The sequence below is a fragment of the Dawidia cretensis genome, assembly GCF_018598175.1.
In the GTDB taxonomy this organism is placed as follows: Bacteria; Bacteroidota; Bacteroidia; order Cytophagales; family Cyclobacteriaceae; genus Ohtaekwangia; species Ohtaekwangia cretensis.
On sequence record NZ_JAHESE010000002.1, the window covers coordinates 1 to 57,671 of the forward strand.

43 protein-coding genes and 2 pseudogenes (1 of these 45 running past the window's edge) are annotated in these 57,671 nt (G+C 52.4%); 38 read left to right on the top strand and 7 right to left on the bottom strand.

Annotated features, from left to right (window positions below; translation table 11 throughout):
- Positions 1–1,327: sensor histidine kinase (locus KK062_RS03660; RefSeq protein WP_254082893.1), on the top strand; the 1,327-nt coding region annotated here is incomplete at its 5' end.
- Here KK062_RS03660 and KK062_RS03665 read toward each other — a convergent pair.
- Positions 1,317–1,925 carry a TetR/AcrR family transcriptional regulator gene (locus KK062_RS03665; RefSeq protein WP_254082894.1) on the bottom strand — a complete coding sequence of 203 codons (609 nt, stop codon included), beginning with the start codon at positions 1,923–1,925 and terminating at the stop codon, positions 1,317–1,319. The genes KK062_RS03660 and KK062_RS03665 overlap by 11 nt on opposite strands.
- A 166-nt stretch (positions 1,926–2,091) precedes the next feature.
- Here KK062_RS03665 and KK062_RS03670 point away from each other — a divergent pair, with 166 nt between their 5' ends.
- The 11 genes from KK062_RS03670 (at position 2,092) to KK062_RS03720 (ending at position 13,731) form a co-directional block, all read left to right on the top strand.
- A complete protein-coding gene (locus tag KK062_RS03670; protein ID WP_254082895.1) occupies positions 2,092–2,739 on the top strand; it encodes a DUF2306 domain-containing protein in 648 nt (215 codons plus the stop codon).
- Positions 2,740–2,804: 65 nt separating this feature from the next.
- A complete protein-coding gene (locus tag KK062_RS03675; protein WP_254082896.1) occupies positions 2,805–3,377 on the top strand; it encodes a Crp/Fnr family transcriptional regulator in 573 nt (190 codons plus the stop codon).
- A gap of 120 nt (positions 3,378–3,497) precedes the next feature.
- The gene (locus tag KK062_RS03680) at positions 3,498–4,232 is read left to right on the top strand and encodes an SDR family NAD(P)-dependent oxidoreductase (protein ID WP_254082897.1); all 735 of its coding nucleotides are present in this window, start codon (positions 3,498–3,500) and stop codon (positions 4,230–4,232) included.
- Positions 4,233–4,253: 21 nt separating this feature from the next.
- Complete coding sequence (locus tag KK062_RS03685) at positions 4,254–5,330, top strand: NAD(P)H-dependent flavin oxidoreductase (RefSeq protein WP_254082898.1); 1,077 nt, start codon at positions 4,254–4,256, stop codon at positions 5,328–5,330.
- A gap of 74 nt (positions 5,331–5,404) precedes the next feature.
- Entirely contained in the window at positions 5,405–5,977 is a 573-nt protein-coding gene (locus tag KK062_RS03690; protein ID WP_254082899.1) for a Crp/Fnr family transcriptional regulator, read from the top strand.
- 147 nt (positions 5,978–6,124) lie between these two features.
- The gene (locus tag KK062_RS03695) at positions 6,125–6,862 is read left to right on the top strand and encodes an SDR family NAD(P)-dependent oxidoreductase (RefSeq protein WP_254082900.1); all 738 of its coding nucleotides are present in this window, start codon (positions 6,125–6,127) and stop codon (positions 6,860–6,862) included.
- 16 nt (positions 6,863–6,878) lie between these two features.
- Entirely contained in the window at positions 6,879–7,253 is a 375-nt protein-coding gene (locus tag KK062_RS03700) for a hypothetical protein (protein ID WP_254082901.1), read from the top strand.
- A gap of 175 nt (positions 7,254–7,428) precedes the next feature.
- Complete coding sequence (locus KK062_RS03705; RefSeq protein ID WP_254082902.1) at positions 7,429–8,448, top strand: SDR family NAD(P)-dependent oxidoreductase; 1,020 nt, start codon at positions 7,429–7,431, stop codon at positions 8,446–8,448.
- Positions 8,449–8,537: 89 nt separating this feature from the next.
- On the top strand, positions 8,538–9,359 hold the full coding sequence (locus KK062_RS03710) for an AraC family transcriptional regulator (protein ID WP_254082903.1): 822 nt from the start codon (positions 8,538–8,540) through the stop codon (positions 9,357–9,359).
- A gap of 288 nt (positions 9,360–9,647) precedes the next feature.
- Entirely contained in the window at positions 9,648–11,180 is a 1,533-nt protein-coding gene (locus KK062_RS03715) for an alpha/beta hydrolase-fold protein (RefSeq protein WP_254082904.1), read from the top strand.
- A 109-nt stretch (positions 11,181–11,289) separates the two neighbouring features.
- A complete protein-coding gene (locus tag KK062_RS03720; protein WP_254082905.1) occupies positions 11,290–13,731 on the top strand; it encodes an ABC transporter permease in 2,442 nt (813 codons plus the stop codon).
- A gap of 19 nt (positions 13,732–13,750) precedes the next feature.
- Here KK062_RS03720 and KK062_RS03725 read toward each other — a convergent pair whose 3' ends face one another.
- Positions 13,751–14,782: an LLM class flavin-dependent oxidoreductase gene (locus KK062_RS03725; protein WP_254082906.1), complete on the bottom strand. Its 1,032-nt coding sequence runs from the start codon at positions 14,780–14,782 to the stop codon at positions 13,751–13,753.
- Positions 14,783–14,999: 217 nt separating this feature from the next.
- On the opposite strand from KK062_RS03725, the gene KK062_RS03730 reads away from it, so the two are divergent.
- On the top strand, positions 15,000–17,156 hold the full coding sequence (locus tag KK062_RS03730) for a hypothetical protein (protein WP_254082907.1): 2,157 nt from the start codon (positions 15,000–15,002) through the stop codon (positions 17,154–17,156).
- A gap of 4 nt (positions 17,157–17,160) precedes the next feature.
- Positions 17,161–17,658 carry a hypothetical protein gene (locus KK062_RS03735; RefSeq protein WP_254082908.1) on the top strand — a complete coding sequence of 166 codons (498 nt, stop codon included), beginning with the start codon at positions 17,161–17,163 and terminating at the stop codon, positions 17,656–17,658.
- 119 nt (positions 17,659–17,777) lie between these two features.
- On the opposite strand, the gene KK062_RS03740 is transcribed toward KK062_RS03735, so the two are convergent.
- Positions 17,778–18,590, bottom strand: a complete 813-nt coding sequence (locus KK062_RS03740; RefSeq protein ID WP_254082909.1) for a class I SAM-dependent methyltransferase — start codon at positions 18,588–18,590, stop codon at positions 17,778–17,780.
- 568 nt (positions 18,591–19,158) lie between these two features.
- Between KK062_RS03740 and KK062_RS03745 the strand changes: the two genes are divergently transcribed.
- The 15 genes from KK062_RS03745 to KK062_RS03815 all read left to right on the top strand — a co-directional run bounded on the left by KK062_RS03745 (position 19,159) and on the right by KK062_RS03815 (position 35,777).
- Positions 19,159–20,295: a hypothetical protein gene (locus KK062_RS03745; protein ID WP_254082910.1), complete on the top strand. Its 1,137-nt coding sequence runs from the start codon at positions 19,159–19,161 to the stop codon at positions 20,293–20,295.
- Positions 20,296–20,507: 212 nt separating this feature from the next.
- On the top strand, positions 20,508–20,951 hold the full coding sequence (locus KK062_RS03750; RefSeq protein WP_254082911.1) for a CBS domain-containing protein: 444 nt from the start codon (positions 20,508–20,510) through the stop codon (positions 20,949–20,951).
- Between the two features lie 148 nt (positions 20,952–21,099).
- On the top strand, positions 21,100–21,525 hold the full coding sequence (locus tag KK062_RS03755) for an NADH-quinone oxidoreductase subunit A (protein WP_254082912.1): 426 nt from the start codon (positions 21,100–21,102) through the stop codon (positions 21,523–21,525).
- Complete coding sequence (locus KK062_RS03760; RefSeq protein ID WP_254082913.1) at positions 21,522–22,160, top strand: NADH-quinone oxidoreductase subunit B; 639 nt, start codon at positions 21,522–21,524, stop codon at positions 22,158–22,160. Before KK062_RS03755 ends, KK062_RS03760 begins: the two co-directional genes overlap by 4 nt.
- A gap of 144 nt (positions 22,161–22,304) precedes the next feature.
- On the top strand, positions 22,305–24,062 hold the full coding sequence (nuoC, locus tag KK062_RS03765; RefSeq protein ID WP_254082914.1) for an NADH-quinone oxidoreductase subunit C/D: 1,758 nt from the start codon (positions 22,305–22,307) through the stop codon (positions 24,060–24,062).
- Positions 24,063–24,093: 31 nt separating this feature from the next.
- The gene (gene nuoE / locus KK062_RS03770) at positions 24,094–24,558 is read left to right on the top strand and encodes an NADH-quinone oxidoreductase subunit NuoE (RefSeq protein WP_254082915.1); all 465 of its coding nucleotides are present in this window, start codon (positions 24,094–24,096) and stop codon (positions 24,556–24,558) included.
- Entirely contained in the window at positions 24,551–25,831 is a 1,281-nt protein-coding gene (nuoF, locus tag KK062_RS03775; protein ID WP_254082916.1) for an NADH-quinone oxidoreductase subunit NuoF, read from the top strand. The genes nuoE and nuoF overlap by 8 nt, the downstream gene beginning before the upstream one ends.
- Positions 25,832–25,856: 25 nt before the next feature.
- Entirely contained in the window at positions 25,857–28,595 is a 2,739-nt protein-coding gene (nuoG, locus tag KK062_RS03780; protein WP_254082917.1) for an NADH-quinone oxidoreductase subunit NuoG, read from the top strand.
- Positions 28,576–29,553: an NADH-quinone oxidoreductase subunit NuoH gene (gene nuoH, locus KK062_RS03785; protein ID WP_254082918.1), complete on the top strand. Its 978-nt coding sequence runs from the start codon at positions 28,576–28,578 to the stop codon at positions 29,551–29,553. The genes nuoG and nuoH overlap by 20 nt, the downstream gene beginning before the upstream one ends.
- 12 nt (positions 29,554–29,565) lie before the next feature.
- Entirely contained in the window at positions 29,566–30,081 is a 516-nt protein-coding gene (gene nuoI / locus KK062_RS03790) for an NADH-quinone oxidoreductase subunit NuoI (RefSeq protein ID WP_254082919.1), read from the top strand.
- 10 nt (positions 30,082–30,091) lie between these two features.
- Complete coding sequence (gene nuoJ, locus KK062_RS03795; protein WP_254082920.1) at positions 30,092–30,628, top strand: NADH-quinone oxidoreductase subunit J; 537 nt, start codon at positions 30,092–30,094, stop codon at positions 30,626–30,628.
- Positions 30,616–30,924, top strand: a complete 309-nt coding sequence (nuoK, locus tag KK062_RS03800; protein ID WP_254082921.1) for an NADH-quinone oxidoreductase subunit NuoK — start codon at positions 30,616–30,618, stop codon at positions 30,922–30,924. The genes nuoJ and nuoK overlap by 13 nt, the downstream gene beginning before the upstream one ends.
- Positions 30,925–30,936: 12 nt before the next feature.
- Positions 30,937–32,823 carry an NADH-quinone oxidoreductase subunit L gene (gene nuoL, locus KK062_RS03805; protein ID WP_254082922.1) on the top strand — a complete coding sequence of 629 codons (1,887 nt, stop codon included), beginning with the start codon at positions 30,937–30,939 and terminating at the stop codon, positions 32,821–32,823.
- Between the two features lie 4 nt (positions 32,824–32,827).
- On the top strand, positions 32,828–34,354 hold the full coding sequence (gene nuoM, locus KK062_RS03810) for an NADH-quinone oxidoreductase subunit M (protein ID WP_254082923.1): 1,527 nt from the start codon (positions 32,828–32,830) through the stop codon (positions 34,352–34,354).
- A complete protein-coding gene (locus KK062_RS03815; protein WP_254082924.1) occupies positions 34,347–35,777 on the top strand; it encodes an NADH-quinone oxidoreductase subunit N in 1,431 nt (476 codons plus the stop codon). Before nuoM ends, KK062_RS03815 begins: the two co-directional genes overlap by 8 nt.
- Before the next feature lie 85 nt (positions 35,778–35,862).
- On the opposite strand, the gene KK062_RS03820 is transcribed toward KK062_RS03815, so the two are convergent.
- Positions 35,863–36,693: an alpha/beta hydrolase gene (locus tag KK062_RS03820; RefSeq protein ID WP_254082925.1), complete on the bottom strand. Its 831-nt coding sequence runs from the start codon at positions 36,691–36,693 to the stop codon at positions 35,863–35,865.
- A gap of 122 nt (positions 36,694–36,815) precedes the next feature.
- Here KK062_RS03820 and KK062_RS03825 point away from each other — a divergent pair, with 122 nt between their 5' ends.
- The gene (locus tag KK062_RS03825; RefSeq protein WP_254082926.1) at positions 36,816–37,412 is read left to right on the top strand and encodes a Crp/Fnr family transcriptional regulator; all 597 of its coding nucleotides are present in this window, start codon (positions 36,816–36,818) and stop codon (positions 37,410–37,412) included.
- Between the two features lie 16 nt (positions 37,413–37,428).
- Here KK062_RS03825 and KK062_RS03830 read toward each other — a convergent pair whose 3' ends face one another.
- A complete protein-coding gene (locus tag KK062_RS03830; RefSeq protein ID WP_254082927.1) occupies positions 37,429–38,055 on the bottom strand; it encodes a hypothetical protein in 627 nt (208 codons plus the stop codon).
- Positions 38,056–38,159: 104 nt separating this feature from the next.
- On the opposite strand from KK062_RS03830, the gene pdxR reads away from it, so the two are divergent.
- Positions 38,160–39,554, top strand: coding sequence for a MocR-like pyridoxine biosynthesis transcription factor PdxR (gene pdxR, locus KK062_RS03835; protein ID WP_254082928.1), 1,395 nt, complete (start codon positions 38,160–38,162; stop codon positions 39,552–39,554).
- Here the strand turns inward: pdxR and KK062_RS03840 are convergent.
- A complete protein-coding gene (locus KK062_RS03840) occupies positions 39,523–40,422 on the bottom strand; it encodes a DMT family transporter (RefSeq protein ID WP_254082929.1) in 900 nt (299 codons plus the stop codon). The genes pdxR and KK062_RS03840 overlap by 32 nt on opposite strands.
- A 101-nt stretch (positions 40,423–40,523) precedes the next feature.
- Between KK062_RS03840 and KK062_RS03845 the strand changes: the two genes are divergently transcribed.
- The 4 genes from KK062_RS03845 to KK062_RS03860 all read left to right on the top strand — a co-directional run bounded on the left by KK062_RS03845 (position 40,524) and on the right by KK062_RS03860 (position 44,912).
- Positions 40,524–41,546 (top strand): zinc-binding dehydrogenase, encoded by a 1,023-nt coding sequence (locus tag KK062_RS03845; RefSeq protein ID WP_254082930.1) that lies wholly within the window; start codon positions 40,524–40,526, stop codon positions 41,544–41,546.
- A 32-nt stretch (positions 41,547–41,578) separates the two neighbouring features.
- Positions 41,579–42,709: a hypothetical protein gene (locus KK062_RS03850; RefSeq protein ID WP_254082931.1), complete on the top strand. Its 1,131-nt coding sequence runs from the start codon at positions 41,579–41,581 to the stop codon at positions 42,707–42,709.
- A 29-nt stretch (positions 42,710–42,738) separates the two neighbouring features.
- Positions 42,739–43,305 (top strand): DUF8692 domain-containing protein, encoded by a 567-nt coding sequence (locus KK062_RS03855; RefSeq protein WP_254082932.1) that lies wholly within the window; start codon positions 42,739–42,741, stop codon positions 43,303–43,305.
- A gap of 182 nt (positions 43,306–43,487) precedes the next feature.
- Positions 43,488–44,912: a PKD-like domain-containing protein gene (locus KK062_RS03860; RefSeq protein WP_254082933.1), complete on the top strand. Its 1,425-nt coding sequence runs from the start codon at positions 43,488–43,490 to the stop codon at positions 44,910–44,912.
- 5 nt (positions 44,913–44,917) lie between these two features.
- On the opposite strand, the gene KK062_RS03865 is transcribed toward KK062_RS03860, so the two are convergent.
- Positions 44,918–49,333 (bottom strand): PDC sensor domain-containing protein, encoded by a 4,416-nt coding sequence (locus tag KK062_RS03865; RefSeq protein ID WP_254082934.1) that lies wholly within the window; start codon positions 49,331–49,333, stop codon positions 44,918–44,920.
- Between the two features lie 2,001 nt (positions 49,334–51,334).
- Here KK062_RS03865 and KK062_RS31220 point away from each other — a divergent pair.
- The 3 genes and pseudogenes from KK062_RS31220 to KK062_RS03875 form a co-directional block, all read left to right on the top strand.
- Positions 51,335–54,238, top strand: a pseudogene (locus KK062_RS31220) (MG2 domain-containing protein); the annotation flags it as partial.
- A gap of 1,668 nt (positions 54,239–55,906) precedes the next feature.
- Positions 55,907–56,284: pseudogene (locus KK062_RS31225) on the top strand (alpha-2-macroglobulin family protein); the annotation flags it as partial.
- A 93-nt stretch (positions 56,285–56,377) separates the two neighbouring features.
- Positions 56,378–57,671 carry the 5' portion of a DUF4139 domain-containing protein gene (locus KK062_RS03875; protein WP_254082936.1) on the top strand. Its footprint extends 296 nt past the window's final position, so only the first 1,294 of its 1,590 coding nucleotides appear in the window; its start codon is at positions 56,378–56,380; its stop codon lies off the right edge, out of view.

The window sequence follows — 57,671 nt, forward strand, 5'->3', positions numbered from 1 at the left end:
GTTCAAGAATATATCCATGAGCAACTTCAGCCCGGAAGCGCGGGCACGTATCGACGCCAAGTTCCGCGAGCTGGTAGGCCGCATGCAGGATTCCGTCTCCCGGCGGTCGGACTTCATGGCCAGTATTTCAGACTCGTCCTTTGTAGCAGAAGATATCCACAACCTCTTGAGCCATGCGGATCGCGAAAGCGACGCCCTGGACGCAAATCGAACGGCATTTGAAGAAAAGATCGAGATGATCACCAACAAGCTGAAGAAGGGTGTCTCCAACCTGAACGATGACACACGCAAAAACCTGCTGGCCGACCTCGACCGGTTGGAGATCATGCTGATTGAGAACGAAAGCAAGTTTTACAAGAATCAGAACGACTACCGCGAGATCATCAGTACGTTGAAAGACACTTACTTCGATGTGCAAAACCTCGAAGAGCGACTTTCCATCACGCAACAAAAGCGGGCCGAAGAGCAACAGCTCTTTCAGCAACGACTCCTGACGACCATCGGCATCCTGATTGTATTTGGTGTATTGATCGTGTTGCTCATATCGTTCAGTGGCAGGTTGCGCCGACAACGGGAAGCACTGCGTGTAGCCAACGAAGAGGTTACGACCATCAACGAAAACCTGGAAGCCATCGTCGTGAAGCGGACGCTGTCGCTGGAGCAATCGAACCGCGAGCTCGATACATTCTTATACCGCGCCTCGCACGACCTGCGCTCGCCCATCAGCTCGATCCTGGGGCTATGTCACCTCGGCGAAAAAATGGCCACAGCCGAACTTGTCGGAAGAGTCAAAGGTGTCGTACTGAAAATGGACCGCATGCTGAAGAAACTTATTGAGACCAGCGAGATCAGCCAGGAGGCCCAGAAGGTTACCAGGTTTTGTGTTCGCGGCGTGATCGGAGAGGTGCAGACCCGGTTAGCAACCGAGATCGCCGCGAGCGGGGTAGAGTTTCACGTCGATTGCCACGACGGCATACACCTTCACTCCAGCGCGACGCTGGTAAAGACCATCCTGGCAAACCTCGTCGAAAACGCTCTGTATTTCAGCCGCCTGCGTAGCACCGAGCATGCACGCGTAGAAGTAAAAGTAGCGGCAGAAGGAAACACCCTCCAACTCACGGTATACGACAACGGCGTAGGCATCGATGACGGCATCCGCACCGACGTATTCAACATGTTCTTCATCGGTCACGAGTCATCAAAGGGAAGCGGCCTGGGACTCTATGTGGCCCGAAAAGCCGCCCAGGCATTGGATGGCAAAATCGATGTCACATCAGAATCCGGCCGGTATACAAAATTTACCGTCATACTACCCGTCAGCGTTTAACACCAACACGCGCGCCGGCTTTACCACTACGCGGTGAAGCCGGCCATTCTGTAATAAGCTTTACGAGCATCGCCACCTGCTTCTCGCGATTCAACGGCAACGTATTCCCTACCAACGCATACCCCTCCGCATAGGGAATCAACAAACTAACAATCTCATTCGCCTGCGGAAAAATCTCTTCCATCAACCCGATCATCCACTGCGCATAGTTCCTATAATACTCTTCCAATGTAGCCTTCAGCGCCGCATCCCGGCTCGACAGCGCCCAGATCTCCCGGAAGATCACATTGAACTCCTGGTTGTCACACACCACCAACACCTCGATCACCCGTTTCAGAAAAGCCCGGGACGACTCCGGATCCTTCGGCAACACCAGCGCCCTGTCCGCCTGGATGAGCTCCTGGCACGTAGTAAAAAATTGCGCGACGGTAGCCTGTATCAGCTCGGCCTTGCCCGGAAAATAATATTGCAGGTTGCTGAGCGTAATGCCACACGCCGCAGCGACCTTCCGCAGGGTCAGGCCTTCACTGCCCTCGTCCCGCAAGAGCTGGATAGTCTGGTCGATAATCAACCGGGTACGCTCGTCTCGCTTGGTCATCAGAAATTTTTTAAAGCACTTGTATAAATAGGTCACTTGACCTACATTTGTTTGGTCACTTGACCTAAACAAAGGTACTGTACCGGATCGTCACATCCAACCTTGACGCGTGGGAAGGGTGTGCCTGGCGGTAAAAATTCGTGTAACAACTAACTTCAGAGAAATCATGCAAATCGTAAATAAACTTTACGGCTACGGCCGCCCTGTGGGCAAAACCATTATCGTTTTATTGTCCGCGTTCTTCATTGTACACTCGGCGCGTTTCTTCAGCCTGTCGCCCGACGTGCTGGGCAAATACTTACCGTATACCTGGGCCATTCTGGGCCACATCGCCGGTGGCGCCGTGGCGCTGGTGGCCGGTCCATTTCTATTCTGGAAATCCCTCCGCCAAAAATACCGGCGTACACACCGTATCATTGGCCAGGCCTATACCATCGGTGTTTTGTTCGCGGCTTTTGGCGCCTTGATATTAGTCAGCACCACCGCGCTGTCGTTAGGCCTCTCTTATATCGTGTCGCTGCACGCCCTGGGCGCCACCTGGACCATAACAACCGTGTTAGCCTGGCGCATGGCCGTCACCAAACAATTTAAGCTCCACGAAGAGTGGGCCACGCGCAGCTATATCGTCACCATGGCGTTTGTCATTCAAAGCGTTGTATACATGCTGCCGATCACACAACAGCTCGGCGCGGCGAACGCCATCGGCGAAGTGCTGGCAACGATCATCTGGGTCTCCTGGACAGGCCCCATGTTCCTGTACGACATGATCCTCAGCTTCCAGAAAAGATCAAGGCAGCCGGCCCCTGCGTTGTAGTTTTGGACAATGACAGGCGCCAGCAAGTGCTTTATTGTGTATCTTTCGCATTCACGCCATCCCGCATGAACGCCAAAGCGATCCTACAATCCCACATCGCCAAAACCACCTCCTTGTCCGACGACGAGTTTGACTACTTCTTCTCACACTTCAAACCGCAGTCGTACAAAAAAGGACAAACCATCATTTTCCCCGGCGACGCCGTAGAGCACGAATACTTTGTACTGGACGGATGCCTGAAGTCGTTTTACCAAACCGACCAGGGCAAGATGTTTATTCTCCAATTCGCCATGCCCACCTGGTGGGCATCCGACTATGAGGCACTCTACAACGGCACGCGCGCCACCACGCATGTGGACTGTATCACCACGAGCGAGGTACTGTGCCTGTCCAGCGCCGACCGGGAAAAACTCTGCCGGGAACTACACACCATCGAATCCTTTTTTCGCTGGCGGACCAACCGGGGCTATGTAGCCGCGCAAAAGCGCCTTTTATCCTTCATGCACCATGATGCGCGTCAGCGTTATGAAGAGGTGTTGAAATTATACCCGCAGCTCTACAACGTTGTGCCCAAACAGCTCATCGCCGCCTACCTGGGCGTATCGCGCGAGACGCTGAGCCGTCTATACCAGCCATAGTGGTGTGATGTAGGTCACATTATTGGACTGTGCTCCACCGATTGTGATGTAGATCACACGATCGCGTCAACTCCTCCCATCATGTTTGTGTTGTTCAAGCAAACACAAACACTGAGCACTATGAAAAAGCAAACAATTATTATTACCGGCGCTTCCTCTGGCATCGGCAAAGCCCTGGCTCACTATTTCCTGGCAAAAGGAGATAACGTGGTGATCAACTCGGCCACGGCCAGCAAACTGAAACAAACCTACGACGAGTTGGGTGGTGGCGGCAACCTGGCCTTTGTACCCGGCGACATCCGCGACAAAGCCGTAGGCGAGCTGCTCGTCAAGACTGCCGTCGACCGGTTCGGCTCTGCCGATGTCCTGATCAACAACGCCGGGATCTTTGAGTCCAGGCCGTTCCTGGAAGTGGACGAAGCTTACCTCGACAAATTCTTGAATACTAACCTGAAGGGAACGTACTTTACTACGCAGGCAGTCATTCCGCAGATGTTGAAGCAAAAAGATGGTGTGGTCATCAACATCGGCACACCCATCGTGGGCCATGCATTGGGCGGTGTACCGGTAACGGCGGCCATGGCGAGCAAAGGAGCCATCCATGCGCTGACCCTGCAGCTGGCGGCAGAGTTTGGTGCGCAGAACATCCGCACAAACACCGTTGCGCCCGGCGTGATCCGTACACCCATGCACGGCGACAACGCCGACCAGATGGCAGGCTTGCACCTGATGAAGCGCGTGGGGGAAGTGAACGATGTAGCCGAGATGGTATATACCGTGGCCAAAAGCCAGTTCGTAAACGGTGCGATCATCAACGTGGATGGCGGCTTTGGCGCCGGGCACCACGTTGGATAAAAAAATAGAAACGACAATGCTATGTGGTATAACACGAAGGCAACCGAAATACTGGGCATTCAATACCCGATCTTGCAGGGACCATTCGGCGGTGGCTTGTCCACCGTCGAGCTGGTTACGGCGGTATCGCGGGCAGGTGGTTTGGGAGGGTATGGCGCGTATACGTTAAGCCCGCAAGAGATCGTCGACGTCGACAAGAAGATTCGACACGCAACCGACAAACCGTATAACCTCAACCTGTGGGTGTCGGATACCGACGCCATACAAGGTATAGCAACGGACGATGTATACGAACGCGTCAAGACGCAGTTCAAACCCTACTTCGACGAAGCCGGCATCGCCGTGCCTGAAAAGCCCAGGCCTTTCCAATCGCGCTACGAAAACCAGTTGCAAGTAGTGCTCGACATTCGTCCAAAGGTATTCAGCTTTATGTTTGGCATACCGTCGGCCGACGTGCTCGAACAATGCCGTCGGCTGGGGATCAAACTGGTGGGCGCGGCCACCACGTTAGACGAAGCCCTTGCGCTGGACAACGCCGGCGTGGACATGATCATCGCCTCGGGCTTTGAGGCCGGCGGCCACCGCCCCTCATTCCTGGCGCCCGCAGAACAGTCGACAACGGGCACCTTCGTGTTGGTACAGCTCATGCGGGAAAAAGTGAAAGCACCGATCATTGCTGCCGGCGGTATTGCCAACGGCCGCGGTATAGCCGCCGCGTTGACATTGGGAGCCGATGCTGCGCAAGTGGGCACCGCCTTCCTGGCCGTGGACGAATCGGGCGCATTGCCGGCACACCGGGCCGCCCTATTTTCCGACGCAGCCCGGCACACCACCTTGTCCCGTGCCTTTACCGGAAGACTCGGACGCGGGATTACCACGCGTGTTGCCCAAGACCTGATAGGCCAGGAGAAAAACATCCTGCCATTTCCCTTACAGACCACCTTCATGTCGTCGCTCCGGCAGGCAGCGTTAGCCCAAAAGAAACACGACATGATATTGTTCTGGGGTGGACAGATCGCACCGATCTTAAAGCATACGAAAGCAGCCGGCCTTATGCAGTCGCTGATCGCGGAAACTTCGGCGTTCTTATCACGATAATACTTTTTTAGATAACTTGGACCGTTCGCTGGCATCCGCCGGCGGGCGGTCTTGTTCATTTATCTGATAGTAAGGTGTTTGAAGTATTTAAAGCATATATTCTGCAACGGGCCACGATAAGCGAAGAAGCACTGGCCCAGATAGAAGCCGTGTCCCGCGTCCGGAAATTCCGCAAAAAGCAATACTTGTTGCAGGAGGGAGATGTGTGCCATTTGCACGCCTTTATTACGAAAGGGTTGATGCGTACCTACTCCGTGGACGATAGTGGCAACGAGCATATCATCCGTTTTGCAATGGAAAACTGGTGGATCAGCGATCGCGAGAGTCTGCTCTCCGGGCAACCATCCCGGTTTAACATTGACGCCATCGAAGAGTCGGAAGTAGTCGTGTTCGAAAAAGCAGACATGGAACACCTCACCGAAACCATACCGGCCTTTAACCAGATGATCAACAACATCCTGAACAAGAGCTTTGTCGTTTCCCAGACCCGGATCCACGAGTCGATCAGCACCAATGCAGAAGAGAAATACCAGAACTTTGTCAAGCGGTATCCCGAATTCGCACTGCGGGTGCCACAAGGCATGATCGCCTCTTACCTGGGCATCACCCCGGAGACCCTCAGCCGTCTGCGTCGCCTTAAACACTAAGATGCTCATGTCTCTTGACAAATGTCAAAAAAGCAATCGATCTACATCAAATTCTTTCTTACCAAACGTCATCGTTCCACAGAGCACGTGTCATGCAATTTTGTTTCGTTAACCAGATAATAAGGTTGGCGCAAAACACAAAATTATATGACACGCAAATTAGAGAACAAAGTCGCCGTAATCACCGGCGCAACCAGCGGCATGGCACTGGCCACGGCAAAAACATTTGTAGAAGAAGGTGCTTATGTATTTATTACCGGCCGTCGCCAGGATCAGCTCGACGCCGCTGTAAAAGAGATCGGACGTAACGTAACCGGTGTTCGCGCGGACTCGGGCAACCTGGAAGACATCGATCGTCTATATGAAATCGTAAAAAAAGAAAAAGGACGTATTGATGTGCTCTTTGCCAGTGCCGGTGTTGGCCACTTTGGTATCGGTGTGGATGCGATCCAGCCAGAGGAATATACCCGGGTATTTGACGTCAACGTGCGGGGTACCATCTTTACCGTACAAAAGGCCCTGCCACTCCTGAGCGAAGGTGCGTCTATCATCCTGAACGGCTCGATTGCCACTGTCAAAGCACTCCCCGGCATGGGCGTATACAGTGCCAGCAAGGCAGCTGTCCGTTCGCTGGCCCGCACCTGGACGCTCGAGCTTCAGCCCCGTAAGATTCGTGTCAACGTATTAAGCCCGGGCTCGATCGATACAAACACCTTTGCCGGTGTACCGCAGGAAACCATTGAAACGTTAAAGAAAAATATCCCCATGGGACGTTTCGGAAAGTCAGAAGAGATTGCAGCAACCGCGCTGTTCCTGGGCTCCGGCGACTCGAGCTTTATATCCGGTATAGAATTGTTCGTCGACGGCGGAACCGCGCAGATATAATACGGAAGACGGTACTATGAAAGAGCAAACCGTTTTAACGATCGCCATGACCGCCGGCGCAGAAGGATGTCCGTTGCAGGCCCTGTTAAAGACGCTGCCAGAAACAGCAGCAGTCTATACAGAACCTGGCCTGACAGTCCTGCGTGTGGCGCCGGGTGTGTTGTTGGAATTGCACGGAATGGGATCGTGTATACCGGCTCATTTCAATGAGCAGCGTCCTGTCTTGCTCAGCTTTCGCGTCGGAGATTTAAAAAGCACTGTGGACCTTTTGATCAGCAAAGGGGCCACGGTGCTGCTCTCCGCAGCGGCGGAAGAAGGGTGCATGTGTATGAGCCACGTACAGCTTGCCAACGGCCAGATCTTCGGTTTCTTTGAAGAAAAAGTTGTTTAGTCACAGAAAAACACCATGGGAAGCATGTAGGAAAAAAAGTATACCCAAACGATAAAGAAAAGCTGTAGTGGAATTCCACCGGTTGACTGTTTGAGCAAAGTAAGATTGACGGTTTAAACAAAGCACCACGGGGCATGTCCACGCTAATTTTGTTCCAACAAATTCAGAAACAACTATGGAACAAAACAATTATCAAGGCGCGTTGCAACAGCCCCTGGGCTCAGGCTTTAACGCTACTTCAACAGCGAGCGAAGTACTCGATGGTAAGAACCTCACCGGAACAACGGTCATCATCACGGGTGGCTACGCCGGCATCGGGTTGGAAACTACCCGCGTGTTGGCAGAGGCGGGTGCGACCGTAATCGCCCCGGCGCGTGACCCCGAAAAGGCCCGTAAAAATCTCGAAGGCATACCCAACGTAACCGTCGAGCTGATGGACCTGATGGACCCGAGCTCGATCGATACCTTTGCGACCAACTTCGTAAAGTTAGGCAGACCGTTACACCTGCTGATCAACAATGCCGGTATCATGTGGGTGCCGCTGCGATACGATCAGCGTGGTCACGAGTCACAGTTGGCGACCAATCACCTCGGCCACTTCCAGCTGACGGCCCGTCTCTGGCCCGCGCTCAAAAAAGCAAAAGGCGCCCGGGTAGTTACCGTGTCGTCGTATGGCCACCAGATGGCGCCGTTCAACTTCGAAGATCCGGATTTCAGACACCGCGACTATGAAACCCTGCAAGGCTATGGACAATCGAAGACCGCCAACAACCTGTTCACCGTCGAGCTCGACCGCCGCGCCCGGGCGCACAAGGTTCGCGCGTACGTACTACACCCCGGCGCCGTAAACGGTACCGATCTGGCCCGTGAAGCGCCGATCGCGCTCTTCCAACAAATGGGCATTATCGACGAAGCCGGCAACCTGAAACCCGAAGTGGAGGCCAGACTTAAAACACTGCCCCAGGGCGCTGCCACGACCGTATGGTGTGCCACCAGCCCGCAGCTGAGCGACCTCGGTGGCGTATACTGCGAAGACGCCGACGTGGCCGAACTGGACCTCGGCAACCTGTCACCAAACTACGAAGACCCCTCAACGCAACGCGGCGTACAGCCGTACTCCCTGGACGAAGCCAATGCCAAACGTTTGTGGTCGCTCAGCGAGGAAATGACGGGCATAACGTTCCCGGTTGATTGATCCTATAAATCATTCATTAACTTTGTTTATGCCGTCGTGCAGGCAACCAGCGCGCGGTTACATGCGTCCTGTCAAACAACAAAAGACTCATGGACTTTCAAACAAACTATATCACCCCTGACATCAAGCTGGCCTGCTATTCGGATAAGCCCTTTAAAGCAGAGGCGTTGTTCGATGACCACATGCTCATCTGGTTTATCGCGGGTGGGGCCAAGATCATCCAGGCCGACGAAACATATACGTTCCAGGCCGGCGATATCTTCCTCCTCCCGCGAAACCAGCTGTCATCGGTCATCATCTACCCCAAGGACGGCCAGCCACACAAGTCGGTGGCCATGCACCTGCCGGAAAGACGACTGCGCAAGTTCTATGAAGGTGTGACAACAACGTCACCGGCCATGGTATCGCAGAAGATCCGCTACTTCGAGCAACATCCCCTGTTGAAAAGTTGTTTTACTTCTCTCATACCGTATTTCGAAGTAGAAGAGCAATTCCCCGAAAACATTGCCGCGCTCAAGATTCAAGAGGCGATCAGCATTCTGCGCATCATCGATCCCGAGATTGACGGCATCCTGGCCAACTTCGACGAGCCCGGCAAGATCGACCTGGCCGGCTTCATGGAAAAGAACTACATGTTCAATATGCCCATGCAAAAGTTCAGCTACCTCACCGGCCGCAGCCTCTCCACCTTCAACCGTGATTTCAAAAAACACTATCAGGTCACGCCCCAGCGCTGGCTCACCCAAAAACGCCTGGAGCTGGCACACTATCAGATCCGCGAAAAACGACGGAAACCCGTGGAGGTATATTTAGAAGTAGGCTTTGAAGACCTGTCGCATTTCTCCCTGGCGTTCAAAAAGCAGTTCGGCTATCCACCCACCAACCTGGTAAACCATTCCACTGCCCGCTAGGTCTGGTGCCATGGCTCCGCCGACTACCTTCGTCCAACACGCCAGTCGCCGGTGCCAATCCCAGCCATATAAAATATCAAATTTAGATTGCTGCTGCAACCAAAACCCGCTCATGGGCGTCTGATCTAATAAGCGACACATCCCCGACCGCAGGCGGACAAGATTTACCTATATTCGAACACTCGTTGGCCCGGCGCACAGCATACCCGTGGCCTGGAGGCGTAAAACGGGCCGTCACAGGCCTGGCATAGGGAATGTTAAGCGTAGACATATGTATAAAAGCCTATCATGAGAAATAGCCGTTATTTTTTCTTCCTGTTGCTGATCGCGCTTGGAAGTATTGCCCCAGCCGTACAGGCACAGGACACCGTTCTTAACCTTTCCTTCCAAAGTCGGCTTGACTCGATCCGGTCCACCATTCTGAACCAAAAGCGATTGATTCAGGTATTTACGCCCTCGGGGTATAAAGCCGGAAGCACGGATACCTACGATGTGATGTATGTATTGGATGGAGGCAACTGGAACACAGGGCTCATTACGCGGGTGCAGAGCTTCGTGCAAGGTGAAGGCTATGTGCCGCAGACGATCATTGTAAGTGTGTTGGGAATCGACCGAAACAAAGACCTGACGCCGACGCACCTGGAAAGTTGGAAAACGTCTGGCGGTGGCGATAACTTCCTGCGGTTTATCAAAGAGGAGCTGATCCCGTATGTAAACAAAACGTATCCATCCAACGGCGATAATACACTCTGGGGGCATTCGCTCGGCGGACTGTTTGTAACCTACGCCATGTTGAAAGAGCCCGCGACGTTCAAGTCCTACATCGCGGTCGATCCCAGCATGTGGTGGGATAAGTGTTATGTACCCAAAATGGCTGCGAGCCGGTTGGGCGCGCTGGCAGGGTTGAATGCGACACTCTATGTCAGCGGGCGTGACGAGGCCGGAATGAAGGAGATGAAAGTTGATACCCTGGATGCCGTGTTAAAAAGCCATGCGCCGGCAGACCTGCACTGGAAAGTAGTATCATACCCGGGCGAGTCGCACAGCTCCGTGCGATTGAAGACCACCTACGATGGCTTGCGATTTAACTATACCGGGCTCGTCGGCAACATCGAGTTTCACCCCATGAACGGGCTGGTGTTGAAAGACAAGCCCATTAAGCTTTGGTACTTCGAAGATACCACGAGCGTTCGCTACACCCTAAATGGCACGATGCCAACTCTTACCTCTGCCAAAATACAACCCGAGCTTACACTGACCGGCGGCGGTAAGGTTACCTATACACGCTTTACACAACGGAGCCGGTATAATAAAAGCACGACGGGTATTTTTACAGTCACCACGCCGCTTCGGCCGGCAGCGAAGCAAAAGAATTTGATGCCGGGCGGCTTTCGTTATAGTTACTATGAAGGCGACTGGAGCACCTGGCCGGATCTCAAAGGTGTAAAGCCGACGAAAACCGGCATTACTGATCACAATTTTAATCCAGACGAGCTGCCACGGAAAAAGGATTATGCCATCGTGGTCGAAGGATTTCTGGAAACCACCGAAGAAGGGTACCATATTTTTATAATGGAGGCCGACAAAGGCACAAAATTTTACCTGGGCAACCGACTATTGATGCAATGGGACGGCGGCTATACGCGGCGAGCAGACAGTTATATCATTCCATTGTCGAAAGGGCTTTACCCCATACGTATCGAATACCTCCATAAGAAAGAGGATTTCAAGCTACGGTTGGCTTACCTCACGCCCAGCCGGATCGACACAAAAGATCCTCAGCCCATCCCGGACGCAGTACAGTACCGTCCGGCACCATAGGCAAGTACGGAGGTTTGTTCGCATTTGGGCCGCCCCAATTGTGGCGGCGGGCTGTAACCTGACAGGTAAAGACGCTGTCTAAGGCATTGACAGTTAAAACACTTGCGATATGCTCAGGAGCTACGTTACCATCGGATGGAGAAATATCTTGAAGTACAAGACTTTCTCGTTTATCAATGTATTCGGCCTTGCCATCGCCATGTCGGTGTGCATGCTCATCATGCTCATGCTGGCGGATCATAAGCGTTATGATCAATTTCACGAAAAGAAAGACCGCATATACCGGATCCTGTCAGATCGCCCCGGCAGCAAGGCGCCGTCAGCCACCACGCCCTCGCCACTGGCAAATGCCCTAAAGACCGACTACCCCGTCGTAGAAGAATCAACGCAGCTCAGAAGAGGAGTCGGGGGTGATCTTCTGTACAATGGCACGACGGTGGAGGCACGCGGCTATTTTGTCGATGCGTCTTTTTTCAACGTCTTCAGTTACGATGTTACCGGCGGAAATGTACAGCGCATGCTGGCCACACCCAATACCATGGTGATATCGACCGCGCTCGCACAGCAACTATTCAACGGTGCGGAGCCGGTTGGAAAAATCGTTGACCTGAACAATCGGGGCCTTTCGATGCTAGGGGATGGAGAACCGGGCATCGCCGTGCCTTGGGGCAGTTATACCATCACCGGTGTCGTAAAAGACAAAGGGCATCGCTCACACCTGAAATTCGACGTATTACTTTCTGCCGCTTCGCTGCCGGCGTTGTATGCTGCCGGGAAAATAGGCGATAACAGCAACGATTGGGTCCATGATTTTTCAGTCTATACATATGCCGTGACGGCAGACGGTAAAACTGAAGAAGAGCTTACCGCAGCGCTGCAGGATATCGTCACGCGCCGGTATGCCGGGCAGGAAGACATGAAAGGATTCGCGCTGACGCAGCAGCAGCTCACCGCCATCACACCGGGCATACTCGTGAGCAACGCGCCGGGGTACACGCTTCCGCTGATGGCCTATTATTTCCTATCCCTGCTGGCCCTGATTATCATGGTGTCGGCGTGCCTGAATTATACAAACCTCTCGACTGCCCGCGCACTGACCCGTATGAAAGAGATCGGAGTTCGCAAAGTGACGGGTGCCCACAGAAAAAATCTCATTCTCCAGTTCCTCAGCGAGTCAATGCTCACGTCGTTGATGGCACTGGGCATGGCCCTGATCCTTTTGGTCATCATTAAACCGGCCTTCCTGGGACTGTGGGTCAATCGTTACCTGGATTTTAGCTTACATGCAAATAGTAATGTTTACCTGATGTTTATAGGCTTCTCCCTGGTCATTGGGCTAATGGCCGGTCTTTATCCGGCACTGCACTTGTCAAAATACCAACCTGCCCGGGCGTTAAAGAATCTGGATACACTCCGGCCGGGTAAACTGGGCGTGCGCAGGGTGTTGAGTGTTTCGCAGTTTGTTGTGTCACTTTTTTTCATTACAACGGTGGTGCTGATCTACAACCAGTTCCGGCACTATCTTGATTTTGAATATGGATTCAATGCGAAGAACGTTGTCAATATCTCGTTACAAGGCAATGACCATCGGCGGGTGATACACGAATTCCTGACGGTATCGGGTGTTGCCTCCGTCTCGGCTTCTGATATCATTCCTGCTACCAACGTACAAAACGGTGTGAGCTTGCGCGTGGCGGGAAGCGACGTAGAATATACCAGGTTCGGCGTGTTGCTCACGGATGATCATTTCCTCGGCAACCTCGGGCTTAGCCTGGTAGCGGGTGAGAACATGAACGTATCCGGCGATTCCACCAGCCGGTTCGTGCTGGTGAATGAAGCCGCCGTGCACGCTTTAGGCTACGCTCATGCGCCTGACATCGTAGGGGAAATGCTTCAGTCTAAAGGTGGGACCGAGGAATTTACGGTTGTAGGGGTAACGAAAGATTTTCAGCATACGGCACTGGTGAACGAAGATGGCGTCAGCCCGATGGTACTCCGTTACCAGCCGGAAAGTTTCGGGTATGTGAGTGTCAGGATGGTTTCCGATAATGCCGCCGGCACGCTCTTGCAGTTAGAAAATAGATGGAAAGCGATTGACCCGGTGAACCCCTTTCGGTATGATTTCTATGAGGACCAGCTCGATGCCATGTATCGTGGTTTTTTCGATGTTGTTACCATTCTTGGGTTCATTGCCTTTCTGGCAGTTGTTATCGCGTGCCTTGGCTTGTTGGGTATGGCGATGTATATAACCGAAAGACGACGCAAGGAAGTAGGCATCCGTAAAATTTTGGGTGCTAACGATTCGAGTATTGCCCTATTACTGTCGAAGTCCTTTTTTAAAGTACTGGGGGTAGCGATATGCATTGGCGGACCCTTGAGTTATTTTATAAACAACCTTTGGCTCCAGTCTTTGCCAAACCGGGTAGGCTTCGGGTTAGGAACAGTCCTGATAGCGATCAGTACATTACTCGTGTTGGGACTCGTCACCGTCGGCACACAGACCTTGCGCGCTTCGCGGAGTAACCCGGTGCAGACGTTGAAAATGGATTGATGATGCAAACCAGGTATAACTACCGGCGAAGGGCTTCGCGTACTTTTGGTGCGATGCGGGTTCCGTAAATCTCGATCGCTTTCATGAGAGAGGCGTGGGAAGGCCCGCCCACATCCAGGTGTGCCGAGAAGCGTGTGATGCCGAACAGCTCGTGCATGTGCAGGATCTTGTCGATGGCTTCATTCGCATCCCCAAAGAGATAAGCACCTTCGTTGCCCCGCCCATAGTCGAACTGGTCGCGTTGGAACGGTGGCCATCCGCGCGTGCGGCCCACCCGGTTCATTTGTGCGGAGTACACGGGGTAGTACTCGTCGGCCGTTTGGGCGCTGTTCTCGCCAAAGAAGCTGTGCATATGTACACCCACCCGAAATTTGGTCATGTCGTGGCCGAAGCTCTCGTACAGCTCTTTATAATATTGAAACAGCGGCTGGAACTGTGCCGGGTTGCCACCGATAATAGCAAAGACAACCGGTAGGCCCAGTTTGCCGGCGCGGACAACCGACTGGGGCGTGCCACCCAGGGCAAGCCAGATATCCAGGTGATCGTTGAGCGGCCGGGGTAGTACCTCTTGCTCTTGCAGGGGTGCACGGTATTTTCCCTTCCATGTGATGGGCTGCTGCCGGTCGATCTGCAGCAGCAGCTCGAGCTTCTCGTCGAACAGGGCATCGTAATCGTTCAGATTAAAACCATATAGCGGAAACGATTCGATGAAGCTGCCGCGACCGGCCATGAGCTCGGCCCGGCCGTTGCTAAGCTGGTCTATCGTCGCAAAGCTTTGGTATATCCGTACAGGGTCCGATGAGCTCAGCACTGTGACGGCGCTGCCCAGTTTAATCTTTTTCGTAACGGTGGCCGCCGCTGCCAGGATGATCTCCGGCACCGACACGGCATAGTCAGGACGATGATGCTCGCCGATACCGAAAAAATCGATGCCCACTTCGTCCATCAGCTTGATCTCTTCGATCAGCTCCCGCAACCGCTCACCCGCCGCCAGGGGTTTCCCGCTTGTGTCGTAGTGATTGTCTCCAAACATGCCAATGCCTAGTTCCATATGTCTCATTTTATGATTATATCCAATCGTACGAGTGGTAAGATGTCACTGGCACAGTTAAATAGCAAAATTACAACTTGATCATCACTCGATTAATAATTTGTTATTGTTTTTTGCTTTCATTCAATAGCTTGTTAACTTAGTTCCATGAGCCCATCTTATACGCCATTGTGTTGGCGGTGAGATGGGCTTTTTTATTGACCTAGTGCATCTGATTATGATAATGAAAGAAGTTTTCGGCAATCACAGGGCAACACTTCGGAGTTACGCCCGGCATAACCCTGAATGGATTTATACGCTGGTGTTTTTTGCTCTCGTAATACTCGTTTATATTCAGACGTTTCATGTTGGTGAAAACATAAGTGACAAACAATTTGTCAAAGAATACTTTCAGAAGGCTTTGCCTCGGGAGCAGATTACCCTATTAAATAAGTTTTCTAAGGATGAAGAATTTGATCTTGATCGTGGATGGTTGATTAAGGGGATTCATGTAAATCCGCAAGTTTCGACAGGTACCACAGCAGAATTCTCGTTTCTTAATATAGGACGTTCATTTGGAGTCCTGGAGGGTGATTCTGCATTGTACTTAGAAAACTCTAATCGCGATTGGGAGAGAGTGATTTTACCAGTTAAGAAGACCGTTCGTTCAAATGGAGTGAAAGGATTTTCTGCTTCTTTCGATATGAATTTTTCTCATGAAATTTTGTATGACAGATCTTCAATGGTTTTATTTCACAACGAGGACCAATTGGCTTATTGTAGGGATGGTGAGAAGAAGTTTACTATTAGTCACTTTAGTAGGAATCATCTCGATAAATTATCCGAATATGATCGATTTATTCAGTTTTGTTATCTGGGGCCAGCATATATTGCAGGTATTGGGACTGATTCGGTCTACTTCATCCCCACAGATGCAGCTCTTGCAGCGGAGATTCTTCACGTAGCTAGACCTATCGGAGGGCATTGGATGCCTAGTCAGGATGGAATTATTTTTAATAGTGAAAGTACTTTGCGACCTTTCCTCTATTGGTTGCATCCCAGCGGAGAGTACAGCACGTTGGCCACAGATAATGTACTATTAGAATTGACAAAAGGACATGAGTTTAGTTGGACAGTAAGAGATGATATTGTAGTTATCGAGGTTTCCATGCAGGCAAAAGTTGGGATTATCGATCTTCGCGAGGAAAAGCCCTTGCTACGTATCTTTCAATATCGATCGTCTCAGTTTGATAGAGCACCTTTCCCATATCGTGGGCAGCATCGAGTTTTTTTAATTGGAGAAACATCTGGCAAACAAATTGGTGTGGCACGACTGGCGCTTCGGGAGCAAAAAGATAGTATTGATGTATTGCCATTTCCGGAAGTTTCGGGAACTCATCAATTTTTGCAAATAAATGACGATGGCCTCACATTGGGATACGGATCAGACGATCCAGGTCTTCATAATTTTGATTTATATGTATTGAAAAATGTTAGCAACAAGATTGAAACACTAGCGACAGAATCGTTACTTGATTCTGCATTAGTCAATGAGTTATCGTCTTTTAGAATTGAAATACCAGAATATTCGCCTGAATTTTCTTTTATAGCTACAAATTCCCGTACAATTCCAGTAGGTTTTGGTGTTTTCTTGAGTAGAGATCGATCGGATGTAACAATCAATAGGATAACTGATAATCGAGCGCAAATACCGAGATCGCTAAGCTGGCCGAATTATGAATTCTATAAAGTAGATTCCACTGTCGATTACTTCTTTATTGTTATTATAATAATTGGGGTGATTATTATTTATTTTTTTGGTCTGTTTTATATCCTTAACTATAAAAACAGAAATAGACCTGAAGAAGAATTTAAGGCACCTGTAGAAGCGGAGATAGCCTCGTTAAAAGAGAAAGTTCAATACGCAAAACGAACTATGCAAAGTTTAAAGCTACGTTCTGAAATCATGTTGTGGTTGGGTATTGTAGTTGGTGTGTTGGGGATATTTGCATTTATCCTTTCTCTAAAGATGTTTTTTAAGGACACAAGTAATCTGGAGTTTAACGCCGGATTGTTGATTTTGCTATTGAGAACATTTGCTGTTTTTGGATTTATGGAAGTATTTTGTTTTTATTTTTTAAAACAATACCGAATCACATTCAATGAATATAAGCGATTCTTTTCATTATATCTTCGATTAATGAATTATTATCAGTATATGGAGATGGTTAGGGTATTCCCCAATGGTGCGGTTTATAAAGAGATGCAAGAAGCTATTTTGAAGGACACGTTTTCACTGCATGACGAGACGATGACGGAGAAAATAAATGAATTTGAAAAAACGGTCGTGAATGATATTGTAAAAACGCTTTCGACAAAGATACCTAACCCATAGTGACGTGAACATAATAATCCGCTCGGTAGTTTTGTTTAGTAATAGTGTAAGAATTTCACTATTCAGTTTGCTGTCGTTCGCCTATTCTTCATGTGTGGTGATGCCCAAAAGTAGTCTTGATAAATTGCTGGGAGCAAATAAGATTGCTCCGGTAGCCACACTGCCAATGCCGAACGATGACACCCGTAATTTTGTCCAACAGGTTAAGGTAGAGATAAATCGCACACTGTTGGCGAAATCTCCTGAGATGACTTGTAGTCTAGATTTTTTGCTTCCGTTACTGGCAAAGCATATGAGCGCTTTGTCAGAATTGAAGGTTCACGATGCGCGCCTGAATCTCATAAAAAATGATCTCGTAAATGCGTATAGAGAATACGATGATAACCGTTCTCGTGGAAAAGTTGCGGTGTTGACAGAGCAAGAAATGCTATTTAGACTGGACGCGTACTTAAATCATATGATTTTTTCATATCGAGAGCCAATTTCCTTTTGGGGCCGGTGATATTTCCATCAACTACAAGCTCGCGAATTAACGCATCGTACCGCCGCCATGGCGCATAGCACAAAAACCTTCACGGTCATTGGACTTGAAGGTTTTTGTTTTATGCTTGCTTGTAACTATTATAAGACTACCGTTATGCGTAGAAAAGTCGCTGGGATATATGTGGCACCGTTGATGCCGTTTTTGTTTTGACTGTTAAAGAGGGTTTCCAGTTCGCGTTGTAGCTCGGCTGCCTTGCCATTTTTTTCAGCAGCCTCAAAAGCGTTCATGGTAGGGCCATAATACTGTCGGAACAGATCCAGAAATTGAGCCGGGGGGAAGGGAGCAATAAACGTATACGTGTCGCGGATGAATGTTATTTTTTCTTTGGGCACACCGGCACTGCCGAAGCGCTCGATCACCTGGTCTTCGACTCCCCACAGCATGGGACTTACAAATCCTTCGGGGGGCGGCGGCGTATACGCGGAGCTGATCTTTAGTATTTGGGCGACGAGCGTAGGGTCTCCCGGAATCCAGTTGCCCATCACAATGCGGCCGCCGGGACGTGTAACCCGTACCATTTCTTTGGCTACGTCGTGCGGCCTGGGTGCGAACATCGCGCCAAAGATGCTTACGGTGAGGTCGAATGAATGATCCTGTAAGCCTTCCAGATTGGACGCATCGCCTTCCTGAAAAGAGCAATTGGTGAGGCCTGCTTCCTTGGCCCGGGTGTTAGCAGCCTGCACCAGGTTACTGGCAATATCGACGCCCAGCACGGTAGCGCCCAATTTTGCGGCGGGGATGGCGGTCGTGCCGTCGCCGCATCCCAGGTCAAGCACACGAAGGCCCGGCGTAATGCCTAGCTTGCCGACAAGCTCGGAGCCACTTTCGCGCATATTTGCGGCGAGACGGGTAAAGTCTCCTTTTTCCCAGAGTTGTTTGTTTGGATTCATGGCGGGGGTGATGGGGTTTTGTTTTTTAAAGTGAATAGATTTCAGAGACAATCAAAAGGGTTTTTTCCCCTATGTCGGCAATTCGGAGCTGTAAGACTGGCGAAACTCATGGCAAATGCCAGTAGTAACCGGAAGACAACAACCCGGATCCATCCGTTTAGCCTTATTATTCAGGTATAGTATACGTTTTATTCGATTAACGATACGTCCGTTACAAACGCCGTAAATTTCCCAATTCGTCACGAGTATATCCCCGGTTGTGAACAATCTACCCACACGTTGTATACGACTATCCACAATTTTGTGTGCATAAGTCCTACAACGGCCATTTCATGGCCAATCAATAGCGAGGATATCCTACTGATAACATAATTTTAAACCATTTATACACCACTCATAATCACGATCTATATATGTCCGGGTCATTTGATGGTCCGGATGAAATTTTTAAAAGTATATATCTTCAATTGATAGTCTTTTGACTGACACTCCCTATATTGTACGCAGAAACAGTTGTACCCTCGCGACCGTTTTGTAAACCAGTCGTTTTGCTAACCAATATTTACCTATGGCATTTTTAGAAGAACTTAAAATTACCGGTAGCCTCGGCAACCTCAGCTTTTATAAAATGCGCGGCGTGGACAAGATCGTCGTGCGGAGGAAGGGCGGCGCACCCAAGGAATATGTCAAAAAATCGCCTACTTTTAAAGTGCCGCGACTCTATATGCGTGAGTTCGGTGGTTGCTCGAAGATGGGCAAAGAAGTGCGGTTTATGATGCACCCTGTGCGAACGCTATCCGACTATAATTTTAGTGGCTTTATTAATAAGGCGCTAAAGATCGTACAAAAGCAGGACGGCACCGGCGAGCTGGGGCAACGTTCTATTGCGTTATCGAAGTATCCAGGCTTGCTCGCCGGTTTTCAGCTGAATAAAGCGACCACATTTGACTCTGTTCTTCGCACGCCACTCACGTATACGTTGGATCGTAACACACTTTCAGCGCGTGTAAATATACCAGCCCTGTTGCGTGATATCAATTTTCATCCCAATAATAGACATGCCCGGTTCTGCATCGACGTCAGCCTGGGTATTGTGCCGGACTTTATGTTCGATCCCAAGGAAGGCGCATATAAGCCATCCGCCTGGTATACGACTATGTTTGCGCCACAAAGTGTATCCTCACCATGGTATCCGGCTTTGAAGGGATCGCCGGCTACCTCTCTGGAGATAACACTCACCGACCAGGTGCCCGCGGACGAATCGTATAGCCTGATGCTGACGGTCGGCGTGCGGTATGGCTCGCCGATGGAAGATGATGTGGTGAAAGATGTGAAACGCGCGGGCGTTGCCAAGGTAATTGCCGTAGCGGGGCGTCCGGAGGGTGAAGAACCGGGAGACAAAAAGCCGGTTGCCGTACGAGCGGCAGAAGTGATCCAGCACGAAGAACAAAAATCATCGGTAGTATCCGTACAATCCGCTGCAGCCTGTACGTTTGGCTGGCGCTCCACGGCGTCTGGTCATACTATTGAAACACCTCGGCGATCTGAGGATTTGTCGGAAACCGAAACAGCGACGCAAACAGAAGCAAATGCCTCTACCGGAGCGTCGGAAAAGTCTGCAATAATTGCCGTGTCGTTGGTGCCTGAGCGAAATGATGGCGAAGCCATCGCGATTAGCCGGGAAGGCTTTTTTACCTCGTCGTGATTCGATAGGGCTGCCGCAACTCTATTACTATAGGGAATAGTCGTGTGTGGTAAGTTGGTATAATTTTTATGACCGGGTAGTGAATTTTAGGGAAAAGATGGGCCATTCACAAGTATATATCCTCTGCGGTTTATTGTGGTAGAAAACGTTTGCATTTCTCATTAAAAATGTTGTACATTCATTTTAATTCGAAATCAAAACCCCTTCGGCGTATGGGAACAGTAAGAAATATTCTTTGTACAAAAGGACATGAAGTCTTTTCTGTGGAGCCTGCCGTTACCGTGTATGATGCGATTGAATTGATGTCGCAAAAGAACATTGGCGGGTTGATCATTACCGATCATCGTAGTGAAAGATTGCTGGGCATTTTTACCGAACGTGATTATGCCCGGAGACTGATACTGAAAGGCAAGTCTTCTAAAGACACCGAGATAGGAGAGATTATGACTGAAAATCCTACCACCGTCTGTCCCGACGACAGTATAGAAGATTGCATGAAGCTGATGACCAACCGCCGTATCCGGCACCTGCCGGTGATAGAAGGCGGAAGACTTACAGGAATGATCTCGATTGGTGACGTTGTGCGGTTTATCATGAACGAGCAGCGCGGCATCATCGAGGACCTGGAACAGTACATTACGGGTCACCACCAGTAACCTACCTTCGGTAGGCGGGCCTGCCTACAGCAGGGCCTGTTTGCCGACGGCAGAGCGTAACGGTTGCAGGCATTTTGCACGAGATAAATGCCTGGTTTGTAGTTGTGAACTAAATTTTGATGTCATGGTACGCTAAATTATCCAACCCTTGGATACAGCAGAACATAGTGCTCCGCTCTGGCCGCTATTTCTATATGGCCTGATTGTGTTAAGCCTCGTTGGCGCGATGCTGGGCTTGTCGTACGTGCTGGGCCAGCGTCATAAAGAACGTGCCACCGACGATCCCTACGAAGGTGGCATTCTGAGCGCGGGTTCTGCGCGCATACGCTTCTCCTCCCAATTCTACCTGGTGGCCATGCTCTTCGTCATCTTCGATGTGGAGACCATCTTTATTTTCTCCTGGGCTATTGCCTTTCGTGAGCTGGGGTGGTACGGCTATGCCGGCGTCATGGTGTTCCTGATCCTGCTGTTGGTGGTGCTCATCTATGAATGGCGTGCGGGTGCCCTCGACTTCGGCCCCGATGGAAAAAAAATACTGAAGGCTTACAAACGATTAACCGGACAGAAAGTATGAACTGGTGGCTTACACAACCCAACGGATCGACAGACGCCCTCAAAGGCAACAGCTCCATGGAAGAGGCTGTACGCCAAAGTGTGATGCTCACCTCTGTGCAGGGCCTGCTGGCCTGGGGGCGGCGCAATTCGATGTGGCCTTTTCACTTTGGTCTGTCGTGCTGTTTTGTAGAAATGGCGACGAGCATGACACCGAAATATGACGTGGCGCGTTTCGGCGCCGAGGTGATCCGCGGTACGCCGCGGGAGGCCGATGTCATGATCATTGCCGGCACCGTGTTCATCAAAATGGCGCCGGTCATTAAACGCCTGTATGAGCAGATGATGGAGCCGCGGTGGGTGATCTCCATGGGCTCGTGCGCAAATTCCGGCGGTATGTATGATATATATAGTGTCGTGCAGGGCGTTGATAAGTTTATGCCGGTAGATGTATATGTGCCCGGGTGTCCGCCGCGGCCCGATGCCTTTATGGAGGGGCTCATGCTCCTCGCCGCGAGTGTAGGGCAGGAGCAACGACCCCTTAGTTGGGTGATTGGAGAGCAAGGTGTGATCCGGCCCGAGAAGATCTCGATGAAAGAACAAAAACAGGAGCAACGCAAGCAAATGGTAAGCTTCCGTTCGCCCAATGAAATATGATCCGGAGTGTTGCTCTGGATTCATGCAAACTGTCCGGTAGACGAGACCGGTGATGAAAGCGATCTGTAACTAAAACAAGTCACGATGACCGACTGATTTTGAAACTACATCTGCCCCGGGGCACCAGTTGTGCGCCGCAGTGTAATGAAAACAACACCCCAAACAACGGAGCTTTTAAAGCTAAAATTCGGTGAGTCAACCATCACCGAGCAGTCCACCCGCGATGGCATGACCACCGTGTGGCTGCCGTTGGACAGATTGCGGGAGGTGTTAGCGTACCTCAAGGCCGGTATCGAGCATCCCTATCCGCTTCTGTTCGACATCACTGCCATCGACGAGCGAACCCGACAGCGGAACCCGCTTCAGAATCACCACCCCACCAGCGACTTCACCCTTGTATATCATCTTCTCTCTTTCGATCGAAATGCATTTCTCCGACTGAAAGTCGCCCTGAACGGAGAATTTCCCACAGTACCCAGCATCACAAAATTATGGTCGAATGCCAACTGGTATGAGCGCGAAGTGTTCGACATGTTTGGCATCCGTTTCGATGGCCATCCGTTCCTGCGGCGCCTGCTCATGCCGGAAACGTGGCAGGGCAATCCGCTACGGAAAGAACATCCGGCGCGGGCCACCGAGATGGGGCCGTTCCGATTGTTCGACGAGAAGCAGGACCGCGAGCAAGCCGCCCTGCAATTCAAGCCGGAGGAGTGGGGCCTGCTGACGCAACACGATGATGCGGACTTTATGTTCCTGAACATCGGTCCGCAGCACCCGGGAACCCATGGCGTGCTCCGCATCATTCTACAGCTCGACGGAGAAGATATCGTGGATGCCGTACCGGATATCGGGTTTCATCACCGGGGTGCGGAGAAGATGGCCGAGCGGCAATCGTGGCATACCTATATTCCTTATACCGACCGCATCGATTACCTCGGTGGCGTAAACAACAACCTGGCGTACCTGCTGTCGGTGGAAAAGCTGGCGGGCATTGAAGTGCCCGAACGTGCCCAGGTGATCCGCGTCATGATGTGCGAGCTTTTCCGCATCGCCAGTCACCTGGTGTGGTATGGAACCTTTGCGCAGGATCTCGGGCAGCTCTCGCCCGTCTTTTATATGTTCAGTGACCGCGAGAAGATCTTCGATATCGTAGAGGCCGTTTGCGGCGGCCGCATGCATCCCAATTGGTTTCGCATTGGCGGCGTAGCCCAGGATCTTCCCAACGGATGGGAGACGCTGGTCAGGAGCTTCGTCGACTACTTTCCGAAGCGCCTGCGCGAATATGACGCGATGGTCATGCGCAACAGCATCTTCAAAGCCAGGACGGTAGGCATCGGCATTTTTACAAAAGAAGAAGCAATCGAATGGGGTGTTACCGGTCCGGGTCTTCGGGCGTGTGGTATGGATTGGGACTTCCGCAAAAAGCAACCCTATTCAGGGTATGATAAATTTGACTTCGAGATACCGGTAGCGCATAACGGCGATTGTTATGATCGCGCCGTGGTGCGCGTGGAAGAGATGCGTCAAAGCTTGCGCATCATCGAGCAGTGCCTGAAGCATATGCCGGAAGGAAGGTATAAAGCCGACCATCCGCTGACCACACCGCCGGTGAAGCAGCGTACGATGAAAGATATCGAAACGCTGATCACGCACTTTCTGGGGGTGAGCTGGGGGCCGGTGATACCGGCGGGCGAAGCCATGAGCTGCATTGAAGCAACGAAAGGCGCGAACAGCTACTATGCGATCAGCGATGGCAACACGTCGCCCTATCGGCTGCGCGTGCGAACCCCCTCTTTCCCGCACATGCAAATGATACCTTATATCAGTAAAGGATATACGGTGGCCGATCTGCTGAGCATTCTGGGCGCCATGGACTATGTATTGGCTGACATCGACCGGTAATACAAAAGATAAACACTATAACGACAACGCTATGTTATCCGGGGAAGAGATCATCGAAATTGAAAAAGCGATACACGTGGTGCCGTACCGTCAGGCGGCCTGTATCGAAGCGCTCAAGATCGTGCAGACCAGACGACGGTGGATCTCCGACGACTCGCTGAAAGACATTGCTACTTTCCTGGAGATGTCGCCCGCGGAGCTCGACTCGGTTGCGACTTTCTATAACCTCATTTTCCGGAAGCCGGTCGGAAGACACGTGATCCTCGTGTGCGATAGCATTACCTGCTGGGTGATGGGCTATGATAAGCTGCACGAATATCTCCAGGCAAAATTGGGCATCCGCCACGGTGAGACAACGCGAGACGATCGCTTTACCATGCTGCCCAATCCGTGCCTGGGCACCTGCGACTGTGCCCCGGCGCTTATGATCGATCGCGATCTATACCGCAACGTGACCCCTGAACAACTGGACGAAATACTGGAACGTTATGCTTGAAAAACCTCTAACCTCCCACATCCGCGCGGACGGCGTGCCGCTTACCCTTCGTGAATACGAATTGCAGGGTGGATACCAGTCTGTGCGAAAAGCATTGCTGAACATGACACCGCAAGCCGTACAAGCCGAAGTCAAAACATCGAATCTACGGGGGCGGGGAGGAGCCGGTTTTAGTACCGGGCTGAAGTGGAGCTTTGTGCCGCTGGACGCTCCCAAGCCAAAATACCTGATCGCCAATGCGGATGAAATGGAGCCCGGCACATTCAAGGACAGGCTATTGCTCGAGAGCGCCCCGCATCAGCTTATCGAAGGCATGATTGTATCGGCCTACGCATTGCAGGCCGACACGGGCTTTGTATTTCTGCGGTGGGCCTATCACACCGCGGCGAAGGCCATTAACACGGCCATAGCAGAAGCCTATCAGGCCGGCTACCTCGGGCAAAATATACTTGGCACGGGCTTCAACCTGGAGATGCACCTGCATACCGGCGCGGGCCGGTATATGTGTGGTGAGGAGACGGCCTTGCTCAATTCGCTGGAAGGCAAGCGTGCCACGCCCCGGGCCAAGCCGCCATTTCCGCAGGTTAGTGGATTGTTTGGCCGGCCTACGATCGTTAACAACGTGGAAACATTATGCTGCATTCCACACATCATTACGCACGGTGCGGAGTGGTTTCAGAAATTAAGCCTGACGGCCGACGCGGGTACCAAAATCTATGGCGTCAGCGGGAAAGTGCGGAAGCCGGGACTGTGGGAGCTGCCCATGGGCACAACGTTGCGCGAGCTGATCGAAGAGCACGCCGGCGGCATGCAGGACGGCCTGTCCTTCCGGGGGGCACTGCCGGGTGGCGCATCGACCGATTTCCTGGTGCGCGACCACCTGGATGTGCGAATGGATTATCCTTCGGTGGCGGCCGCCGGCAGCCGCCTGGGCACGGGTACGGTGATCGTGCTCGACGACAAAACGTCGGTGGTGGGCTTTGTCAGGAACCTCATTCATTTCTTCGCGCAGGAGTCATGTGGTTTTTGCACGCCGTGTCGCGAAGGACTGCCCTGGATCGAAAAGATTCTGCAGGCCATGCAAAGCGGCGACGGGCGAAAAGACGATATACCCATGCTCGAGCTGCATACCCGCTTGCTCGGTCCCGGTAATACGTTCTGTGCGCTGGCACCCGGTGCGATGGAACCCCTGCAAAGTGCGCTCAAATATTTTCGGGAAGATTTCGAAGCCTATATCCGGGAGCACGCCTCCCTGGAACCTATAACAGTATAATCGTGGGAACAAAAGAGAAAGAACGATGGCAACTATACTAATCGATGGCAAAACATATGAAATTCCCACGGGTAAGAACCTGCTGGAGACTTGTCTTACGCTCGGGTTTGATCTTCCTTACTTCTGCTGGCATCCGGCCCTTGGTTCGGTCGGTGCCTGTCGCCAGTGTGCGGTGAAGGTTTATAAGGATGAGAACGACACGCGCGGACGGCTGGTCATGTCGTGCATGGAAGCCGTAACACAGAACCAGCGGATCAGCGTGAGCGATCCGGAAGCCCGGGCTTTTCGCGAGCAGGTCATCGAGTGGCTGATGACCAATCACCCGCACGACTGCGCCGTATGCGATGAAGGCGGCTCCTGCCACCTGCAGGATATGACCGTGATGACCGGGCACGACTACCGCCGGTTCCGCTTTAAAAAGCGAACGTACCGCAACCAGTACCTGGGGCCGTTCATCAACCATGAGATGAATCGCTGCATTCAGTGCTACCGTTGCGTGCGGTTCTATAAGGACTATGCCGGGGGCGACGACCTCGATGTATATGCTTCGAAGAACAACGTGTATTTCGGCCGGGAGGAAGACGGTATACTCGAGAGCGAGTTCAGCGGAAACCTTGCCGAAGTATGCCCGACGGGCGTGTTTACCGATAAGACATTGAAAGAACACTATACGCGCAAGTGGGATCTGACCATGTCTCCCTCGATTTGCCAGCATTGCAGCGTAGGCTGCAATACGATTGCGGGCGAACGGTATGGAACCCTACGCATGATTGCCAACCGCTTTCATGGCAAAGTGAACGGCTATTTTCTGTGTGACCGTGGCCGGTTTGGTTATGAGTTTGTCAACGCCGACACGCGTATACGCCAGGCGTCGGCAGGGGAATCGGTTGTTTCGCAGGAACAGCTTTTCCACCATCTGATACCGGCGCTGAAGCAAGCGAAGATGATTGGCATCGGGTCGCCGCGCGCGTCTCTTCAATCAAACTTTGCGTTAAAGGCACTGGTTGGCGGAGATAATTTTTATCACGGCGTTTCGGACAACGAGCACGACCTGGCCGAGCTCGCCATCCGCATTTTGCGCGAAGGCTCTGTACGTACACCGTCCACCCGGGAAGTGGAGCAAGCCGATGCGGTGCTCATTCTTGGCGAAGATATTACCAACACCGCGCCTATCCTGGCACTCGCCGTGCGCCAGGCTGTCCGGCAACAACCGGGTAAGGCAGCCGACGCCGTCAACATTCCCGGCTGGCATGATGCCGCCCGTCGCGAGCTCGCGCAACAGGACAAGGGGCCACTCTTTGTTACCAGTGTTCATACCACCAAGCTCGACGAGGTTGCGCGGGATGTATACCATGCCGCGCCGGACGATATCGCGCGGTTGGGATTTGCCATCGCGCATCGCCTGGACCCCACGGTGCCGGATGCGACCGACTTACCGGAAGCTGTAGCGCTGCTGGCCGACCGGATCGCACAGGCACTGTCGGCCGCCGCGCGACCGGTGATCATCTCGGGCGCCTGCTGCGAGTCGGGGTGTGTCATGAAGGCGGCTGCCAACGTGGCCTGGGCGCTTCAAAAGAAGAACCCGGCGACGGGCCTTGTGCTGACCATGCTGGAGTGCAACTCGCTGGGGCTTGCCATGATGGGCGGCCACCGGCTTCACGCTGCTTTCAATGCGGTGATAAACGGCCATGCCGATACGGTGATCGTCATGGAGAACGATCTATACCGGCATGGAAAGGCAGAAGAGGTCGATGCGTTCCTGAGCAAGTGCCGCCGGGTGATCGTGCTCGACCATCTGCTGCATAAGACTGTATCAAAAGCCAATGTCATTATACCGGCCGGCACTTTTGCCGAGTCGGACGGCACGCTCGTCAACAACGAGGGACGTGCGCAACGTTTTTTCCAGGCCTACGAGCCCACCGACATCATTCGCGAAAGCTGGCGCTGGCTACTAACCCTCGGCCAGCGGATTGAAAACAACCGAATGGCTACCTGGCGGAATTTTGAAGATGTTACGTTGGCGATGGATCGCGATGAGCCGCTGCTCCAAGGTGTGGTGGCGGCCTCACCGCCATCGCAGTTCCGCATTGCCGGGCAGCGCATCGCGCGGGAGACGCATCGCTATAGCGGGCGGACGTCCCAGCAAGCCAATATCAACGTCAGCGAGTCCAAGCCGCCGGAAGATTCCGACTCGCCGTTGTCGTATACCATGGAAGGATTTCACGGCCAGCCGCCGTCATCGCTCATACCGTACTTCTGGGCACCGGGCTGGAACTCGGTGCAGTCGGTCAACAAATACCAGTCAGAAGTAGGCGGCTCGTTGCGGGACGACGATCCCGGCGTGCGCCTGCTCGAACCGAAGACCGAAGGAACCCATGCGTACTTTGTCGGCGTGCCGGAACGGTTTCGCCCGCTCGAGGATCACCTCTGGGTGGTATCGCTGCACCACATCTTCGGGTCGGAAGAGCTGAGCGCACACGCCCCGTCTGTTGCACAGCGCATACCGCAGTCTTACGTGTTGCTGCATCCGACGGATGCCGCGGCGCTGGCGGTGGAAGCCGGCGGCCTGCTGGCCTTCACGATCGACTCTCAATCGTATCGCCTGCCGGTAAAGCTCAGCGAGGCTTTGCCCGTCGGTATCGCCGGCATGCCGTATGGCATCGAGGGCGTGCCGTATGCCGATCTGCCGGAGTGGGCGATTGTGCAGCGCCCCAACCAACGTCAAAACCTGAACGATCACAGCTATGCAAAACGACACGCTTAATCATATACTCATTACGGTCGGGGTACTGGCGGGGCTGCTGATTGTCGCCCCGGGCCTGATCTGGCTTGAACGGCGGCTGCTGGCGCTCTGGCAAGACCGCTACGGCCCCAACCGGGCGGGGCCCTTCGGCGTAATGGTGGTGCTGGCGGACACCCTGAAGCTGTTTTTCAAGGAGGACTGGATACCACCCTTCGCCGATAAGAAGGTGTTTGTGATCGCCCCCGCCATTGTGGTCATCACGGTGCTGCTGAGCTTTGTGGTGATTCCCTTTGCGCCGGGCGTGATCGTGGCCGACCTGAATATAGGGCTGCTGTTCTTTCTTGCCATGTCGTCGATGGGCGCCTATAGTATTATCCTCGGCGGCTGGGCCTCCAATAACAAGTACGCCCTGCTGGGTGCGATGCGGGGCGCCGCGCAACTGATCTCGTACGAAGTGTTTATGGGGCTGTCGCTCATGGGCGTGGTCCTCATGAGCGGTTCTTTTAGTCTGCATAAGATCGTCGAAGCGCAGCAGGGCATGTGGTTTGTCGTGCCGCAGTTCCTCGGCTTTGTGATTTTCCTCATTGCCGGCATTGCCGAGACACACCGTCTTCCTTTTGATATTCCGGAGGCGGAGAGTGAGCTGGTCGCCGGATTCCATTCGGAATATTCGGGGATGAAGTTCGGGATGTTCTTCGTGGGCGAATACCTGGGTGTCATGCTGATCTCGTGCATGGTCACATGCCTGTTCTTCGGCGGTTGGCTGGGACCGGGGTTTCTGCCGCCGGTGGTGTGGTTTATCATCAAAATGTTTGCCTTCATCTTCCTGTTCATCCTGTTGCGCGCTTCGCTGCCCCGGCCGCGATACGATCAATTGATGGAGTTTGGCTGGAAGATTCTGTTACCCCTCACGTTGGTGAACCTGATGGTCACCGCCACGTGGCTCTTGTATCATGAACAAAATAGCGTCGGTCACTAAAACTATATAGCGATGTTCAGTATCATTCGAACGATGTGGCTCACCTTCCTGCACATGTTCCGGAAGCGCGTCACCATTCAATACCCAGAGGAAAAAGCCAAGCTCCCGCCCCGGTGGCGCGGACGGATTGTGTTAACCCGCGACCCCGACATGGGCGAACGTTGCGTGGGGTGCTACCTCTGCGCCGCGGCGTGCCCGGTAGACTGCATTGCGCTGCAAGCCACCGAAGACGAAAACGGCCGGCGTTATCCCGAATTCTTCCGGATAAATTTCTCGCGTTGCATCTTCTGCGGCTTTTGCGAAGAGGCTTGCCCCACGTATGCCATTCAGCTGATTCCCGATTTCGAGATGGCAGAGTACAACCGGCAGAACCTGGTGTACGAAAAGAAAGACCTGCTTATCGACAGCCAGGGCAAATACCCGGGGTATAACTACTACAACATCGCCGGCCTTGCCATTGGTGGGAAAGACAAAGGCCAGGCCGAGAACGAAGAAGCGCCGGTCGATATCCGAAGTCTTGTGCCGTAAACAGAACGATATGCAAGCCACCTTTTATATAGCTTCTGCCGTAGCGGTTCTCGCCACCATCATGGTAATCACACGCTATAACATGATCCACGCGCTGTTATACCTGGTCATATCCTTTCTCGCCGTGGCCATTGTGTTCTTTATACTCGGGGCGCCCTTTGTGGCGGCGCTGGAGGTGATCATCTATGCAGGGGCCATTGTCGTGCTGATCATCTTTGCCATTATGATGCTCAACCTGAAGGAGGAAGCGGTGGAGCAGGAGCGGATTTGGTTTTCCGGCAATACCTGGATCGGTCCGGGGGTGCTGTCGGTCATCCTGCTGGGGGAGCTGATCTATATACTTGTTTCTTCGGCGTCGCCGGAGGTGTCGAGCCGTGTGATCGATGCAAAGGACGTGGGACTTTCGCTGTACGGCCCGTACATCATCGGCGTGGAGCTCAGCGGATTATTGCTCATGTCGGGCATTGTCGGCGCGTACCACCTGGGGCGCCAGAAAAAGAAAGTGATACATCGGTTTCTTGAACAAACAGACGAATGGAAACAGTAGCGGTCGAATATGGACTTGTGCTCGCGGGAACGCTGTTCGCGCTGGGGCTCGTCAGCGTGCTGGTGCGGCGCAACATCATCTTTATGCTCATCTCGGTGGAGATCATGCTGAATGCCGCCGGGTTGGCGTTTATCGTGGCAGGCGCGCGGTGGGGGCAAGCCGATGGACAGGTCATGTTCATCTTCATCGTCACCATGGCCGCGGCCGAAGTATCAGTTGGGCTTGCGCTGATCTTACAGATCTACCACCAGCTCAAGACACTCGACAGCGACGCCGCGGATAAAATGAAAGGTTAAAACGTTTAGCGTATGACACATTTTCTTTGGCTTATTCCGACCTTACCTTTTCTGGGAGCATTGATCTTGGTGCTGATGGGTTCATCGTTATCCCGCCGCACCGCGGCGATCATTGGATGCAGCACCATCGGGCTCGCGGCCCTCATCACCCTATTGATAGGATACGAGTTCCTGGCGGCGCACACCGAGGCCTACCGTCATGTTGCGTGGAACTGGTTTGCCGTGTCCGGTCTGTCGGTCGGATTCTCGTTTCACCTCGACGCCCTGTCGCTGGTATTTCTTTTTGTTATCACCTTTGTTGGCTTTTTTATACACCTGTATTCCGTCGCGTTTATGCACGACGATACAGGCTTCACGCGGTTCTTTGCATATCTTAACTTGTTCGTCTGCGCCATGCTCATCCTGGTGCTGGCCGATAACCTGGTGCTGCTATACCTCGGCTGGGAAGGCGTGGGCCTCTGCAGCTACCTGCTGATCGGGTTCTGGTACGACGAGGAGAAGAATGGCTATGCCGCCCGGAAGGCGTTTATCATGACCCGTGTGGGAGACACCGCGCTGGCGATCGGCCTGTTCATGTTGTTTGGCGTTTTTCATACCCTCGATATACAGGAGATCCTGACACAGGCGCCGCGGCTGTGGTCGCCCGGCACGCAGACGGCTACCATTATTGCTTTTCTGTTGCTGGGCGGTGCCGTTGGAAAATCAGCCCAGTTGCCGTTGCAAAGCTGGCTGCCCGACGCCATGGCCGGGCCCTCGCCGGTGAGCGCGCTGATCCACGCCGCCACCATGGTGACAGCGGGTGTTTATCTGATCGCGCGGATGCATGGTATCTATGAGCTCGCACCCCTCGCGCAGCTGTGGGTGGGTATCATCGGGGCCGTTACGTTGCTCATGGCCGGATGCAGCGCGCTGACGCAGAACGATCTGAAACGTGTGCTGGCGTATTCCACGATCAGTCAGATCGGGTATATGTTCCTGGCGCTCGGCATCGGGGCGTGGTCGGCCGCGGTCTTTCATTTTATGATCCATGCTTTCTTCAAAGCCCTGCTTTTCCTGGGCGCGGGCACCGTGATCTGGGCGCTGCATCATGAGCACGATATGTTTAAGATGGGTGGACTGCGAAAGCGGATGCCCGTCGTGTACTGGACCTTTTTGATCGGCGCCGGTTCACTCGCGGCCATCCCGCTTGTTACAGCCGGCTTTTATAGCAAAGATCAGATCCTCTGGCTCGCCTGGGCGAGCGCTAAGGGCAGTCCCTTGTTTTTCATCGCGGCGCTGACAGGTGCATTCATAACGTCGGTATATACCTTCCGGATGGTGTTTGTTACTTTCTTCGGCGTCGAGAAGACACACACCGCCCATCTGCCCGGAAAACTCATGCACGTGGCGCTGATTGTGCTGGCGGTGCTGTCGCTGGTCGGGGGTTTTATCGAGTTGCCGCATACCTTCGGTCATGTCACGCTGCTATCCGATTTGCTACACCCGGTCTTGCCTTCGACGGTATTGCGTGCCGGGGCCGAAAGCTCGGAAGTACTGATTCAGCTCATCGCCGCCACGGTAGCCCTGAGCGGTGTCCTCCTGGCGTATATATTCTATATTGTCAAACCCTCGCTGGCGGACGAGATCGAAAGCTCCTGCTTCGAGGTGCACCGGTTGTGGTATGCCGGCTGGCGGTTCGATGCTTTGTATGACCTGGTGATCGTGCGACCTTTTGTTTGGGTGTCGACGATAAACAAACGCGACATTATAGACCAGTTTTACACCGGGCTTGTTTCGGCAACCGAGTACTTCGGCCAGACATTCTCCCGTACGCAGACGGGGGTGCTGCGATGGTATATCATGGGCATTACGGCCGGTGCCGTGATCATTCTCACGTTAAGTCTTTTCATAAACCGGTAATGCGATGATACTACTTTGGATGATATTTATTCTGATGGCCGGTGGGATTCTCGCCGGCATTGTCGCTGCGTGGAGCACAATAGCGTGCCGGGTCATTGCGTTGGTCAGTATCATGCTCGACATGTTGCTGATCACCTGGGTATGGATGGGGCAGGATGTTTCGACGGCGCCCGGTACCACGTGGATCGCCGATCTTAACCTTCCGTGGATTCCGAGCTTCGGCATTTCCTTCCACCTGGCCCTCGATGGCCTGAGCCTGCTGATGCTGGCGCTCACTTTCTTTCTCGGCATCTTCGCGGTGTTGCTGTCGTGGAAGGAGATCCAGTACCGCACCGGTTTCTTCCACTTCAACCTGTTGTGGGTATTGGCGGGTATCGCTGGGGTTTTTGTAACCATGGATCTTTTTCTGTTATACTTCTTTTGGGAGGTGATGCTGATACCGATGTATTTCCTGATCGGCATTTGGGGACATGCCAACCGGCAGTACGCGGCCTACAAATTCTTTATATTCACCCAGGCCAGTGGCTTGCTGATGTTGCTCGCGATCCTGGGACTTTATTTTGTTCACGGCAACCAGACGTCAGTATATACCTTTGATTATTTCAGTCTGTTGCAAACATCGATGTCGCCGGATGTCGCGCGCTGGCTCATGTTGGGATTTCTCGCGGCATTCCTGGTGAAGCTCCCCGTGGTGCCGTTCCATACGTGGTTGCCCGATGCCCACTCCGAAGCGCCTACAGCCGGCAGCTTTATCCTGGCGGGTCTCATGTTGAAGACGGGGGCCTATGGCCTCATTCGCTTCGCCTTGCCGTTGTTCCCGGAGGCGGCCGTGGAGTTTGCGCCGTGGGGTATGCTGCTGGGGACGGTGGGTATTGTTTATGGCGCGGTTCAGGCCTTTTCACAGACCGATCTGAAGCGCCTGGTGGCCTATACCAGCGTCAGCCACATGGGGTTCGTGATGCTGGGTGTATTTGCGTTTACGGAGATGGCCCTGCAAGGTGTGGTCATGCAGATGATCACCCATGCCATCAGTACGGGCGCGCTGTTTGTGCTGGCGGGGGCACTCTACGAGCGGATCCATACCCGCGACATTCTGCAAATGGGCGGGTTCTGGAAACGCACGCCGTTTATGGCGACGGTCAGCCTGATCTTTGTGATGGCATCGCTCGGGCTACCCGGCCTGGGCAACTTCGTCGCCGAGTTCCTGACGCTGATGGGATCATGGTCGACCAGTCCCGTACTGACTGCGATCGCCACGGCAGGACTGGTAGCCGCGACAGCATACTCGCTTCGGATCATGCAAAAGATTTTTCTTGGCAAGGATGCGCACACGCATGCGTTGCCGGACCTGTCATTGCGTGAAAAGCTCGTACTCGTACCCATGGCGATCGCCATTATTGTATTAGGACTATTCCCGCAGCGCATCATCGATACGGCGCGGACTACAGTGGGAAAAAGTGACAACAAACATACCACGACACCGGTGCCTGCACGCGGCATGTTGTCGGTGAAAGGAGGAAATCATGAATAAGACTGATTTGCTAAGCCTCATACCGCTATGGATTCTTTCCAGCGCGGCAATCCTGAACTTCTTTTCGATCTCCATTCGGCGAAATCACAAAGTGATCTTTATCATTACACTTGTTTCGTTGCTGGTGGATTTTATATTCCTAACGTCCTATAGCATACACCATCAGCAAGCGATTGAACCGCTGCTCGTCATCGATGGATTTGGCGTCTTCAACATGGGCTTGATCTTGTTAACGACGCTGCTGGTGGTCATGATGTCGTATGCCTATTTCGAACAACGGGAGGAACGGAAAGAAGAGTATTATATATTGATCATCCTGGCCGCTCTGGGCAGCTGCATCCTGGTGATCAGTAAACATTTTGCATCGCTCTTCCTGGGACTCGAGATTCTGACTGTATCGCTCTACGCCCTCATCGCGTACCTGCGCAAGCGCGAGCGTTCGGATGAAGCCGGTATCAAATACCTGATCCTGGCGGCTTTCTCTTCGGCGTTTCTGCTGTTTGGCATGGCGTTGTTGTATGCGGCCACTGGTACCATGAGCTTTCAGGGATTGGCCGACTGGCTGGCTTCCAACCGCGAAGTATCACCGCTGGTGTGGTGTGGCTTCGGTATGTTTACGGTCGGGGTAGGGTTCAAGCTGGGGGTGGTGCCATTTCACATGTGGACACCCGACGTGTACGAAGGCGCACCTGCGCCGGTTACTGCGTTTATCGCTACCGTTTCGAAAGGCGGCATGATCGCGTTGCTGGTGCGGTTCTTCACCATGGTCCAGGGGCATCAGTTAACGCTGCTGGTCACCGTCTTTACTGTGTTGGCCGTGGCGTCCATGTTTGTGGGCAATTTTCTGGCGCTGCGACAAAGTAATGTCAAACGACTGCTGGCCTATTCTTCCATTGCTCATGTCGGTTACTTGCTGGTGGCGTTTCTGGCGGGCGGTGAGCTCGGAACCCAGGCCATCAGCTTTTATCTCGTGGCATATTTCATTACCACGCTGGGAGCCTTTGGTATCATGGCTACGCTGTCGGACAAAGAGCGCGATGCCGAGCTGATCGAAGATTACCGTGGGCTGCTTTGGAGGCGCCCGCTGACCGCCATCATTTTTAGCGCCATGCTGCTTTCGCTGGCGGGCATTCCTTTGACGGCCGGATTTATTGGCAAATTCTACGTAATCGCCGCTGGCGTACGGACCAGTCACTGGTTCCTGGTGTTTGCGCTCGCGATCAACAGTGTGATCGGGCTGTATTATTATATCCGCATCATCGCGGTAATGTTTGATCAGGGGCAAAGCGTTCGCACGTCGGAAGAGCTCCATCCATTGGTATATGTGATCAGCAGCTTCACCATGGCCTTGCTGGGGCTGATGCTGATCTGGCTGGGGGTACATCCGGAAGAAATGCTGACGCTGATCCGGAATACGTTGTGAAAGAGAAGATATCTTATTTTTCCGAGGAGAAATGAATAGGCAATGGCTACCCGGCATTATCGGTCGACAAGCCAGATACGTTGGGTTATTTGACGATTGATCTATTTACAAATTCGGCCATGTCCGCCAATGCGGTTTGTGATGCAACGGTATGGATATTCATGAAGGGCCATACGTGCAGGGCGCCTTCAAACAACTTCAGTTCCGCCATAACGCCGTCATGGAGTAGCTTCTGGTGAAGATTCATGGAGTCGTCTTGCAGAATCTCGTGGGTACCGCATAAGATTAACACCGGCGAAAGCCCGCGGAAGTCGCCGTTAACGGGTGACAGAATCGGTGCTGCCAGGTCCCAACCGGAGGCATACATGTTTGCGGCCTCGATCAAATAGGGTCTGGCTAAAATGATATCTACTGTTTTATTGCGCTCATAACTGGCATTCTTACATTCGAGATCCACCCACGGAGAGATGACAATGATGTATTGCAGCTTGAGACCGTTTGTTTCCTTCAATACGAGTGTGGTTGCCAGGATGAGATTACCGCCGGCACTGTCGCCGATGATGCCGATAGTCGCGTGCGGATATTGCTCACCCAGGGCGGTGATAACGGCGACGCAATCCTCTATGCCGGCTGGAAAGGGATGCTCTGGCGCCAGACGATAATCGATCACCAGTACTTTTCGTTCTACTGCACGCGCGATGTGACTGACCAACGGAGCGTGTGAGCTAATGGCGCCGTATATAAAAGCGCCGCCGTGAATGTAGATCACGATGTCATTCTCTCCCGCGCCGGGGGGCGTAAACAGGCCGCAAGGTACGCCGGCCACCCTGAGATCTTCGCGCGTAACGTTTTCGGCAACGGGATATGTGTTGCCGATGGCTTCAAAGCCGATACGGGCTTTTTTCAAATGGTCCATGAGTATCAAATTTTTCAGCCCAAAGCTCTTGCGGTGGATGTGAAAAAAAATTAAGATATCTTAGTTTTTTACCTGGCAGGAAGCAGCAAAGTTTGTAGGTTGTTAATTCGAGCACAGCGAGTATGCCATACGAAAACATCTTGCAGAACATTCGGCGTTATGTTTCCCTGACACCACAGGAGGAAGACGCCTTTTGCGCGTTGCTGACTGTAAAGAAGATCAAAAGGAGGGAGCTTCTTTTGCGCGAAGGCGATGTCTGTACCGATGAATATTATGTCAACTCGGGCTGCTTCCGGGAATATTTTGTTGACAGCAAAGGCTTTGAGCACAACCTATATTTTGCCATAGAAGACTGGTGGATATCGGACTTGTACAGTCGCACACAGATGGCGCCCAGCTATTGTAACATTGTAGCGCTGGAGGATTCCGAGCTTGTACAAATCGGCCATCTGACCCTGGAGAAATTTATGGAGGAAGTTCCCAGGTTGGAGCGGTTTTTCCGGATGTCCTATGAGCAGTCACTGGTCAACCAGCATTTAAGGAACTTGCAGATGCTGCATATGACTGCGGATGAACGTTATATTCATTTTCGGGAGCGTTATCCCAAGCTCGCCAATCGCATACCACAGAAGCATATAGCCACTTTTTTGGGCTTGACGCCGGAATTTTTCAATACGGTCCATGCGAAAGTCATGCGTTTAAAACGACCGGGAATATAATGGGCTTTTTTATGTTTTATTTCTGACGATGTGAAACATTCGTCATATTCATTTCCCAGGTCCGGCCGTTATCGGGAGAAAAGGCTTGTGCCCAGACGGGGTTGTTCGGATCGGTCTTATCCCATTGAAACATGACGAGAATGGGCTTGCCCTGGAATACATCTTTACAGTAGAATGTCCCGACGGCGCCTTCAAAGGAGCCGACCACGGGCGGATCGAGCACGCCGAGGTTGCTGTCGACCCAGTATAAGCTCCACAGCCGGGTCTGCGGATTGAAGAGCCGCAGCGTAAGTCCTTCATAGGGTTTATCGCCGGCTGCATTAAAGTTGGTTCGGTAGAAATCCATGTTGCCCAGGCCATTCAGTATAGATCCATAGTTTTGAGAAGTCGATTTATATTCGAGCCATGTCGTGTTGTTGCTTAGCCGGGCCTTTAGTCGCTTGTTGTCCATGGCCCAGTCGCCCGCCAGAAAATCGAAGTCATGGGTGGACGACGTTTTTGACGGTAAAATAACGAGCTCTCCGGCTTGCGATACGGAAGCATTGACCATTTTGAAGTCGGGGGGGATTTGTGCCAATGCGCGAACGGACGGCAACGACAGGACGACCATGAGCAGGAGGGGATAACGTTTCGGGATATTCATGGCAGGTTACTTTTAGGGGTTTGAGATGTTTCTGTAGCGGTAAAAGTAGCCTACCTTTGCACCCATTCCAGGAGTCAGTTTTATACTATTTAACGGGTGCAGATATGATTCCGATTTTGAACCGCAGTGGCAGGCCGCTCTATGAACAGCTTTATGAGTTCTTTCGGGATGCCATCCTGGAGGGCCGGATACAGCACGGTGACAGGTTGCCTTCGTACAGGATATTATCGCGGGAGTTACAGGTTGGTCGGAACACGGTTGTTCGGGCGTATGAACAGCTCACGTTAGAAGGATATTTGGTGAATGAAAACCGCAAGGGACTGTATGCCGCCAAACTGGATGTACGGGAACGGCATTCGGAACTGGCGTTCAGGCAATCGCGGCGCGGCGTGGCAAAGCGGACAGCCAATCCGTCGGCAGAGAGATTTAATTCATCTGTCCACATGGTAGATGAAAGCAATTTTCCGGTAGCGCAGTGGCGAAAATGCAGTAACTGGGCGCTCGATAACATCAGTTTTCAATACCAGGAGCATGAGCGCGAAGATCCTTTGAAGACGCAGCTGATTCCGTACCTGTTTCACCACCGTGGTGTGCAGGTGAAACCCGAACAGATCATTATAGGCTCGGGCGCCAGTGTGCTGGTTTTCTGGCTGGCCGTTATTCTTCGGAAGACCTGTTCGGATATTATGGTAGAGGACCCTGGGTACCCGCGCATTCAGCAGGTTTTTTCGGAATGTGGGTATATTATAAAAGCGCTTCGCGTAAAGAAAGATGGGGTGGACCCGGACAAGCTTGCCGGGCAAACGGCGGACTTGCTTTACCTGACGCCGTCGCATCAGTTTCCTACGGGCGTGTCTATTCCCGTGCAGGCCAGGTTGCGGATCCTGCATTGGGCGCGGGAGAACAATGCGTATATCATCGAAGACGATTTCGACTGTGAGTTCAGACATAAAGCGAAGCTAATGCCGGCATTACAGGGGCTGGACCGTGATGATCGGGTGATATACCTGGGATCGTTCTCAAACTCTTTGATGCCATCTCTGCGGGTGGCGTACCTGGTATTACCGCAGAAATTTTCGGTGGACTATCAGTCGTACGCATACCTCATGGACACGGTGCCGTACGTTATCCGGAAGACGCTGGCCTGTTTTATGGAAGAAGGATTTTGGGAGCGGCATCTCAAACGCATGCGAAAGGTATACAAAAGCAAGTATGATCGATGTGTGCGCGCATTGGAAGAGATGCCGGCCGAGCTTATTCACTTTAACCGTGCGCCATCCGGGCTCAATATCTGGTTACGGATCAATACAGTATTAAGTGAAACAGAAGTGGTCGAACGGGCGGCAGCGCAAGGAGTACACGTGACAGCAGGTAGTTACTATTACCGGTCGCGGTCCAACAGCAAGCGCAGGCCGGAAGTATTGTTCGAGTTCGGAAGCCTGCCGGAGGACCAAATTGAAGGCGTGGTCAGGAAGTTAGGGTTGGCCTGGTCGGTGTAGAGCTCAGAAACAAACCTGAAAGAATAAGTGCTCCGCCGACGACCTGCCATGTAGTAATGCTTTCGTGCAAGAATATTACGGCAATGGAGACGCCCACCAGGATATCGAGGTTGAGAAAGTTGCCCACCATGGCTGCCGGCAGACTTTTTAAAGCCTGGTTGTAGAGCAGGTAGCAGAGCGCAGAAGAGATAGCGCCTAAATATACCACGGCTATCCAGCCGAACATTCCCAGGCGTATGGGCGTGTCGAGGTGGGTGTATTCATAGACAGCCGTCGGTAAACAGAGGAGCGTCCCGGCACATCCGCCTAAGAAAGTAGTTGTTATGGAATCAAGATGGTTTGATTTTCTGGACAGCAGGGTATACGCCGTCCAGCAGATAACCGATGCCAGCATGAGGAGGTTGCCGAGGATGGGATTGCTTCCGGTTGCCTTGTCATTTGAAATGACCCCTACAAGGGCCACACCGGCAAACGAAATACCGGCGATCTGTCGTTGATTTACTTTTTCACTCAAAAATAGAATGCCGAACAAAGCAATGCAGATGGGAATAAGCCCCTGGATGAGGGCGCCGACGGAGGCAGATGTGTATAGGAGTGAGAAATTAAACAGAATATAATATCCGGTTACACCGGTGAGTCCCATGAATACCAACCTGACATAGTCTGACGTCACCAGCCTGTCTTTCTGTTTGCGGCGATGCTGGAGATAGATTGGGAGCAGGCAGACCGTGGCAATGAGAAACCGGATGAAGGCAAAGCACATGGGCGGGAGCGTTGCTACGACGGATTTTGTTATGGAGTAGGAGCTTCCCCACACCAGCATGATGAAAATCAGAATTAGTATCCCACGTGTTTTATTGTTTTCCACGGCCTCTCTTTCTGCGAATCTAACGGAAAAATTGATACAAGGTCAAAAACATATTTCTATTGGGGGAGCCCTGGAAGTCTTGTATTGGGTATATTGTGCGCATGCGTGAATTTTATCTTGTTGAAAAGACCGGCTCGTTACGAAATTTGAGGCTTCGCCGTTCGGAAATCCCGGCGTTGGAAAAGGGTAAGGTGTTGGTCGGCGTGCGTTCCGTCGGTCTTAATTATGCGGATATCTTTGCGATCATGGGGCTTTATAGTGCCACGCCCCAGGTGCCCTTCATTCCAGGACTTGAGTTTAGTGGAGAAGTGCTTTCGTCGGATTCAGATAAATTTCAGGTAGGACAGAAGGTGATGGGCGTTACCCGGTTTGGTGGTTATGATAGCCATATCGTTGCGGATCCGGAATATTTGTTTCCACTGCCTGGGGGTTGGTCTTATGAGGAAGGCGCGGCTTTTCCTGTGCAGACGTTCACGGCATATTACGCGTTGAGGACGTTAGGCGATCTGAAGTCCGGGCAAACGGTCCTTATTCACAGTGCAGCCGGCGGTGTTGGGTTGCAGGCCCACCGTATCGCGAAAAAGTACAACGCCTATACGATTGGCGTGGTGGGAGCGGAGAACAAGGTGACGCTGTTGAGACAGGAGGGATTTGATAAGACCATTGTACGGGGAAAACATTTTCGCCATGATTTGCGTCTCTCGCTGGGAGACCGGTTGCTCCATCTTGTTCTTGAAACTACGGGTGGGAAATATTTTTACGATAGTTATAACATGCTGGCGCCGATGGGAAGGCTGGTGGCGTATGGCTCGGCTCAGTTTACGCCGGCGTCGCATCGGCCCAATTATATCAGCCTGGCGTTCCGGTATCTGTTCCGGCCCCGTGTTGATCCGCTGACGATGATCAAGTCCAACAAGTCTGTGATGGCGTTCAACCTCATCTGGATTTACGAGCAAAAGGAGCTGATGTACGAGATGCTTCGTGACATCGAGGCGTTGCATCTGCCGCCACCGATTGTCGGCCATCGGTTCGATTTTTCGCACATGGCCGAGGCGTTGGCGTTGTTTCAAAGCGGAAAGACGACGGGGAAGGTTGTGCTGAATATCGCGGGTAGCGTGGAATAAACGTTATATTGCACGGTGCAGATTACGAGCTAATGAAAAAAAGTGCATACTGGGTTGCGGGCCTCTGCCTGCTGTTGCTGATGGGATGTGGGCGGACGCGGGGTGTTGAAGAGAAGACTCCTCTTTCCGAATCGGATAGTGCATTGATGCCAAACACGGGGTCTCCCCCGGAGGAATCGAAAGACTCTGTAAGTGTCACCGGAAATACGATTACATACGCGGGAGTTCAGGAAGATAGTGTTCATGCCATCTTGCATACTTTGCCGTCGCTTGAGCCCCTGTTAGCGTTGGTGGCGCAAATGATTCGGGCGCAGGATAGTCTTCAGCAGGACAGTGTTGCAACGGCCCCGTACCGGCAACAGGTTACTATGGCTATTGAAGACTATAAACGCACCGCGAGCGCAGGAATCCGGATGCCGGAAAATTTTCCTACGCTATTACAGCTAAACCGGCCGATTCAGGACGGCGACACAGCGGGTGGACAGCTTCCGACAGTAAAGCCATCGTTTCTCACGGCACGATCGAAATTCTTTTTCACGGGAGGAGCTCCTTTTCTGATCAAGCTTGAGCCTGATGATAATACAATTTTTACGAGTCCACAACGTATGCCGGAGATACGTGTCGAGGCTGGGCAGACGGAAAATACAGAATATCTGTTGCCGTTCGCCTATCGCTACAGCAAGGCGCCGGTAAAGATCCTGCAAGGGCCGGTTCATGAATTTTATGACCGCCCTGATTTTGGATTGCGAATGCTCGTTCATCAGTTTACACGTCGTATTCCCGTGTTCTTCCTGACGGAACATGGGCTGATCGAGGCTCAGCTTCTCTCGATTAGGGTAAAGCTCCATCCGGAAAGCAGGGGATGTGTTTATGACCGTCCCACCCTTCAGTTCGCGTGTCAGAAGCTTGTCTCATCCGAGGATATCCTGGGAATCTATATACCCGTTGACGCAACAACGCCGTTATCGTGTACTATCGATAGAAAAGACCGGACACATTGGACAGCCGATCTAAACGGAGACGGCATTGCCGATATTGCCGCCATCGCTTCTATCTTTTCCGGGGAAGTAAATGGAGACGCCCTGGCAAGGGTATTGTGGTTTGCCAACGTCGACGGGCAGTGGCAGATTATTGACTTCGGAGAAGATCTCGATTGTACATGATACGTGACAGCAGACATTCGGTTGCAGTCGTGCTAATATGCCTATTTGTTACCGGCGTATTGATCGTTGCCCTTGTAAGGAATTATTACTACCCATTGCTGGCCATTAGCGGAGAGCCTTCAGCCGGCACATGGCTTTCCGGTGTGTTGTTGATCATGTCGGCGACACTGTCGCTGGTAGCAGGTATGGATAGACACCCGTGGACGTGGTTTTCGGTAGCGACATTCTTTCTGACCCTTGCACTGGACGAGCGGTTTATGTTTCATGAGCAGCTAAAAGAACAAATCATCTTTTTTACATACGGTAGGAACTTTCCTCATGCACTATACGAGTTGCCCGTAATTTTCGGAGCCTGCATGGGCGCCGGGGTCGCTTTCCTCCTGTGGTCGCAGCTCTCCCGTTGCGGCCGGGTGGTGTTAGTATGCGCAGTGTCGCTCGGGCTTGTGTCTGTGGTGATCGATATCCTGGCGACCGGGCCGGTCCTGTTTGAAGATAGCAGCAAATTGCTCGCAGAGCTTCTCGTAACCTGTGCGCTGGTGCTGAATGTGCGGTCCGGTAAAACCGCATGCGGCAAGCTTCCTATGGAAGAAAATTGAAATTGTCCGCTCCTGTAATAAATATAAAAACGTCTCAACTGGTGCTGGCACATTGTCGGAAATATCTCTATATTCATTTATGTCTATCTGACACCTGTCGGCAAGTGATGTGAGGTATTTCGTGTTAACGAGACCGACTCGATATCTTAATTCGTATTGACTAAATCATAAACCCCGTGTGTATGAAAGCCAGCTTTACAACCAGCCTCTATTGTTCATTAAAAATTCTGATCACCACTCTGCTGCTGATCATTTGCGTTCAGCTTCGTGCGCAGATCCCCGGAGCTGTCGGCACCACAATTTATACGCCCATGGGGCAAGCGGTCTTTGCCGTGATCAATCCCGAAGACGACTACTACCGCGATTATGTCAATACCGACAATGCCAACAAGATCGCTGCGAACAACTGGTGGGTGCAGGTGGAGAGTGGGGCGACCACGAAATCGCAGTGCCACGGTTGGGCCTGGTCGCAGTACAATGGTGGACCGGCCGTGGAGATCAACGGTGATGTACGAAAGTATTTTACCAATGACGCTGTGGAAGAAATCGCACCCCTGACACAAGAGACCTGGGAAGAAGGCGTGATGATTGTTTTTGGGGCCAATATGAGTGTGCCCGTACATACTGCGATTACCACAAGCGAATACGGCATCGTGCGGTCAAAGTGGTGGTACGGCGCCGTGTACCGGCATACGCTGGAGGGGCATCCCTGGGCAAACGCTGTTTGGCAGCGCGGCTGGTATCGTGTAAACATGACCGGCAACAAAAGAGTCTGTGCGTATGGCTCGACGTCAAGTTATTCCACCACATCATCGATTCCCGGTGCTACGTATTCCTGGAAGTTGTCGGGCGCTGCCGTGGGAGGCAATTCAAGCTCGGTGGCCGTGCAACACAATTTCTCGCCCAATACTGCCAAGTCCCTGAGCGTCGAGATTCATTGCCCGCTTTCCGGCACGACCATCAAAAGTTTCAGAAGAATATGCTTCGGCGAAAACAGCGGATATGTACCCGGCGGCTCGTATTATATTATGGGATCATCCGATAACATGTCGCTCTGCCCGAATACCAGCTATACACTGTATGTTAATCCTCCCTGCTCGGCGTCCGGATACACCTATACGGTGCCACCGGGGTTTACGATTAACTCGGCATCAGACTTTAGCATGTCATTCAGTACCGGCTCTGGTGGAAGTGGGTCGATTGAGGTACGCGCCAATGTCTGGTGCTCGGTCAATGCAAACACCTGTTGCGCGCCTGCGCCCGGGACGAATGTGGCCATTGCCTATGCGTATGTGGATACGTCAAATCCATACTGCGGATGGTCTATGACGGTATCACCCAACCCGGCGGCCGATTACATTGATATAGAAACCGGTAGCGCGGAAGGCCGCGATGCCGCACTAAGCCGGACGGCGGCGTCATCGGAAGGTGTAGGTGAATGGTATCGCCTTACGGTCTACAACAGTCAGCAGGTGCCGGTATTCACAACCAAAAGCAATGACCGCAAAGTGACAATCAATACACATTCGCTGCAAAACGGGATTTACATCGCCGAAATAATTCGCGGGAAGGAAAGGATCTCTAAGCGCTTTGCCGTAAATCATTAATGACGTTAGGATTTTCCTCTGACGCCCCGCATGATTGAAAAGAATCCTGTCAGCGTCGGCACCAGGCCTGTCAGCGTGGTGATAAACCCGGTGACCTGGTTAAAGGCAGATTGCTGCGTATAGAGTAGAAACGCGCCCATCGATACGAAGAAGATGATCAGCACCATGCGGATGGTATCCCAGGTACCCGTCACGTTGATCTCGTGCTCCAACTGTAAGGCGTCGTCCGGATTGACGACGGAGAGGATGAAGTTGCGGAAGCTTCGGTTAAAGATGTGCAGTGCTTTTTCTTCTTTTGAAACATATACCAGTCCGCGACGCTGCAGGCTGCCGAGCACGGGGAAGTTGAGGTAATTGGTCAACTCGTCCTGGGCCAGATCGTACAGTACGTATTTTTCCTGGCTGGTCAGCGAAGCCCACAATGAATGATAATAGTTTCCGGCCAGTTCCTGGACCTTTAGCACGAACATTTCCTCCGACCTGGACTCGCATGCCGTCCAGTTGCCGTTCGCGTCCTTTTTGAAGTAGGTGTGAAGTATATACTGTCCGGGTCGCTTTGAAACAATGTTGCGAAACAGCCGCGCGAAGTAAGCGCCGAAGCGGAATTCGTCGGTAACAATTTGCAGACCCTGGTAGTCGTGAAAGATGGCGGCATCGTTTTGCTCCAGGGGATAATTTACCTGATCGAAATCATCGAGCACCTGCAGTAGCTTTTCTTGCTCCTGCTGCAGCGACATGTCGTCATTTTTCGTAGCTGCCTGCGCGAGGTATTTTTTGGAAAGTTGCAGCGCCTGGTCGCCGGGATCACAGGAGGTCACCCAGATCACTTTGGTGGTACGGCGTTGGAATAACCTGGAGAGCTCTTTGAGATACTCTATACATTTTCCTTTTTCGACGTCCCGCGGGTCGAAGTAATGGAGCAGCACGATCTGATCCGGCATGTCCTTTCGGGGAGTGCCTTTAAAGTTGAGATGCTCCACCTTGTTCGCAAGCGCGGCGTCGGGATCGTCTTCGCGATACGCTTCCCGGGCAAGTGTTTCTTGTATCATCGGAATTACCTGCGTGCCGATGGGCGCGAGGATGAGCAGGTTTGTCGGACCGTGAACGGCGTTATACCGGATATAGTCGATGTCTGTATCGCGGGCGAGTTGTAATGTCCCGGGCTCGAAATACCCGACCAGCAGGAGGCGTTTGTAGGCCGTGTGGAGTGTGAAGTAGGTCGTCAGGCCGATAATCACCACGGCGAACAGGAACATCAGGTGCCCCGGAAATTCCAATAGCTCCCATTCTATTCGCATCGGCAACGCTACGGACACACCGGCATAGGCTTCGGATGGAAATTGCCGGCCATAGTGATAGTATAGAATGTCGTGCGCATTGCCGGGACCGCGTCCCCACCACCACCGATAGGGATTGTTTAGCAGGGCCGTACGGTCCAGGTATAGGTTGCGGGTTTCATATGCATTGAACGTCATCTTGGGAAGGCTGATAAGCCGGAGGTACCACGACGTGACGCTGTCGGCAAGCTGTGGCTTCGACGATCGCCAGTTACCTTCTGCGATGTCCAGCACGTGCGCATTCAGGAGCTCTACCCGGTCGTTCCGGTTGCCAAAGGTATAGATGCCGGTACGGACCAGGTGCAGCGGGTCGCCCCGCTGTGGCAACCGTTGTCGCCGGGTGCAGATTTCGGTGATCGTGGCGGCCCGGCGGGATGGAGTATTGCTTGTCGTGCGTGCCGCGGGCGTCGGCGTATGGCCTCCCGTGGCGATCTGCTCCCAGCGACGGGTGATGTCGGGAAAATTTCGGACAAGCCAACGCTGCCGTTGCTCGATACCTTCGGCAATCGCCAGCGCCCCACGCTTTTCGTGCAGGCCGTTTTCCACGCGGATGGCCGCGCGAAAGAAGCCAAACGTCGGCAGGATGCTCAGGTTTACAGCGGCCAGCATCAGCACCGTTGTGACCCGGTAGCTTGTTTCCGGTTTCTTCAGCCACGGCATGCTCTTCAGTTTATTAGGATCCCGCAGCATCGCCAGCAGGGGCACCAGGGCATCTGGCCGCCAGATAAACCACGCCGACACTGCCACGAGCAGCGCAGTGAACAGTACGGCCGGAAGTAACGACTGGGACCCTTCGAGCTGCCACAGCATGCCGCAGAGTATGAGCGCGGCGAGCAGGCACAGTCCGAACAGCAGACGGAACGGCCACCGCACCAGGGGGCGCAGTACCGCCTGGTCCGTGCGCCGCGTTAGCGCGATCGCGTGCGCCGCTGCCCCGGTCAGCATCACCGTCAGTATCGGGAAGGCGAATGACACATACAGCAGCGTGCCCGTGGAAAGACCGAGGCTTCCGCCGGAAACGTGGTATAGCAGGCACTCGGTGATGAACTGGCCCGTGGCCAATGCGACGGGTACCAACAGCACCAGCAGAAGCAGGGTAAATTTCTGCTGGCCGGTATGCGGGCGAAGCCACCGCAGGTCGATCTTCTGGCGTTTGAGCAGCGACGGTCGGCGCCCTACGAGAAAGGGTATGACGATGAGCAGGACAATGCCCAGGGTCAGGTAACAAAGCATAAACAGGGTGAACGTCACCTCGTTCGAGAGCGTGCTGATATAGGCATCTGAATCGTACAGGATCACGGTCGTGTAGGGCAGGTCCTGCAGGGGAGAAAAGTGCATCAGGCGATCCTGCCCATAGTAAAAGATCTTTTCAAATCGGGTGGAGCGGCTTTGAATCAGCTCGCGAACCAGTGTCGCTTTGCTACATTCCTCGAGGAAGTTCTCGCGCAGGTTGCGCCGGCCGTCGGAGTGGAAAAGTACGTTGCCGCCGGCGTCCAGGATACAAAACTGTACCTCTGCCGGCATGGCCGGCCGCATGGCCGAAAGCAGCAGTGTTTCCAGCGCCAGGATGCGCAGGTGCCCTTGCGTATCGCCCTGCTTCCAGTGGTTATGCCGCAGACTGTCGTGCAAGTTGCGCCCCAGGTCGTCGACCAGTTCCTGTGCCGGCCTATTGGGTGCTTTACTGACGACTACCGTGTTTTCCTGGCTATGCCACGAGTATACCGGCTGCAGGTAGAATGTACGGACCACGCTGTCTGCCGGCAGTACAAGTTTGTAGGGTGACGCTTGCAGTGCGTTGACATATTCCCGGGCGCGCAGGTCCATGTCCGCGCGGCCATTTCCTTTATTCATCCAGGTGCCCCAGTTCTGGCCATTCTTGTCGATGAACAGCAGCGAGCTTACCGGGTGCCACGACGAAGCGTTGTTAAAGTAGCGGTTAAGCCCCTGCATTTGTGCCGCATACGGCTGACGTAGATTTGCCCGCAGCCAGGTACGGTACGTGGCGGACGTGGACGCAGGCATATAGCACATCTCCTGCTGGTCGATCTCCATGAGGATGTCGGCCACCTCGCCTTGTACCCGTCGTTTCAGCTCGCCGCCGACATGCTGCAGTGTGCATTCCTGCTGCTGGCGCTCGGCCATGTTGTGCATCCACAATACCAGCATCGTTACGATCACCGCGGCTCCCAACAGGCTGGCAACACCCAGGCCGGTCACGTCGTAGTGATATACTCGCTCCAACGGGCCAATCAGGAATACTTTCAGATAGGGCAGGGAACATAGTGCCAGTAACGTGAAGAGAGAGAGCCAGACAATTTTGTCCGTGTCGATCATATTGCGGTCGTGCGCGTATTTCTCTTCCGAAACCAGGCCGCACAATACGAACGGTACTTCCGATGCCTTGTCGACGGCATGGTAGTATACCACATAGGGTTTGCCGCCCAGGGTATCGTGCCGGATCTCGTTGGATACCGGCACGCGTCGTTTGTCTACGAGCGTGACGGCCGGGTTCAGGTCGAGCGGGTGCGTTTGGTATATGACCGAGTCTCCGTAGAGCACGACGTAATCCTCGAAGAAATCCTGGCGATACCCAACGACCTCCGTCAGGTATTTTTCCGCATCGCAGTGATATTCCAGTAACGAGTCCTTTGAACGGACAAAGTCGTACCTCCCGCCGCCGGGCTTCCGGTCGTAGATAGAACCGAAAAAGGTAATGAACCATTTGTTGTCGCGGCCGTTGTTCTTCGGTACAAATTTGCGCCCGTGGAATTTGCGTTTCCATTCGTTGGTGGAAATGGGCCCTTCCAGCCTTAATCCGTCAAAGTAAGCAATGGTATCGTTCGGAGAGTATCGCTCGCCCGCCATAGGCTTTTTGCCATAGACTTCGTCCAGGATAACCTGCACATTATTTTTCTTATCGTGAATATTGCGCTCGATGCGCGTCAGTATCCGGAATCCCCGCTGGTTCAGCTCCCGTTCCCGGGCGGGCACCACCACCACCAGGTAATAATAGGCCAGGATCGATACGCCGCCGATGGTTGCGAACGCAATAAATATCTTGCGAAAGTTTACATTCTTTGTCATGGATATGAAGGTTAACCGGACAACTATCACCTCTATCTAACCCGTCTTACACCTGGATTGAGCTGTAAAACAAAAAAGCCCATCTTCTGAACAACCGTGTCGGGTGCACAAAAGATGGGCTCAATAGATTGAAGTTAAGAATACCATCTGAACCGTGCAATTTCAGCTGGCATTTTTTCCGGATGGTCGTGCCAGAAATTGCCTTCGGGCCTTTTGTTTGACAATGACGGTCTTGTTTCGGGTAATCAGTCTTTTGGGCTTTGATTATCAGGTAGTTCATTTTGTCTGTGTTGTTTTATGGAAAAACCGAAGGTGGGGCATCTCAAAAGAAACTATCTTTTGAACCGCATGAGATCTACGTTACTGTTTTTGCTTGTAGTGCTTCTTTACCATCAGGCCCACGCACAAAAAGACTTCTACTCCCAGCGTTGGAGCGACGTTTATAAAAATGAGATCAAGAATCTGCCACAATCTGCGTTGAAGATTGTTGACACGATTTATTATCAGGCGAAGAAAGACAAAAACGTTACCGAGATTACCAAGGCCGTTTTATACCAATCCAAGTTTGCGCTGATCCTGCAGGAGAATGCCGAGCTGGTGGTTGTGGAGAAATTCAAAATGGAGATAGAAGCCAGTCAGCCGCCTTTGCGGAACGTGCTCGAATCGATGCTGGCCCAGGTATACTGGCAATATTTTCAGATGAACCGATGGAAATACTATGGGCGCTCTGTTTCCAGCACCGTGAGCGCTGCCGACTTCCGCACATGGGATGCTGCGGCTATTCTGCGGGGGATAGAACAGCATTACCAGCGTTCACTCAACAACAAAAACTTACTACAAAATACCCGGCTGGAGACGTTTGACGATATTCTGGCCCTGGCGGAGCACTCCAGACGCTATCGCCCCACGCTATATGACTTTCTGGCTCACTATGCGTTGGATTTTTATGCAACTGACGAAGCAGCCTTGCGGAGTCCAGGCGCTAACAATACATTTGAAGTCGGTCATTACTTTTCTCCGATTGACGCGGCAAGCTTCAACGACAGCACCTTTGCGTCAGGGCAATACGAGGCGCTTAAGCTCTATAAAGAGATGCTGGCATTTCATCGCCAAAGGCGTGATACCAATGCTTATGTGAACCTGGAAATCGAAAGGCTAAAATTTGTGGCGGCGCACTCCGCGGTGCCCGGTGACGACGCGCTGCTCAAGAATGCACTGACGAGTTTAAAGAGGGTATATAACCGGCATGCTGCCGCTACGCTGATCGACCTGGAGCTTGCGATGAGCTTATTTAATGAAGGAACAACGTACGATCGCGAAGACACGACACACCGGTGGAAGAAGAAGCTTGCGTTGCAAATATGTAATGACGCCGCGAGCCGCTTTCCGGGGAGCGACGGAGCAAAACGGTGTGACGTACTGGCCGGGCGTATTCTTGCCCAGGCGCTATCGATAAAAGGCGAAAGATTCTTGCCGCTCTCCAGGCCCTCCAGGCTACTGATGAGCTTCACGAATGTATCGAATCTGTTTATCCATATCTACCCGCTTACGGCCAAATTGGAAGACGCGTTCTTTCTGGAGAAAGACGACTCGTTACGCATCGCCCTGCTGACCAATAAAGTGGTTGACAGTCTATGGCAGGTTGTGTTACCTAAGACGGATGATTACCAGAATCACAGCACCGAGCTGGTCTTGCCGGCACTTTCGCGGGGCAACTACCTTATTGTCGCGTCGGAAAATCGCGTGCTTTCAGGGAGCACCGGGATCTTTGCGTTCACATCGGTGCGGGCCACGGACCTGGCTTTTCTGGAAGTGCAAAGCGACAATATCTTGAGGTTCCAGGTGATAAACCGGAATAACGGGAAGCCAATTGCCGGGGCGGATGTACATGTGCTGTCCACCGACACGTATTCGGGCGCAGGAATCGATGAGCATAAGTTGACCGATAAAAACGGGTTCATAGAGATCGATAAAGTGACGAAAAGAGGGTGGAATCTGGAAATGTCGGTGATATACAACGGTGATACGGTGTCGTTCGGTGATTACTATTACTATCATTATCAGCATGACGAGCAAGAGACGGGCGTTACTGCAAAATCATTTCTGTTCACGGATCGCAGCATCTACCGGCCGGGGCAAACTGTTTTCTTTAAGGGTGTACTGATTAAAACAAAAGATAAGAAATCCAGCATCGTCGTCGGGCAGCATGTCGAAGTCTTCCTGGAGGATTCACGTTCCAGTGAAATCGCTACGCTACGCGTAAAAACAAATGGCTATGGATCGTTTAGTGGAGAATTTAAATTGCCCGCAGCCGGATTGACAGGCGAGTATAGCCTGTATGCCGATGAAGACTCTGAGGACGATAGCCAGTTCTACGAGAACCTGGATGACTTTGACTATGATGAGACGACCGTTTCTGTAGAAGAGTACAAACGGCCTACGTTTGAGGTCAGCATGCAGCCTCTTACCGGAACCTTCAGGCTCAACGACACCCTTCGGATAACCGGTAACGCTGTCGCGTACAGTGGCTCGAAAATAACAAAAGCCAAAGTAGCGTATACCGTAAAACGCGAGGTGCGATATCCAGGCTGGTATTATTGGAGATCGTCCAACCCATATTCGCCCGAGGCGGAAATAGTCAGTGGCGAAGTATATACAAATGAAAAAGGAGAATTCACCGTTCCGTTCAAAGCTGTCCCCGACATTGAAGTATCTCCCACCGCGAAGCCCGTTTTTACCTACTCCATTGCTGTTGACGTAACCGACATTACCGGGGAAACCAGGAGCGCGGCGTCAAGCGTGAAAGTAGGCTATCATAGCATGCTGGCTACAGTCAGGGCTCCGGCGCAGGTCGATGTGCAAAAGCCGGTTGTCGGCCTGAGTATCACGACCGAAAATCTGAACGGTCAGTTCCTGCCGGCGGCCGGCACCGTGAAGATTTACAAGCTGCAGGGGCCCATCAAACCCATACGGAAACGCCCGTGGGCTGCCCCCGATTATCCTACGCTGACGAAGGAAACGTTCGAAAGGTTGTTCCCCAACGACTCGTATGGCGACGACGCGGGAAGCGCCGTGGGATGGCCCCATGGAAAACTGATGAAAGAACTGTTGTTTGACACAAAGACTTCCCGGGAGCAAAGTCTGACCCTTGACAAGACCTGGCAAATCGGCAGCTATGTGATGGAACTGTATACGAAAGACTCGATCGGACAGACTGTAGAAGATAAATTCATGATCGAGGTAGTCGATTCAAAAGGTAGCGGAGTACCGGACAACGCGCTCCTCATCTTTCAGACAGACAAAACGAGCTACAAGCCGGGCGAAGTTGCAAAAGTTACGATTGGCTCGGCAGCTACCGATGTCAGCATTACCGTGGAGGTGGAAAAGAACAACAAGATTGTTAAGACCTATACCGAGCAGGTATCCAACAGCACAAAGGTGATCACCGTTCCACTGGTGGGTACGGAGGATGAAGGTCTTTCGATCCATTGTAACGCGGTGATCGTTAACAGCGTTGTCGAGCGGCACAAGCGGATAATAATCGAGCAGCGCCGGCCACAGATCGCCATTGAAACAGAGACGTTTAAGGATAAGATTCAACCCGGCGCAATAGAAACGTGGAGCTTCACCATTCAGGGAAAAGACGAGCAAAAGCTCCAGGCTGAGGTAGTGGCGGCCATGTATGATGCCTCGCTGGACCAGTTTAAACCCCACGACTGGAGCTTTAACCCCATTTCACAGCTGGTATATTATTCCCAGTACCGGCTAGGGTATGGGCAGAGTTTCGGTGTGACCGATTTTATCGTCAAGAATGTTCCGTATCGCCAGTTGAACATCCCGCGACAAAATTATGACGGCTTTGACTCGTTTGGGTTTAACCTGACCAACAGCGGTCGTGCCCAGCGAAAATACCTCGAGCGGTTGTACGTCGACGTTACCTCGATCGGAAAAGCGTCCAAGGTAACAATGAGCCATGACCGAATGGGCCGCGCTGGGTTTATATCGGGGCAGCTCACTACGAGCGATGGGGACGTGCTTCCGGGTGTTAATGTGATGGTAAAGGGTACTTGGCGCGGGACGGTAACGGATGTTGAAGGCTATTATAGCATCGAAGCCGGTATGGACGATGTACTGATCTTTAGCTTTGTGGGGTATTCGAGCGCCGAGGTGAAGGCAGGAAAGAAAAATATCGTGGATGTTTCCATGGAGCCGGATATCATGCAGCTGTCGGAAGTTGTCGTTGTCGGTTATGGAACGCAAGTGAAAAAGTCACTGACGGGTTCTGTCGCGATGGTCACAGATCAAGGCACAGTCAGTGACGTTGTCCTGGAAGAGGCCTTGGCGGGCCGGATGCCGGGTGTTTTCGTCCGGGGAGCGGACGGTTCACGCTATACGATCACGATCAGAGGTACTACGTCACTACCCGGAGGAAACGCACCGCTCTACGTGGTGGATGGCGTGATTGTAGAGTCTTCGCAAATCGATCAGCGCGACCTGGCAAGCGCCCAGGTTTTGAAAGGCGCCGCAGCCATCGCTATATATGGTGCCAGAGCCTCGAACGGCGTCATCATTATCTCCACCAGGAGCGGGCAGCAGAAGCTCGACAACGAAATGGCGAAGGTCAACGCCCGTAAAGACTTTAACGAAACGGCGTTCTTTTATCCGCACATGTCCACGGATGAAAACGGCAGGATACACTTCTCCTTTTCTACTCCCGAAACATTGACCCGCTGGAAGGTTCAGCTGCTGGCCCACACAAAAGACTTGCTGACGGCTACTAAAACGCTGCAGGCCGTGACGCAAAAGGACCTCATGGTTACGCCCAATCTTCCCCGCTTTGTGCGGGTAGGAGATGAGGTTATTATTTCAGCCAAGGTGGCAAACCTCTCGAACAAGAAGTTGCAGGGAAAGATCGTGCTTCAGCTGACAAACCCCGTTACCGGCCAGGCGGTAGATGCTTTGTTCGCCAACCACGCGCGCAACCAGGCGTTCAGGACAAATGCAAGAGGCAACACACAAGTTTCCTGGAGCCTGAAAGTACCCCCTGGCATAGCTGCTGTTCAGTACAAGATCGTTGCAAAAGCGGGCAGCTTTAGTGATGGAGAGCAAAATATAGTACCGGTCCTGCAAAACCGCGTACTGGTAACGGAGACGCTGCCCCTATATGTACGATCCAATCAAACGAAGTCGTTCAGCCTGACGAAGCTGCAGCAACAGTCATCGCCCACGTTGCAACACCATCAGCTTACGCTGGAGGTCACCTCGAATCCGGCCTGGTATGCCCTTCAGTCCCTGCCGTACCTCATGGAGTTTCCACATGAATGTGCGGAACAACTCTTCTCGCGCTATTATGCTAACAGCATTGCCAGCCACGTAGTGAACAGCAATCCCAAGGTTAAAGCGGTGTTCGACACGTGGGCCGCTTCCGGGAAGCTAACCAGTGATCTTGAAAAAAATCAGGAACTGAAATCTATTATCATTGAAGAAACACCCTGGCTGCGGGACGCGGAGAGCGAAACCGAAGGAAAGAAACGCATGGCGCTCTTGTTTGATCTGGCGTCTATGGGCAACCAGCTGAAAGGGGCTGTTCAGAAGTTAAAAGATATGCAATTTGCCGATGGCGGTTTTTCCTGGTTTGCCGGTGCGCGATGGCCCAACCGGTATATTACCCAGCACGTGGCCTCAGGGTTCGGACACCTTACAACGTTAAAGATTCATTCCGAACCGGAAATGCAAACCATGATGGTTAAAGCCGTACACTATCTCGACGGCGAGGTGGTGGAAGATTTTAATGGCAATTTCCTGGAGAGCTATACACCGACATCGATCGAAGTCCACTATCTCTACATGCGCAGCTTTTATCCGGAGATTGGCTTCGATGATAAAACGAAGGAGGTTGCGCGGTATATGGAAAAGCAGATCACCAAAAAGTGGCAGGAGTATAGACTGTATGAAAAAGGGATGATCGCTTTGATTCTCTATCGCGCGGGTAACAAAAATCTCGCATGCGACATTCTGGCATCGCTGAAAGAGAATGCTATTATAAGCGATGAGCTCGGAATGTATTGGAAAGAAAATACCGGCGGCTGGTATTGGTACGAGTCGGAAGTCGAGACACAAGCCCTACTGATCGAAGCGTTTGCCGAAATTCAAGCCGATGCTCCGAAACTTTCCGTGGAAGAGAAACAAACGACAATCGATGCGCTAAGGGTCTGGCTGCTGAAGAACAAGCAGACCAACGCGTGGCGTACGACAAAGGCCACCACGGAAGCCGTATTCGCGCTGTTGCTACAGGGCAGCGACTGGCTGTCGATTGGAAATTCTGTCGACGTAACAGTAGGCAAGATGCCGGTGAACATCGACACTACCGAGCCGGAAGCCGGGACCGGATATTTTAAAACCAGCTGGAAGCGTGAGGCGGTTACACCTGATATGGCCACCGTTACGCTGTCTAAAAAGGATGGGGGCGTGGCCTGGGGCGGTCTGTACTGGCAGTACTTTGAAGACCTTGACAAGATCACACCGGCCGAAACGCCGTTGAGGTTGAAGAAGAATGTTTTCAAAGTCGTCCACACGGACAAGGGTGACGAATTGCATGCGTTGAAAGACGAAACGTTGAAACCGGGAGACCTGATTAGGATCCGGATAGAGCTGGCCACAGACCGGGCAATGGAATATCTGCATATGAAGGACATGCGTGCCGCAGGCTTTGAGCCGGTCGATGTTCTATCGGAATACAAATGGCAGGAAGGGCTGGGATACTATCAGAGCACCCGTGACGTGGCGACCCATTTCTTCTTTGACCGTGTTCAGAAAGGGGTGTACGTTTTTGAGTACGATCTGCGGGTGAATGTGCGGGGAGTTTTTTCCAACGGCATTACTACCATACAGAGCATGTATGCCCCGGAATTCAGCAGTCATAGTGAGGGCGTGCGCGTTACAATAGAGTGACGTCCGTGAAGCAGCCGTTCCGTTGGCGGGATGGTGTGGTAATTTTGTATATATTCGATGCAATATTCTTTAAATGTCAGTGTTTTTAAGACGATGAAAAAGCATACGCTCCTATTGGCACTTTGTTATGTGCTGGGTATTATGGTGTCACGAGGACAGTCACCAGTAGTTATTGATTCCAAAATTGACGAGGCCACGGTGTATTTGAATGGTGCCGAGCTCCGGTTTACGGAGAATGTTCAGGTGAAGCGCGGGGTTTCTGTATTGCGCTTTCGGGGTATTTCAAAGTCGTTGGTGAATAACAGTGTGCATGTCACGGCAAGCGGCGGTGTGAATCTGGTCTCGGTGTCTGTCGAGGAGGAAACAATGTCATTGCGTGCGATGCCGGTAAAGTTTCGTGTGCGAAAAGACTCTATTGATAAATTGCAAGCCCAGATCATCGATATTAATAACCGCATCAGCGCGTATGATGCCGAGCAACAGATGCTAAAAGAGAATCAACGCGTGCAGGCCGGCACGTCCTTGCTGGAGCTTGCAAAGACCGCCGATTTTTTTCGCGACCGCACATTGTCTATTCAGACTGCGCAGACCGAGCTGCGGCGCAAGGTTGGTATTATGACAGAGTTATTGTCGGAAAAGCAGGCGATTGAGAAACGCGACCCCTATGATCCGGCACGTTATACCGTCGTGGTTACTGTACAGGCTGATAAGGATCAAACCGTTCCATTCGTGGTTCGCTACGGTGTAGAAAATGCTTCGTGGGAGGCTTCGTATGATATTATCGTTCCGGAGATTAATAAACCCGTAACGTTGCAATACAAAGCTCGGGTGTATAATGATACCGGGCTCGAATGGAACAACGTGAAGCTCTGGCTATCGTCCGGAGATTTGACGCAAAATTCTACCCGGCCCTACCTAACAGTATGGAATCTTAATTACACGTCGGTGGCCAACGAGGGATATCTGAACCAGCGCGCCCAGAATCGGGCCGGTGCCGACGAATCAGAAGCCGTGGAGATTGTTGATAAGGCTGTCTCGGAATTGAACACGTCGTTTACCCTGGAAGGTACCCACTCCCTTGCCTCCGGAACTACGCCGTATGTTGTTGGCATTAAGGGTGAGTCCTTGCAAGCTTCGTATGAATACCTGGCGATCCCGAAGGTTGAAAACAATGTTTTTCTGTTGGCCAAAGTTACCGGCTGGGAAAACCTGAGTCTGATCGATGGCGTGGCCAATGTATATTACGGAAACAGCTATGTGGGTGAGTCGAATATCGATACCAGGCTCGTGGGCGATACGCTTGAGCTGTCCCTGGGGCGCGACAATCAGATCGTGGTGAACCGGACAAAAGTCGAAGATAAGGCAAGCACATCATCCCTGGGGGGAA

Excerpts from the sequence above, each read along its gene's own strand:
- nuoL (WP_254082922.1), top strand. The coding sequence starts at position 30,937 with ATGACACATTTTCTTTGGCTTATTCCGACCTTACCTTTTCTGGGAGCA.
- KK062_RS03865 (WP_254082934.1), bottom strand. The coding sequence starts at position 49,333 with ATGACAAAGAATGTAAACTTTCGCAAGATATTTATTGCGTTCGCAACC.
- nuoE (WP_254082915.1), top strand. The coding sequence starts at position 24,094 with ATGTTATCCGGGGAAGAGATCATCGAAATTGAAAAAGCGATACACGTG.
- KK062_RS03860 (WP_254082933.1), top strand. The coding sequence starts at position 43,488 with ATGAAAGCCAGCTTTACAACCAGCCTCTATTGTTCATTAAAAATTCTG.
- nuoM (WP_254082923.1), top strand. The coding sequence starts at position 32,828 with ATGATACTACTTTGGATGATATTTATTCTGATGGCCGGTGGGATTCTC.
- KK062_RS03845 (WP_254082930.1), top strand. The coding sequence starts at position 40,524 with ATGCGTGAATTTTATCTTGTTGAAAAGACCGGCTCGTTACGAAATTTG.
- KK062_RS03700 (WP_254082901.1), top strand. The coding sequence starts at position 6,879 with ATGAAAGAGCAAACCGTTTTAACGATCGCCATGACCGCCGGCGCAGAA.
- KK062_RS03830 (WP_254082927.1), bottom strand. The coding sequence starts at position 38,055 with ATGAATATCCCGAAACGTTATCCCCTCCTGCTCATGGTCGTCCTGTCG.
- KK062_RS03850 (WP_254082931.1), top strand. The coding sequence starts at position 41,579 with ATGAAAAAAAGTGCATACTGGGTTGCGGGCCTCTGCCTGCTGTTGCTG.
- KK062_RS03825 (WP_254082926.1), top strand. The coding sequence starts at position 36,816 with ATGCCATACGAAAACATCTTGCAGAACATTCGGCGTTATGTTTCCCTG.
- KK062_RS03695 (WP_254082900.1), top strand. The coding sequence starts at position 6,125 with ATGACACGCAAATTAGAGAACAAAGTCGCCGTAATCACCGGCGCAACC.
- KK062_RS03720 (WP_254082905.1), top strand. The coding sequence starts at position 11,290 with ATGCTCAGGAGCTACGTTACCATCGGATGGAGAAATATCTTGAAGTAC.
- KK062_RS03680 (WP_254082897.1), top strand. The coding sequence starts at position 3,498 with ATGAAAAAGCAAACAATTATTATTACCGGCGCTTCCTCTGGCATCGGC.
- nuoC (WP_254082914.1), top strand. The coding sequence starts at position 22,305 with ATGAAAACAACACCCCAAACAACGGAGCTTTTAAAGCTAAAATTCGGT.
- KK062_RS03705 (WP_254082902.1), top strand. The coding sequence starts at position 7,429 with ATGGAACAAAACAATTATCAAGGCGCGTTGCAACAGCCCCTGGGCTCA.
- KK062_RS03750 (WP_254082911.1), top strand. The coding sequence starts at position 20,508 with ATGGGAACAGTAAGAAATATTCTTTGTACAAAAGGACATGAAGTCTTT.
- nuoH (WP_254082918.1), top strand. The coding sequence starts at position 28,576 with ATGCAAAACGACACGCTTAATCATATACTCATTACGGTCGGGGTACTG.
- KK062_RS03730 (WP_254082907.1), top strand. The coding sequence starts at position 15,000 with ATGATAATGAAAGAAGTTTTCGGCAATCACAGGGCAACACTTCGGAGT.
- KK062_RS03715 (WP_254082904.1), top strand. The coding sequence starts at position 9,648 with ATGAGAAATAGCCGTTATTTTTTCTTCCTGTTGCTGATCGCGCTTGGA.
- KK062_RS03675 (WP_254082896.1), top strand. The coding sequence starts at position 2,805 with ATGAACGCCAAAGCGATCCTACAATCCCACATCGCCAAAACCACCTCC.
- KK062_RS03725 (WP_254082906.1), bottom strand. The coding sequence starts at position 14,782 with ATGGAACTAGGCATTGGCATGTTTGGAGACAATCACTACGACACAAGC.
- pdxR (WP_254082928.1), top strand. The coding sequence starts at position 38,160 with ATGATTCCGATTTTGAACCGCAGTGGCAGGCCGCTCTATGAACAGCTT.
- KK062_RS03815 (WP_254082924.1), top strand. The coding sequence starts at position 34,347 with ATGAATAAGACTGATTTGCTAAGCCTCATACCGCTATGGATTCTTTCC.
- nuoI (WP_254082919.1), top strand. The coding sequence starts at position 29,566 with ATGTTCAGTATCATTCGAACGATGTGGCTCACCTTCCTGCACATGTTC.
- KK062_RS03745 (WP_254082910.1), top strand. The coding sequence starts at position 19,159 with ATGGCATTTTTAGAAGAACTTAAAATTACCGGTAGCCTCGGCAACCTC.
- nuoG (WP_254082917.1), top strand. The coding sequence starts at position 25,857 with ATGGCAACTATACTAATCGATGGCAAAACATATGAAATTCCCACGGGT.
- KK062_RS03820 (WP_254082925.1), bottom strand. The coding sequence starts at position 36,693 with ATGGACCATTTGAAAAAAGCCCGTATCGGCTTTGAAGCCATCGGCAAC.
- KK062_RS03760 (WP_254082913.1), top strand. The coding sequence starts at position 21,522 with ATGAACTGGTGGCTTACACAACCCAACGGATCGACAGACGCCCTCAAA.
- nuoJ (WP_254082920.1), top strand. The coding sequence starts at position 30,092 with ATGCAAGCCACCTTTTATATAGCTTCTGCCGTAGCGGTTCTCGCCACC.
- KK062_RS03685 (WP_254082898.1), top strand. The coding sequence starts at position 4,254 with ATGTGGTATAACACGAAGGCAACCGAAATACTGGGCATTCAATACCCG.
- nuoK (WP_254082921.1), top strand. The coding sequence starts at position 30,616 with ATGGAAACAGTAGCGGTCGAATATGGACTTGTGCTCGCGGGAACGCTG.
- KK062_RS03665 (WP_254082894.1), bottom strand. The coding sequence starts at position 1,925 with ATGACCAAGCGAGACGAGCGTACCCGGTTGATTATCGACCAGACTATC.
- KK062_RS03740 (WP_254082909.1), bottom strand. The coding sequence starts at position 18,590 with ATGAATCCAAACAAACAACTCTGGGAAAAAGGAGACTTTACCCGTCTC.
- nuoF (WP_254082916.1), top strand. The coding sequence starts at position 24,551 with ATGCTTGAAAAACCTCTAACCTCCCACATCCGCGCGGACGGCGTGCCG.
- KK062_RS03670 (WP_254082895.1), top strand. The coding sequence starts at position 2,092 with ATGCAAATCGTAAATAAACTTTACGGCTACGGCCGCCCTGTGGGCAAA.
- KK062_RS03710 (WP_254082903.1), top strand. The coding sequence starts at position 8,538 with ATGGACTTTCAAACAAACTATATCACCCCTGACATCAAGCTGGCCTGC.